47 protein-coding genes, 15 tRNA genes and 3 rRNA genes (2 of these 65 running past the window's edge) are annotated in these 57671 nt (G+C 45.1%); 33 read left to right on the top strand and 32 right to left on the bottom strand.

Annotated elements, in window-relative coordinates; all coding sequences use genetic code 11:
- Nucleotides 1-245, top strand: the 3' portion of a protein-coding gene (locus tag SHAL_RS16905; RefSeq protein ID WP_012278331.1) for a glutathione S-transferase family protein. The gene continues 379 nt to the left of window position 1, outside the view; the window shows 245 of its 624 coding nt (coding positions 380-624); its start codon lies off the left edge, out of view; it ends in the stop codon at nucleotides 243-245.
- 281 nt (nucleotides 246-526) lie between these two features.
- On the opposite strand, the gene SHAL_RS16900 is transcribed toward SHAL_RS16905, so the two are convergent.
- The 5 genes from SHAL_RS16900 to SHAL_RS16880 all read right to left on the bottom strand — a co-directional run bounded on the left by SHAL_RS16900 (nucleotide 527) and on the right by SHAL_RS16880 (nucleotide 5673).
- Nucleotides 527-1027, bottom strand: a complete 501-nt coding sequence (locus SHAL_RS16900; protein ID WP_012278330.1) for a DUF4447 family protein — start codon at nucleotides 1025-1027, stop codon at nucleotides 527-529.
- Nucleotides 1028-1080: 53 nt separating this feature from the next.
- Complete coding sequence (locus SHAL_RS16895; protein WP_012278329.1) at nucleotides 1081-1485, bottom strand: SMI1/KNR4 family protein; 405 nt, start codon at nucleotides 1483-1485, stop codon at nucleotides 1081-1083.
- A 351-nt stretch (nucleotides 1486-1836) separates the two neighbouring features.
- The gene (locus SHAL_RS16890) at nucleotides 1837-2622 is read right to left on the bottom strand and encodes a RelA/SpoT domain-containing protein (RefSeq protein WP_012278328.1); all 786 of its coding nucleotides are present in this window, start codon (nucleotides 2620-2622) and stop codon (nucleotides 1837-1839) included.
- A gap of 205 nt (nucleotides 2623-2827) precedes the next feature.
- Entirely contained in the window at nucleotides 2828-4912 is a 2085-nt protein-coding gene (locus SHAL_RS16885) for a M13 family metallopeptidase (protein WP_012278327.1), read from the bottom strand.
- Nucleotides 4913-5145: 233 nt separating this feature from the next.
- Nucleotides 5146-5673, bottom strand: coding sequence for a sugar O-acetyltransferase (locus tag SHAL_RS16880; RefSeq protein WP_041416513.1), 528 nt, complete (start codon nucleotides 5671-5673; stop codon nucleotides 5146-5148).
- Between the two features lie 223 nt (nucleotides 5674-5896).
- Between SHAL_RS16880 and rsuA the strand changes: the two genes are divergently transcribed.
- Nucleotides 5897-6589: a 16S rRNA pseudouridine(516) synthase RsuA gene (gene rsuA, locus SHAL_RS16875; RefSeq protein ID WP_012278325.1), complete on the top strand. Its 693-nt coding sequence runs from the start codon at nucleotides 5897-5899 to the stop codon at nucleotides 6587-6589.
- A gap of 274 nt (nucleotides 6590-6863) precedes the next feature.
- Here the strand turns inward: rsuA and SHAL_RS16870 are convergent, their stop codons facing one another.
- The 4 genes from SHAL_RS16870 to lhpI form a co-directional block, all read right to left on the bottom strand.
- Nucleotides 6864-7805 (bottom strand): DUF4097 family beta strand repeat-containing protein, encoded by a 942-nt coding sequence (locus SHAL_RS16870; RefSeq protein WP_012278324.1) that lies wholly within the window; start codon nucleotides 7803-7805, stop codon nucleotides 6864-6866.
- A 2-nt stretch (nucleotides 7806-7807) separates the two neighbouring features.
- On the bottom strand, nucleotides 7808-8338 hold the full coding sequence (locus SHAL_RS16865; RefSeq protein WP_012278323.1) for a hypothetical protein: 531 nt from the start codon (nucleotides 8336-8338) through the stop codon (nucleotides 7808-7810).
- Nucleotides 8331-8885, bottom strand: coding sequence for an RNA polymerase sigma factor (locus tag SHAL_RS16860; RefSeq protein WP_012278322.1), 555 nt, complete (start codon nucleotides 8883-8885; stop codon nucleotides 8331-8333). The genes SHAL_RS16865 and SHAL_RS16860 overlap by 8 nt, the downstream gene beginning before the upstream one ends.
- A 222-nt stretch (nucleotides 8886-9107) precedes the next feature.
- Nucleotides 9108-10055 (bottom strand): bifunctional Delta(1)-pyrroline-2-carboxylate/Delta(1)-piperideine-2-carboxylate reductase, encoded by a 948-nt coding sequence (lhpI, locus tag SHAL_RS16855; protein ID WP_012278321.1) that lies wholly within the window; start codon nucleotides 10053-10055, stop codon nucleotides 9108-9110.
- A gap of 240 nt (nucleotides 10056-10295) precedes the next feature.
- Here lhpI and SHAL_RS16850 point away from each other — a divergent pair, with 240 nt between their 5' ends.
- On the top strand, nucleotides 10296-12158 hold the full coding sequence (locus SHAL_RS16850) for a methyl-accepting chemotaxis protein (protein ID WP_012278320.1): 1863 nt from the start codon (nucleotides 10296-10298) through the stop codon (nucleotides 12156-12158).
- Nucleotides 12159-12394: 236 nt separating this feature from the next.
- Here SHAL_RS16850 and SHAL_RS16845 read toward each other — a convergent pair.
- Nucleotides 12395-12470: transfer RNA gene (locus tag SHAL_RS16845), tRNA-Phe, on the bottom strand.
- A 222-nt stretch (nucleotides 12471-12692) separates the two neighbouring features.
- Here SHAL_RS16845 and SHAL_RS16840 point away from each other — a divergent pair.
- Nucleotides 12693-14873: an efflux RND transporter permease subunit gene (locus tag SHAL_RS16840; RefSeq protein ID WP_041416076.1), complete on the top strand. Its 2181-nt coding sequence runs from the start codon at nucleotides 12693-12695 to the stop codon at nucleotides 14871-14873.
- 124 nt (nucleotides 14874-14997) lie between these two features.
- Here the strand turns inward: SHAL_RS16840 and SHAL_RS16835 are convergent, their stop codons facing one another.
- Nucleotides 14998-15759 (bottom strand): outer membrane protein assembly factor BamD, encoded by a 762-nt coding sequence (locus SHAL_RS16835; RefSeq protein WP_041416075.1) that lies wholly within the window; start codon nucleotides 15757-15759, stop codon nucleotides 14998-15000.
- A 122-nt stretch (nucleotides 15760-15881) separates the two neighbouring features.
- Here SHAL_RS16835 and rluD point away from each other — a divergent pair, with 122 nt between their 5' ends.
- The 4 genes from rluD to SHAL_RS16815 all read left to right on the top strand — a co-directional run bounded on the left by rluD (nucleotide 15882) and on the right by SHAL_RS16815 (nucleotide 21027).
- Nucleotides 15882-16856, top strand: coding sequence for a 23S rRNA pseudouridine(1911/1915/1917) synthase RluD (rluD, locus tag SHAL_RS16830; protein ID WP_012278317.1), 975 nt, complete (start codon nucleotides 15882-15884; stop codon nucleotides 16854-16856).
- The gene (gene pgeF, locus SHAL_RS16825; protein ID WP_012278316.1) at nucleotides 16853-17599 is read left to right on the top strand and encodes a peptidoglycan editing factor PgeF; all 747 of its coding nucleotides are present in this window, start codon (nucleotides 16853-16855) and stop codon (nucleotides 17597-17599) included. Before rluD ends, pgeF begins: the two co-directional genes overlap by 4 nt.
- A 215-nt stretch (nucleotides 17600-17814) precedes the next feature.
- The gene (clpB, locus tag SHAL_RS16820; RefSeq protein ID WP_012278315.1) at nucleotides 17815-20388 is read left to right on the top strand and encodes an ATP-dependent chaperone ClpB; all 2574 of its coding nucleotides are present in this window, start codon (nucleotides 17815-17817) and stop codon (nucleotides 20386-20388) included.
- Nucleotides 20389-20703: 315 nt separating this feature from the next.
- Complete coding sequence (locus SHAL_RS16815) at nucleotides 20704-21027, top strand: hypothetical protein (RefSeq protein WP_041416074.1); 324 nt, start codon at nucleotides 20704-20706, stop codon at nucleotides 21025-21027.
- Between the two features lie 78 nt (nucleotides 21028-21105).
- Here the strand turns inward: SHAL_RS16815 and SHAL_RS16810 are convergent, their stop codons facing one another.
- The gene (locus SHAL_RS16810) at nucleotides 21106-21606 is read right to left on the bottom strand and encodes a DUF4124 domain-containing protein (RefSeq protein ID WP_041416072.1); all 501 of its coding nucleotides are present in this window, start codon (nucleotides 21604-21606) and stop codon (nucleotides 21106-21108) included.
- An 826-nt stretch (nucleotides 21607-22432) separates the two neighbouring features.
- Between SHAL_RS16810 and SHAL_RS16805 the strand changes: the two genes are divergently transcribed.
- The 9 genes from SHAL_RS16805 (at nucleotide 22433) to rimI (ending at nucleotide 30368) form a co-directional block, all read left to right on the top strand.
- A 16S ribosomal RNA gene (locus SHAL_RS16805) occupies nucleotides 22433-23975 on the top strand.
- A 74-nt stretch (nucleotides 23976-24049) separates the two neighbouring features.
- Nucleotides 24050-24126: transfer RNA gene (locus SHAL_RS16800), tRNA-Ile, on the top strand.
- Between the two features lie 65 nt (nucleotides 24127-24191).
- A tRNA-Ala gene (locus tag SHAL_RS16795) sits at nucleotides 24192-24267 on the top strand.
- A gap of 375 nt (nucleotides 24268-24642) precedes the next feature.
- Nucleotides 24643-27537, top strand: a 23S ribosomal RNA gene (locus SHAL_RS16790).
- Between the two features lie 191 nt (nucleotides 27538-27728).
- Nucleotides 27729-27844, top strand: a 5S ribosomal RNA gene (rrf, locus tag SHAL_RS16785).
- The 16S, 23S and 5S rRNA genes sit together here with 2 tRNA genes alongside, the layout of an rRNA operon.
- A gap of 1164 nt (nucleotides 27845-29008) precedes the next feature.
- Nucleotides 29009-29085, top strand: a tRNA-Trp gene (locus SHAL_RS16780).
- Between the two features lie 213 nt (nucleotides 29086-29298).
- Nucleotides 29299-29375 (top strand) — tRNA-Trp (locus SHAL_RS16775).
- Nucleotides 29376-29583: 208 nt separating this feature from the next.
- Nucleotides 29584-29931 carry a hypothetical protein gene (locus SHAL_RS16770; protein ID WP_012278312.1) on the top strand — a complete coding sequence of 116 codons (348 nt, stop codon included), beginning with the start codon at nucleotides 29584-29586 and terminating at the stop codon, nucleotides 29929-29931.
- The gene (rimI, locus tag SHAL_RS16765) at nucleotides 29931-30368 is read left to right on the top strand and encodes a ribosomal protein S18-alanine N-acetyltransferase (protein WP_012278311.1); all 438 of its coding nucleotides are present in this window, start codon (nucleotides 29931-29933) and stop codon (nucleotides 30366-30368) included. The genes SHAL_RS16770 and rimI overlap by 1 nt, the downstream gene beginning before the upstream one ends.
- Before the next feature lie 99 nt (nucleotides 30369-30467).
- On the opposite strand, the gene lipA is transcribed toward rimI, so the two are convergent.
- The 14 genes from lipA to leuS all read right to left on the bottom strand — a co-directional run bounded on the left by lipA (nucleotide 30468) and on the right by leuS (nucleotide 44510).
- Complete coding sequence (lipA, locus tag SHAL_RS16760; RefSeq protein WP_012278310.1) at nucleotides 30468-31433, bottom strand: lipoyl synthase; 966 nt, start codon at nucleotides 31431-31433, stop codon at nucleotides 30468-30470.
- The gene (lipB, locus tag SHAL_RS16755) at nucleotides 31426-32085 is read right to left on the bottom strand and encodes a lipoyl(octanoyl) transferase LipB (RefSeq protein WP_012278309.1); all 660 of its coding nucleotides are present in this window, start codon (nucleotides 32083-32085) and stop codon (nucleotides 31426-31428) included. Before lipB ends, lipA begins: the two co-directional genes overlap by 8 nt.
- A gap of 94 nt (nucleotides 32086-32179) precedes the next feature.
- Nucleotides 32180-32446, bottom strand: a complete 267-nt coding sequence (gene ybeD / locus SHAL_RS16750) for a DUF493 family protein YbeD (RefSeq protein WP_012278308.1) — start codon at nucleotides 32444-32446, stop codon at nucleotides 32180-32182.
- Nucleotides 32447-32578: 132 nt separating this feature from the next.
- A complete protein-coding gene (locus SHAL_RS16745) occupies nucleotides 32579-33751 on the bottom strand; it encodes a serine hydrolase (protein ID WP_012278307.1) in 1173 nt (390 codons plus the stop codon).
- Between the two features lie 104 nt (nucleotides 33752-33855).
- On the bottom strand, nucleotides 33856-34638 hold the full coding sequence (locus tag SHAL_RS16740) for a septal ring lytic transglycosylase RlpA family protein (RefSeq protein ID WP_012278306.1): 783 nt from the start codon (nucleotides 34636-34638) through the stop codon (nucleotides 33856-33858).
- Nucleotides 34625-35623 (bottom strand): lytic murein transglycosylase B, encoded by a 999-nt coding sequence (gene mltB, locus SHAL_RS16735; RefSeq protein WP_012278305.1) that lies wholly within the window; start codon nucleotides 35621-35623, stop codon nucleotides 34625-34627. Before mltB ends, SHAL_RS16740 begins: the two co-directional genes overlap by 14 nt.
- A 137-nt stretch (nucleotides 35624-35760) precedes the next feature.
- Nucleotides 35761-36867, bottom strand: coding sequence for a rod shape-determining protein RodA (rodA, locus tag SHAL_RS16730; protein ID WP_012278304.1), 1107 nt, complete (start codon nucleotides 36865-36867; stop codon nucleotides 35761-35763).
- On the bottom strand, nucleotides 36867-38720 hold the full coding sequence (mrdA, locus tag SHAL_RS16725) for a penicillin-binding protein 2 (protein WP_012278303.1): 1854 nt from the start codon (nucleotides 38718-38720) through the stop codon (nucleotides 36867-36869). The genes rodA and mrdA overlap by 1 nt, the downstream gene beginning before the upstream one ends.
- A gap of 84 nt (nucleotides 38721-38804) precedes the next feature.
- Nucleotides 38805-39275, bottom strand: coding sequence for a 23S rRNA (pseudouridine(1915)-N(3))-methyltransferase RlmH (rlmH, locus tag SHAL_RS16720; RefSeq protein WP_012156366.1), 471 nt, complete (start codon nucleotides 39273-39275; stop codon nucleotides 38805-38807).
- Nucleotides 39275-39604, bottom strand: coding sequence for a ribosome silencing factor (gene rsfS, locus SHAL_RS16715; protein ID WP_012278302.1), 330 nt, complete (start codon nucleotides 39602-39604; stop codon nucleotides 39275-39277). The genes rlmH and rsfS overlap by 1 nt, the downstream gene beginning before the upstream one ends.
- 98 nt (nucleotides 39605-39702) lie before the next feature.
- The gene (nadD, locus tag SHAL_RS16710) at nucleotides 39703-40353 is read right to left on the bottom strand and encodes a nicotinate-nucleotide adenylyltransferase (protein ID WP_012278301.1); all 651 of its coding nucleotides are present in this window, start codon (nucleotides 40351-40353) and stop codon (nucleotides 39703-39705) included.
- A gap of 18 nt (nucleotides 40354-40371) precedes the next feature.
- Nucleotides 40372-41403, bottom strand: a complete 1032-nt coding sequence (holA, locus tag SHAL_RS16705; protein ID WP_012278300.1) for a DNA polymerase III subunit delta — start codon at nucleotides 41401-41403, stop codon at nucleotides 40372-40374.
- A complete protein-coding gene (locus SHAL_RS16700; RefSeq protein ID WP_012278299.1) occupies nucleotides 41403-41897 on the bottom strand; it encodes an LPS-assembly lipoprotein LptE in 495 nt (164 codons plus the stop codon). Before SHAL_RS16700 ends, holA begins: the two co-directional genes overlap by 1 nt.
- Before the next feature lie 33 nt (nucleotides 41898-41930).
- Nucleotides 41931-44510: a leucine--tRNA ligase gene (gene leuS / locus SHAL_RS16695; RefSeq protein ID WP_041416511.1), complete on the bottom strand. Its 2580-nt coding sequence runs from the start codon at nucleotides 44508-44510 to the stop codon at nucleotides 41931-41933.
- Between the two features lie 120 nt (nucleotides 44511-44630).
- Here leuS and SHAL_RS16690 point away from each other — a divergent pair, with 120 nt between their 5' ends.
- Nucleotides 44631-45131 carry a zinc ribbon-containing protein gene (locus SHAL_RS16690; RefSeq protein WP_012278297.1) on the top strand — a complete coding sequence of 167 codons (501 nt, stop codon included), beginning with the start codon at nucleotides 44631-44633 and terminating at the stop codon, nucleotides 45129-45131.
- A gap of 145 nt (nucleotides 45132-45276) precedes the next feature.
- On the opposite strand, the gene lnt is transcribed toward SHAL_RS16690, so the two are convergent.
- The 6 genes from lnt to SHAL_RS16660 form a co-directional block, all read right to left on the bottom strand.
- A complete protein-coding gene (gene lnt, locus SHAL_RS16685) occupies nucleotides 45277-46830 on the bottom strand; it encodes an apolipoprotein N-acyltransferase (protein WP_012278296.1) in 1554 nt (517 codons plus the stop codon).
- Between the two features lie 38 nt (nucleotides 46831-46868).
- Nucleotides 46869-47750 carry a CNNM family magnesium/cobalt transport protein CorC gene (gene corC, locus SHAL_RS16680; RefSeq protein ID WP_041416509.1) on the bottom strand — a complete coding sequence of 294 codons (882 nt, stop codon included), beginning with the start codon at nucleotides 47748-47750 and terminating at the stop codon, nucleotides 46869-46871.
- Nucleotides 47751-47777: 27 nt separating this feature from the next.
- Nucleotides 47778-48248: an rRNA maturation RNase YbeY gene (ybeY, locus tag SHAL_RS16675; protein WP_012278294.1), complete on the bottom strand. Its 471-nt coding sequence runs from the start codon at nucleotides 48246-48248 to the stop codon at nucleotides 47778-47780.
- On the bottom strand, nucleotides 48241-49281 hold the full coding sequence (locus SHAL_RS16670) for a PhoH family protein (protein WP_012278293.1): 1041 nt from the start codon (nucleotides 49279-49281) through the stop codon (nucleotides 48241-48243). Before SHAL_RS16670 ends, ybeY begins: the two co-directional genes overlap by 8 nt.
- Before the next feature lie 181 nt (nucleotides 49282-49462).
- Nucleotides 49463-50890 carry a tRNA (N6-isopentenyl adenosine(37)-C2)-methylthiotransferase MiaB gene (gene miaB, locus SHAL_RS16665; protein ID WP_012278292.1) on the bottom strand — a complete coding sequence of 476 codons (1428 nt, stop codon included), beginning with the start codon at nucleotides 50888-50890 and terminating at the stop codon, nucleotides 49463-49465.
- A 96-nt stretch (nucleotides 50891-50986) separates the two neighbouring features.
- A complete protein-coding gene (locus SHAL_RS16660) occupies nucleotides 50987-51301 on the bottom strand; it encodes a hypothetical protein (RefSeq protein ID WP_012278291.1) in 315 nt (104 codons plus the stop codon).
- 308 nt (nucleotides 51302-51609) lie between these two features.
- On the opposite strand from SHAL_RS16660, the gene SHAL_RS16655 reads away from it, so the two are divergent.
- The 15 genes from SHAL_RS16655 to SHAL_RS16585 form a co-directional block, all read left to right on the top strand.
- Nucleotides 51610-52839, top strand: a complete 1230-nt coding sequence (locus SHAL_RS16655) for an FAD-dependent monooxygenase (protein WP_150102105.1) — start codon at nucleotides 51610-51612, stop codon at nucleotides 52837-52839.
- Nucleotides 52840-53150: 311 nt separating this feature from the next.
- Nucleotides 53151-53735, top strand: coding sequence for an aminoacyl-tRNA hydrolase (pth, locus tag SHAL_RS16650; RefSeq protein ID WP_012278289.1), 585 nt, complete (start codon nucleotides 53151-53153; stop codon nucleotides 53733-53735).
- 53 nt (nucleotides 53736-53788) lie between these two features.
- On the top strand, nucleotides 53789-54880 hold the full coding sequence (ychF, locus tag SHAL_RS16645) for a redox-regulated ATPase YchF (RefSeq protein ID WP_012278288.1): 1092 nt from the start codon (nucleotides 53789-53791) through the stop codon (nucleotides 54878-54880).
- 400 nt (nucleotides 54881-55280) lie between these two features.
- A tRNA-Met gene (locus tag SHAL_RS16640) sits at nucleotides 55281-55357 on the top strand.
- A gap of 107 nt (nucleotides 55358-55464) precedes the next feature.
- Nucleotides 55465-55549 (top strand) — tRNA-Leu (locus tag SHAL_RS16635).
- A gap of 48 nt (nucleotides 55550-55597) precedes the next feature.
- Nucleotides 55598-55672: transfer RNA gene (locus SHAL_RS16630), tRNA-Gln, on the top strand.
- A gap of 5 nt (nucleotides 55673-55677) precedes the next feature.
- Nucleotides 55678-55754: transfer RNA gene (locus SHAL_RS16625), tRNA-Met, on the top strand.
- Between the two features lie 169 nt (nucleotides 55755-55923).
- A tRNA-Leu gene (locus SHAL_RS16620) sits at nucleotides 55924-56008 on the top strand.
- Between the two features lie 48 nt (nucleotides 56009-56056).
- Nucleotides 56057-56131: transfer RNA gene (locus SHAL_RS16615), tRNA-Gln, on the top strand.
- A 96-nt stretch (nucleotides 56132-56227) separates the two neighbouring features.
- Nucleotides 56228-56312 (top strand) — tRNA-Leu (locus SHAL_RS16610).
- Nucleotides 56313-56332: 20 nt separating this feature from the next.
- Nucleotides 56333-56407, top strand: a tRNA-Gln gene (locus SHAL_RS16605).
- Between the two features lie 46 nt (nucleotides 56408-56453).
- Nucleotides 56454-56538: transfer RNA gene (locus tag SHAL_RS16600), tRNA-Leu, on the top strand.
- Nucleotides 56539-56587: 49 nt separating this feature from the next.
- Nucleotides 56588-56662, top strand: a tRNA-Gln gene (locus tag SHAL_RS16595).
- 369 nt (nucleotides 56663-57031) lie between these two features.
- A complete protein-coding gene (locus SHAL_RS16590; RefSeq protein ID WP_041416071.1) occupies nucleotides 57032-57454 on the top strand; it encodes a hypothetical protein in 423 nt (140 codons plus the stop codon).
- 45 nt (nucleotides 57455-57499) lie between these two features.
- Nucleotides 57500-57671, top strand: partial view of a hypothetical protein gene (locus SHAL_RS16585; RefSeq protein WP_012278286.1) — the 5' portion only. 245 nt of this gene lie beyond the right edge of the window; the window shows 172 of its 417 coding nt (coding positions 1-172); its start codon is at nucleotides 57500-57502; the stop codon falls past the right edge of the window.

Below are 57671 nucleotides of genomic sequence, written 5' to 3'. Positions count from 1 at the left end.
TGTTACCTGTAGCCAAGTGGGAGTTTGATAAGGCCGCAGCGATAGCGGAGAAGTGGTTACCCGATAGCGAGTTTTTACTCGGTGATGAGCTGAGCATTGCCGATATTTTGCTGGCGCACACACTGCTGTGGGCAACGCGATTTGAGCAAGATATTCCGCCAAAACTGACAGCCTATCGCGATAGACTCACAACGCGACCTGCCATGGCTAAAGGCTTAGCGAAAGAAGAGGCGGGCGCCGCTTAATCAGCCAGAGTTTAACTGAACATAACAAAAGTCGAGCACAAAAAAAGCATCCACTATTTTTAAACAGAATGTTTTAAATACAATGGATGCTTTTTTAATGCAGAAGCTTGACGGGCTAAAGCCCGACCTACAAATGTGCTATTGCTGTGGCTTTTCCTGCTTTTCCGTAAGCGCAGCGTTCCGTCAGTGACGTAGTCACATTCCCTAGGCCGCAGGCCGTTCGGCTCTTACCGTCTTTGCTTTTCCTAGGACCTAGGACCTAAAACCTAGGACCTAAAACCTTATAACTGCGCCTTAGCCCATTTCGCGCGATTCTCACGGCTCTCTTTTAGGCCATCTTTCTCGCGGTAAGCTTTATAGGATTCAAAGTCCAGTGGCACTAATACCACATCGACTTCTAGCATTAACTTACACTCTTTCTTGATGCGCCAAGCTGAAGTGTTATAAAGCTCTGCTAATGGCAGCGTACCTAAGAACTCTGGGTTGTACTGGGCATATAAGGCCTGAGTTGGGTATACCACAAAGCTTAAGGTACGCTTTGGCTCAGACTTGAATAGTTCTTCAATACCATCACAGGTGTTGAGCACTTGCATCTCAATCGCTTCATCGATTTCGATTAGCTTCTTTTGTACTGGCATGTGAGCTGGTTTTTCGCCAGCTTCCCAAGCAATCACATCGGCTTCGCTGACTTTGCCAATTTCGGCAACTTGAGCTGTGGTTAACGCCAAAGAGTGACGAAGGTACTGCATTTCAATGGCGTTAAAACCAAGTTCTTTAGACATGATATTTCCTTAGTAAAATTGTTGTGATGGCGTATTAGCGATACTGATGGCTATTAGCTACGCATCCACACATCTTCGGCCCACTCCCAAAAAGATTCCCATGTTTCTTCTTCGTCGATTTCGCCGTCTTGCCACAGCTGAATTTGACCTTCTTGACTGATAAAAAAGAAGTTATCGCCTTGCTGACAAATCGGTACAAATTCACGCGGCAGGCCAATTGACCAAGCGTAAGCTGCGACTTCTGACAGGTAAGTATGCGAATGTGGGTCACTTGCAGTAACAGGCTCTAGGCTGCCACAAATCACATCACTGGCGTAGAGTAAGTATTCTTTCAGCTCCATAGGTAGTGGAATAAGAATTTCTTCTTCCACTTCAACAATTTGTTCAAATGTCGCTAGCTCTAACGGTACCGGTACCGTTTCACTCATCTCTTGCAGTTGCTCAATGATATCGTTCATAAGTTTTTGGGTATGCTTAGATATATAGATTATTGGGGCGGAGTATAACCCCAAATCGCTGCGAAGTGCAGGTTAGGCGAGCAATAAAATCATGCTTAAAGCGCACTAATATAAGCTTAGTTGCCAACTCAGTTCTAGCGGGTAACAAGCGGTTCGGCGATTGATGGGGGAAGTGAATGGGCTAAGTAAATGGACTAAGTAAATAGACTAAGCGGCTATAGAGGGGCAGGGCTATGGCGGTCGCTATTGTGATTACTGAACCTGAGGCTTTGGTTGTTTTACAAAAGCCTCATAATCGATTTGTACATGCCTAAAAAAGGCCTTAATGATAAGGCCTTAGAGTTTTTTGCGTTACGCCGCAGCGATAATGACATTGGCTTGGTCGCTACGTTTATATCTAAGCCATGCTTTGTGGTAAAGCTTATGTGATTCCTGTCTAAGTTGAGTGATCCGCGCGTTTTCAATCTCGCTTAAGTCACGTTGCTGCTGCATGGCAGAGGCTTGGATAGATTGTACTTGCTCGTAGACCTTATGCTCTGCGCCGCTTTTAATCTCGGCGATATCGGCTAGGTGTAACTGCACTTCGGCAATCATCTGTGACTGAGGCAGTTTCACTAGTAAGTTGAGGTCGCGATAACCCGACTCTTTAGGGTCGGCAAAACGGTTCTTAACTTGGATTAACTCACTGTCTGATTTTAGTAGCGCAAATGCCTGCATCAAGTTGTGAATATCATGGCTGACAATGCTGGCTCTGACGATATCCGTTAGCTGACTGGCATCGTTATCCAGTTTGTTTTGCACTTTGGCTTGGGCTCTATCGCGGCTCTTGATATCGGCCAATACCGATTGTGTTTGAGATTGTGCGGTGATCAGTTTAAGCAGCTTAGCTAACTCTTGTTGAGCATCGTTGGCTTGGCTATAGAGGGTGTCGAGATCTGCGCTGGTTTGTCTAGGCACTTGATATTGCATAGACGGAATGGCGGTGAGTCCATCGAGGTTGTTAGAAAAAGCCAGCTTAGCGGCGTAGCTACCGTTATCCTTGGTATTGTTTTGCTCATGGTCAACGGTATGGGCAAAGGCTGAACGGGTCGACAGTAATAGTAAGAATATGAAAAATGTCCGTAATATCCGGTTCATAGCAGTCCTTGTTTGTGGCTATATCCATAATCTAGCTGGGAAATGCTTAAGCTATGCTGAATGACAAATTAACATTTGTTCATAGTGTGATCTGTAGTTGCAATAAAAGAAAAGCCGTTGATGAAATGAGACATCAACGGCTTTTTAGTTTTAATATCTTGAGAACCTAGAACCTAGAACCTAGAACCTAGAACCTAAAGTTTGATTACCAGATTTTAACGCGCTTATCTGGTGCTATGTACATTGCATCACCCGGCTTCACATCATAAGTTTTGTAGAACTCAGGCATGTTAGATAGCGCACCCACTGCACGGAACTCTGCTGGAGAGTGTGGATCGGTTGCCACACGGTTTCGCATGGACTCTTCTTTGATCTTTGCACGCCAGATCTGAGTGAATCCGATGAAGAAGCGCTGATCGCCCGTTAGTCCGTCAATCACTGGTGCTTCTTTACCGTTAAGCGACTTTTTGTAAGCTCGGTAGGCGATAGTGACACCTGAAAGGTCACCGATATTTTCGCCAAGCGTCAGTTCACCATTAACATTGAGATCGTCAAAAACGGCGTAGTCATTGTACTGGTCAACTAGTGCCTTACCACGAGCTGAAAATTCCGTTAAGTCTTGCTCGGTCCACCAGTCGCGCATGTTACCTTCGCCGTCAAACTTAGCGCCTTGGTCGTCAAAGCCGTGGCCCATTTCATGACCGATAACCGCACCAATGCCACCGTAGTTGACAGCGTCATCGGCTTCCATATTAAAGAATGGTGGCTGAAGAATCGCCGCAGGGAATACGATTTCGTTCATGGTTGGGTTGTAGTAAGCATTGACGGTTTGCGGCGTCATATGCCACTCCCACTTACGGATTGGGCTACCGAGTTTCTCTAGCTCTTTTTCATGGCTTAGCTCGCTTGCGCGTAGGTTGTTGCCATATAGGTCGTCGGCTTTAATCGTCAACTTGCTGTAATCTTCCCAGCGGTCTGGATAACCAATCTTAGGATCAAACTTAGCGAGCTTATCTTTGGCTGCTACTTTAGTGTCTGCGCTCATCCACTCTAGCGACTCGATACTATCACCGTAAGCGCCACGAAGGTTTTCAACCAGAACTTGCATACGTTCTTTCGCTTCAGGTTTAAAGTGACGTTTAACGTATACCTTACCAACCACTTCACCTAGTAGACCGTTTACCGTTGAAACACCGCGCTTCCAACGTGGCTGCTGCTCTTGCTGACCGTTAAGTGTCTTAGCAAAAAACTCGAAGTTTTCGGTATCGATCGCTTCGCTTAGGCTGCTTGCTGCGTGAGTCAGCAGTTGCCACTGCATGTAAGTTTTCCAAGTCGCTAGATCGGTGTCTTTAATGATCTGGTTTAGACCTTGGATATAGCTAGGCTGATTGATAATGATATCGGCTTGCTTGTCGGCGCCTAGTGCTGCTAAGTAACCGTCCCAGTTAATATCTGGTGCTAATGTTGGCAAGTCTTTAACTTGGTACTTGTTATAAGTCTTAGTGCTGTCACGGGTTTCAACTACGTCCCAGTGCTTTTTAGCTATCTCTGTTTCAAGTGCTAAAATGGCTTCAGCGCTAGCTTTTGGATTGGGTAGACCGGCTAAGGTGTACATCTTTTCGATATGCTCAAGATACGCTTTACGGATATTCACGAAGCGCTCGTCTTGGTTTAGGTAGTAATCTTTTTCTGGCAGGCTTAAACCATATTGCCAGATATGTGTGGCATAACGGCTCGAGTCTTTAGCATCGACGTTGATATAAAATGCCATCGGTGTGCCGCTACCGTTAATTTGGCTGCGAGCAAAGTAAGTCACAAGATCATCTTTTGATTTAATCGCGTTAACTTTTTCAAGCTCGCTTTGGATCGGTGTTACACCTAGCTTATTTAGGATCTCGACATCCATAAATGAGTTATATAGGTCGGCAACTTTCTGCTCGTCGCTACCGGCTTTTAGATTCGGAGTGGCAGCCACTTCTTCGATAATGACTTTAACATCGTCACGTGACTTTTCACGAAGATCATAAAATGCACCAGTGCTAGTGCGATCGCTTGGGATAGTGGTGTCTTTAACCCAAGTGCCGTTCACATATGAGTAGAAGTCATCTTGTGGGCGAATAGATTTGTCGAAGTTGACAAAGTCGACGCCTGAAGAGAGGGCTTTTTCTACCGCTACGGCCGCTTCAGTTTTACTGGTATCAGGTGTTTTAACATTAGTCGGTTCGCTATTACACGCACTGAGGCCAACGATAAGGGAAGCACATAAGCCCCCAACGAGTACTTTTTTCATTTTTCTTCCTTAATCTGTATCGTCAATTTGTCATTATTGTCAATCGAGCTATTTGCTTTTTTATGATGTATCTATGCTTTTTCGAGGCTGGCATAAATTACATTGCGTTACGCATGTTAATGTTTTTTTGCCGATGTGAACAAGCTGGCAGGGTAAACTAATGCCGATATTGGGCTAAACATGTGTAAGAAAAGGTTTCCTAGACTGAATTTATTGGCTTTTCAGTTGTGGGATTACAAAACTTTTATCACTTTGGCTGGGTTACCTGCCACAACTTGCTTAGCCTTAACATCTTTAGTTACTACGGAGCCGGCGCCAATCACGGCTTCATCACCAATATTCACACCTGGTAATATAATTGCGCCACCACCGATCCAGACTTTATTACCTATGTTTACCGCTTTAGCCGTCTCGACACCACGGCAACGTTCATCGGCATCTAGCGGGTGACTTGCTGTGTAGACTTGTACGTTTGGCCCAAGCATGGTTTGTGAGCCGATAGTGATGACAGCATTATCATGTAAAGTGACATTAGCGTTAATAAAAACCCTGTCGGCCAATTTGATATTGATGCCGTAGCTGATATTGAAAGGCAGAGTAATAAAGGCGCTTTTGGCAACATGGGGCAGGAGTTGTGGATCGATGTTACCTGTGAGATTCATTTGTCGATTACGCACTTGCTGCCGTCGCCAGAAATGGTTGAGCTCCGCATCGAGGCAGTGGTAGGGCTGACCAGAAAGCATTTTTGAATATTCAGTAATTTGGTTGGCACTGACCTCTGAAGGGCTGTTAGTGCTGGCAGCCGTTTTGTTAATCTTCTTTAAGGATGGTTTTATGCTAGGAGTCTGATTCATCAATGTTCTCTTGCAAAACTATTGAGCACGATACGCTTTTAGCCGCTGTTGATTCAAGCAAAACTTTGCCCTTTGACGGCGCTGGCCTCATAATGTCGGCCATTATGGTTATATAAGCTGAGTTCTGCCTGTGCGTTTAGATAAATTTATTTGTGAGTCGACCTCACACTCTCGTGTTTCTGCTAAAAAAGCCCTACATCGTGGTGATGTGACTTGTAATGGTGAAGTGGTTAAAAACTCGGGCTTTAAAGTGACCGATGAACATGAAATCCGTCTTGACGGTGAAGTGCTAACCATCATTGGCCCGCGCTTTATCATGCTTAATAAACCTGTCGATACCATCTGCTCAACCATAGATGAAGAGTACCCATCGGTGATCAGCTTGCTAGACGTTATCCGCCCTGAAGACTTGCACATTGCTGGCCGTCTTGATGCCGATACTACCGGACTTGTGTTAATCACGACTGACGGTCAGTGGTCGCATAAGATCACTTCGCCAAAGAAAGAGTGTGGTAAGCGCTATTTGCTAGAGACTGCTGAATCGCTATCTGATGATTTAGTGCAGCAGTTTGTTGATGGTCTGCAGCTTAATAATGAAGATGGCCTGACTAAACCGGCTGAACTTGAGATTTTAGCTCCGAACCAAGCGCGTTTGACGATTACCGAAGGTAAATATCATCAGGTTAAGCGTATGCTGGCAGCGGTAGGTAACAAGGTGACTAAGCTACACCGTGAGAGCGTTGGCGCGATTGAACTCGACCCAAATCTGGAGTTGGGTCAATGGCGTTACCTTACTGCTGCTGAGATAAAGTCAGTTAAGTAAGCAGTCCAGCTTTAACTAAACAACTTTGAGCTCGGTGAATGGCTGGTGGTTAAATTTTACTGCTGCTGAAATAAAGTCAGTTAAGTAAGCAGTCCAGCTTTAACTAAACAACTTTGAGCTCGGTGAATGGGTGGTGGTAAAATCTTACTGCTGCTGAGATAAAGTCAGTTAAGTAAGCAAGAATACTCTTTACGTTGGTAACGTCTGAGTTGCTAACTGATAGATACAAAAAGGGCTCTTAATTTAAGAGCCCTTTTTGTTTAAATGAAAATACTTACTTAAGTAACTCTATTTTACCGCTAATGGTAGAAGCACTCAGTTCTGCACGGCCATCACCCGTTTGGAATTTTAGGTAGCTTTGGGGCGAGTATTTCTCTTTTGTCACTTTGTCGTCAGTTAACTTGTTATTGATTTTGCCGCCGGGGCCGCCGTTGATATTAAAGCTCACATCGGTGTCGCCAAGAAAACTCATCTCGATATCGCCACTGACGCTGCCCAATTTGGCTCGGCTTAACAAGGTGTTGAGTGACAGCTCCACATCACCACTCACGGTTTTGACTGACAAGGCATCAACATTGGCAAGTGCAATAGTTGCATCTCCTGATACTGACTCTATGGTAACTTTGCTCGCCTTAGTATCGGCTGTTAGTTCACCGCTTACCATTTGATAGCTTAGCGTGCCACTGCTCTGGGTATCTTTTATATCACCAGAAACGGTATGTAGTTTACTCTTGCCTGTAAGGCTGCGTGTTGAGATGTCTCCTGATACCGTCTGCAGCATGGTCTTGTCGCTAAGGGTACTGGCTTTGATATTGCCGCTGACTGAGCTGACCTCTAGCGCGCCGCTGAGGTTATCTAGGCTGTAGTTTGCCGATACGCCCTCTGCTTCAAGCTTAAGTGTGTGAGGGAGAGTGATCACTAACTCGGAGCCCTCGGTGTTATTACCACTGTATTGACGGGGCAGGGTGTCCTCAATGGTGACCTTGTTACCTTTGACTGAAAAGGTGAAACCTTCACTGAGATCGTCAAGTGTTCCCTTTACCGCGATCTCATTCTTATCCCAAGACTTAAAGCTAACGCTACCGCGCTGCACTTTTACTTTCACTACAGGATTAGCCTCAACCGTTTGTTGCTGCTCTATGGCTTCTCCAGCAATTGCGATATGACTTAATAAAAGTGCACTCGCCATCAGCGTGCTGTTCAGTAATGGTTTCATATTTAAGCTCCTTGGGGTAATGGGTTAACTGGCAGTGATTGGCCTTGCTGTAATAACTCAATTTCTCTTTGTTGAGTCCAAAGCCAGAGTTGCCAAAGTTCCTTGTCGTTGGGTGTTTGCTGCAGCGCTTGATAGATCTGCTCTGCGGCTTTTCTAAGTTGCTCGATACCTTTTTCAAGTGGTAAGCCTAACTCGGTGGTTTGCCAATCGGTGAGGTGTTGCTGGCTAAGCAGCTGCACTTGAAGCTGATGCTGCATTTGGATCTCGGCTAAAGTCTGCAGCAATGGTGAATCACTTGGTGAGGGAAGATTATTTTGCTGCCAAACATTCATCCCTAGCAGACCAGTGAGTAACACTATGCTGGCAATAGCGAGGCGTTTCCATTGCTGCATTTGCTTAACGTTAGCGTGAGTCTGCTGAAACTCGGGTTTATCGAGCTGCTTTTCAATATCGTCCCAAAGCTCCCTTTGAGGCGCGAATTCTTTAGGGGCCTGTTTTACTAATTGGGTGAGTCTGGTTTGAGTATCATTCATTGCGGCCGCCTTTATCTAACTTGTCTGGGTCTAGAAGCGATTCAAGTAACTTTTGCGCCCTGTGGTATTGTGCCTTGCTTGTGCCGGGAGCAATCCCCATTAGCTGACCAACCTCTTCATGCTTATAACCTTCTAAGGCATGCAATACGAAGACGATTCGAGCTCGCTCAGGTAATTTTAGTAGCAGCTTATCTAAGTCTTCATATTCATCACTGACGCTCTGCAAGTCTGTGTCACTACTGACAAATCGCGACCAAAATGAGCGATGTTTCTTAAGGTTAGACAGAGCTTGATTGACACTGAGTGTGTGCAGCCAAGTAGTAAACTGACTCTCGCCGCGAAATTGGGGCAGTTTCTGCCATAGCCTGACAAAACAATCTTGAGTGGCTTCCTCTGCTAACGACACTTGGCCAGTTATTCTTAAGCAAAGCGCATACACACGTTGATGGTGCAGTTGATAAAGCTGTTTGAAAGCAGATTTATCACCTAGCTTGGCCTTATCGATAAGTTCTGGCTCGTGAAGTGGTCTTTGCTTCACTAGCTGCATTTGTGCCGTCACTCAACATTCCTTGTGGGCTTACGATATTAATAAGACATAGCCAACAGATAAAAAGGTTTAAATGCAATAGAAATTATTTTCGCGGTTCTAGGAGAGCTATCTTTTGACTGTAGGCTTAATGGTTGATGGCCAAGGTTTGATATATAAAAAAGAGAAGCCGAATGAGCTTCTCTTTTTATGCTTCAAGTAGCTGCGAGCGACTTTATATGTCTAGCTTAGCTTTGAGAACACCTGTTGAGCGCCGACAAGATCGGCAAGCGCCGTACCGACGGTCTTGAAGATGGTGATCTCATCATTGTTAGTACGGCTTTTAATTTGCGCCGTACAAAGCTGACCTAGCTCCCCCTTAACTTCATCGAGAGAGAAGACTCCCTCTTCAATAGGCAGGAGCAATTCACCCGCTTCAGCAAACACGTTGATTTTTGAATCGACAAATACCGAAGACTTAAGGATCAGTTTAGTGTCGAACTCACGTCTGTCATGGTTATGGTTACCCACAAAATCGGTATGTGTGCCGGGTTGCACCCAATCGCCATCAAACAGCGGAGTCGGGCTTCCAGTTGCACAGCTAATGATATCGGCTTGGCGTACGCTCAGCTCAAGATCCGTACATAGCATGACTTCAATATCTGGACGTTTGTTACGAATAAGCTCAGTGGTTTTACGGGCTTTCTCTTCACTGCGCCCCCAAACGGTGATTTGAGTAATCGGCCGCACGCTGGCGTGAGCGAGTGCCATAAAAGAAGCTAAGTTACCCGTGCCACAAATAAGCAGCTTGCTTGAGTCTTCACGTGAAAGGTAGCGACTACCTAACGCAGAAATTGCAGCAGTGCGCCAGAAGGTAACACTGGTGCCGTCGACTAATGCCTGCGGTTCGCCAGTTTCACGGCTGAAGATCAAAATTTTAGAATATAGGCTAGCAAGCTTTGGATCTTTTTTAGGATTTTCAGGGAAATAGGTAAAGGCTTTTACGGCAATCGCTTTGTCATTCCAAGAGGGTAATACCGCAAATGCATCATGATGCTCTCCCGAGTCATCAAGGCCAAAGACTTGCCGTTGTGGCATGCCAGCTGGACGAGAGAATGTCTCATCTAGAGCATTGATTAGATCGGGGAAATTAAGTGACTGATGAACTGACTCTGCATTGATGACTAACATGAAAACCTCCATTTAAGTATATTTTATACTATTTGTAGGTCTGGACTGAGTCAATGAACTTTTAGTTGTTGAATTACATTTCAACTTGATAATTAGAATGTTAGGTATAATTTGCTGTTTTTGGACTTTTTTGTAGCTAAATCTACTATATAATCGGCCGATAAGTTAAATGATAGCCTTGGTTAAACGTAGATTAGCGTTAGCTAAGGGAGGCAAGTTAATAATAAATAGAGATGTAAAATGCTAATACGTTACAAGTTACTGTTAAGTGCAGGCGTGTCGATCACGGCGTTAGCCGCCATGTTTGGTCTTCAAGTTTATTTTAGTCAAGTGCAAACGGAATTAGCACAAGCATCGCAAGATATCTCGGGGCTTAAGAATGAGATATTAATGCTACGTAAAGATGAAAAGGACTTTCTGGCAAGAAAGGAGCTTAAGTATGTTGAGCAGCATATGTCCGACAATCGAGAGGCTCAGGAAACGGTAGTTAAGTTGACGGGAGTATTCGATAAATACTCTATTCCAACAGCGAGTTTAAGCCAGTTTAGTCAAGAGCTCGGCCGTTATGAGTCCACATTCAGTAATGTGGTTAGCCTAAACAAGCAGATAGGTCTCACGCCGAAAACTGGTTTATATGGCACCTTGCGAAGCGCAGTGCATCAAGTCGAAAGCTTGGTTGAGCAATATGATGAACCACAATTGATGGTGCAGATGCTGCAACTTAGGCGCGCAGAGAAAGATTTTATGCTCAGGCGCAGTGAACGCTATGTGGCAAAGTTTGATAATAACCTCGAAGCATTTATCAATACTGCGAATGTGTCGCAGCTGGACGGACAAGCCAAGCAGCAGGTGCTGAATTATATTCAACAATATAATGCTGACTTTAAAGCTCTAGTAGATAAAGAGAAACAACTCGGCCTCACGATTTCTGAAGGCGAGCGGGGCCAATTGCGTCAAGCCGTTGCTAATACCGATAGTGCGCTTAATCAGCTTGAGTCTTTAGCCCTAGATGCGATTAGCGATAAAGAGAGTTCGGCATTTATTTTTGGCCTTGCTATTGCGATCTTAATTGCTCTCGTTTTAGCGATTACAACCTTGATGATTATTCGTAGCATCATCGATCCCGTTAAACGTATTACCGATGTGATCACCCATATTGAGGAAAACAAAGATCTTTCGATGCGTTGTGATGCCAGCAGTGACGATGAGCTTGGTCAAATTGCTAGACACTTCAACAGCATGGTTGAAAGTTTCCAGCAGCTTATCCATCAGGTGACTCAGTCGGTTGAAACTATGAACCAATCTTGCCAAGCGCTTTCAGGTAATGTGGCGCGCGCCTCCCAAGGCGCTGAGAACCAGCTAAATGAAACCGATATGGTGGCAACGGCGATCACCGAGATGGGAGCAACCATCGATGAGATCGCCAAGAACACTGAGCTTGCGGCAAACAAAGCCAGTATGACCCACGACAATGCCCAAACTGGGCAGGTGGGTGTGCAGCAGACGATTGAGAAAATTGAGTTGCTGGCGCAGCAGATCAATGAGTCTGCTGCTGTGGTGGCAGATCTTGAACAAGACAGTGAAACCATTGGTCGTGTGCTCGAGGTTATTCGCGGCATTGCCGAGCAAACCAACTTACTGGCATTAAATGCCGCTATCGAAGCTGCTCGAGCCGGGGAACAGGGGCGAGGTTTCGCCGTTGTTGCCGATGAGGTGCGTAGTCTTGCGATGCGTACACAAGAGTCGACTGAGGAGATCGCCGCGATTATTCAGACCTTACAGTCTCGAACTCATTCGATCGTTGAGATGATGCAATCGAGTCGTGAGCAGGGCAATGAGAGTGCCGAGCAAGCGGCTTCAGCTGGCACCTTATTGCAGCAAATCAATAGCGACGTGACTAATATCATGGATATGAGCACGCAAATTGCGGCGGCGATTGAAGAGCAGAGTATGGTAGCCGCAGAGGTTAATCAAAATGTGGTGGTGATCCGCGATATCGCTCAGGAGACTGCAGAGGTAGCGACACAGAACTCCAGCGCGACTGAAGAGGTGCGTGAGCGTGCCGAGTATCTACAAGATGCGGTGAGTAAGTTTAAGGTCTAGCGATTTAGAGACGGTCTAGCGAAACCTTAGAGTGTCTAGTCCTAAAATAGGTTGACGGTTTTTATTAAGCCTCGAGTTATCTCGAGGCTTTTTTATGCAGATTAAATATACTTATGCTGCTGGTATTAAATTATAGGCATAAAAAAACCTCGCAGTGCGAGGTTTAGTGTAGCGATAAAGGTCTTAATTTGCCTTGACGCTGGTTTAGTTGTCGTTGCAACACCTAAACTAAAGATTGGTGCCCGAACCCGGAATCGAACCAGGGACACGAGGATTTTCAATCCTCTGCTCTACCGACTGAGCTATTCGGGCAACGGGCGCTATTAAAAGGCTTTTACGGTTTTGAGTCAACCCATTTCTGAAAATAACTGAGTTTTCTTGCTTGTTCGTTGAATAATTAGACGTATGGCTTTAGAAGTAAGCAAAAATCGTAAATCAGTAGCTTAATTGATGCGGAGGTTGAATTGGATGTGGCGAGAAGTGGCTTTACTCGTTTCTCTGATTTATTCACTGCTAATTAAAGGGAGAAAGTGATTGGGTTACCAGTATCGTGCTATCTGGAGTATTCAAAGACACCCGATAATCATGTTTATGTTGATCGCAGCCTTGTTGCTGCTCAGTGTGATGGGCTTTGCTCGGCTTAATCTCGAACTGGACTTTAATGACTATTTTGCACCATCAGATCCACGCTTTGTGGCGTTTAATAGCATGATGGATAAATTTGAGCGCCATGATCAACTTTGGCTTCTGTTGGAAACGCCAAAGGATTGGCGAGACAAGGAGTCAAAGGCACAGCTAATAGACTTTCTCGGTAAGATAAAAGCCAATCAAGATATCAACAGTATTCAGGGTTATAACCAGTTTGTGCAGGGCACGGCCAAGCAAGACAAGATATTAGCCTATAAAAGCCATCCTCGACTGCCGTCGGTACTCTCCGCAAACGGGCATGCGATGTTGCTAAAATTGCAGTTAAACCGCCATAGAGCTCAAGAGTTTAACACCCAAAGTTTATGGCTAGATGATGTGCTGCAAAAAGTAGATCGTGATAGTCGTGAGTATTGGCTACCTTTAGGGGTCAATACTTATTTTAATGGGACTCATGCTCTTAACTGGCAGTATGCCAAGGTATTAGGTCACGACTTGAGTTGGTTTGCCCCAGCTCTGTTAGGCATTATCTTCTTAATGGCTGCTCTGTTTATACGGCAAGCGTTGTGGATTTTTGCGATCTGCATCAATAGTGGCATTGCTTTAGTGTTAAGTATGGGGCTAGCGGCTTGGTTAAAGCTGACACTTGCGGCGATAACGGCTTTTGTTCCTGTGATTATTGTGACACTGGGATTGGCTTATGCATCACACCTGTATTTTGGTTGGCGCGCTGAAATTAATCGCGGTCAAACTCATCAGCAGGCCTTAAGGTATACGGTTAAGGTTAATCAAGCGCCACTTTTTTATTCTACTATCACCACCATATTTGGTTTTAGTCTGCTTATGTTTAGTCCCTCTCCCCCAATCCAAAGCTTTGGTTTGCTCGTGGCTTTTGCAGTGCTTTGCAACTATGTACTGAGTCTTACGAGTCTTATATTTTTTGCTAAGCACTCAAAGGCTTCGGTTAGCAAGGGATTAGATTTTTCAGGGGTCGTCGCGATTGCTCGTTACAATGCCAAGCGACCGCGGGCGGTGATGATGGGAATCGTATTGTTCAGTGCCTTTGCACTGGTCAGTGTGTCGAAATTAACATTAAATGATGATCCGTTAAGTTACTTTGAGTCGACCAACCCCTTTATTGTTTCTAGCCAGAAAATGGCGCAATACTTTTCGGGGATTAATCTGCAACATTATGTGGTGGCTAGTGCGGACAATAAGCAGATCGCCAAAGCAGAGATAAGCTTTGTCTATAGGTTCAGTCGTTTCTTAAAGCGTCAGCCTCAGGTCGTTAAGGTGCAGCATATTGGCGACTGGATTAAGAGTGTTGGTGTTGGTCAGAACCAGTTTAAACAGATCTTGGCGAAAAATACGGTGGTGGAGCTAGGACTAGCAAGCGAGTTGTCCGCCGATAAACAATCGAGTTTAGTGACGCTCTATTTACAGCCTATGACTGCGATGGAGCTGATAGCCTTTGAACAAAGGGTCGCTGATTGGCTCGCTGAGCATTTACTAGAGCATCCCGCTGAAATACGAGTGAGTCCTCCGATTGCCAGTAATTTATTATTTGCCCATCTCAGTGTCGATAACGCCAACAATATGCTGTTGTCGTTTGCGATCGCTCTGGTCGCCCTCGCGATTTTATTGAGCATACTAAAGGGATCGTTACTGTTTGGCTTAATGGGATTACTACTGAATTTTCTGCCTTTGCTATGGGTATTTGCCTTATGGCAAATAAATGGTGGATTTATTAGTTTAGGTACCGCTGTGGTGCTCGGCATGATGCTGGGGATCATTGTCGATGATACATTGCACTTAATGCTCAAGCTACCCGACCAAGTACAATTAAGTGAGACTTGTATGTGGGACTGCTTGCACAAGGTGTTGCCTGTTATTAGTTTTACGACCCTGACCATCGCTCTGGGGTTTTCTATCGGTCTGCTATCGGCATTTTCACCTATTGTGCAGCTTAGCCTTCTATCTTGCCTCGTGGTGATTTTTGCTTGGGGATTCGACGTCTTAATGTTGCCAGTGCTTTATCGGCGTTGGATATTGAGAAAAGCTGAGCGTTAGCTGCTTACTGTAATAAATAGTCTTTATGGGGCTTTGTTTATCGAGAAGAGTCAAATTTTGAACAAAAAAATAAGGCCTCAAAAAGAGGCCTTTATTCATCGTCAAATATGCATGTTTAACTGGGTTATTTAGTGACTAACGCATTATTAGGAAAGTTAGCTTTCATTACCATGAGTGCATGATCTTTAAGCTTTTCTTGACCAAGCTCACCATAGGCAGTAGACATGATTTCTAATGCTTTTTCAGCTGATGGTGTACCAGGATAAGTCTCCAATACTGACTGCGCACGTACAGCTGCAGCACTCCATGCATTCATTTTTATGTAGTATTCAGCTACCTTGATCGAGTAAAGTGCCAATCTATTTTTTAGATGCTGCATGCGTTTTTGTGCATCTGCTGCATACTTACTGTTTGGATATGACTTAATTAGTCTATCGAAATCTTTAAATGCATCTTGCGCAGCCTTTGGATCGCGGTCAGAACGATCGATATTTAGCATATCGTGAAATAGGTATCGATCAGACTGCATATTGACTAGGCCGCGCATGTAATAAACATAATCAATATCTTTATGAGTTGGGTTTAAGCGGATAAAACGATCGATATTCGCAATACCTGACGCTGGATCGTCAAGTTTGTAATAGGCATAAATTAGATCAAGCTGTACTTGAGTCTTGTGTGGACCGAACGGAAAACGCGAATCCAAGGCTTCTAGAGAGCGCACAGCTTTGCTGTAATTACCTAGTTCCATCGAGGTTCTTGCTTGAGAATAAAGCACTTCCGGTGAACTTTTTGTCATCTGAGGGTCTTCGCCCTTTTTACTACTACAGGCCGTGGCTGCAAGCGTGATAAGGACTACAGCGACACTTTTGGCAATTTTATGCATACTTGAATTCGATTCTTTTAAAGTTATTGTTAAGAATTTTTCCATTTCACGATAAAATAGAAACAATCCGATTGTAACAGATAGTAAACATTTTTGGACCCAGAAAAGTGGGTACGGTTCATATGACACAAGAGATTAATCTAAAAAGCGAGATAACAGCAACACAAACCGGGCAAAGATTAGACCAGACTCTGGCTGATTTGTTCCCGGACTACTCGCGCACACGTATTAAAGAATGGATTTTAGCGGGTTCAGTCTTTATTGATGGTGAAGTATCTGACAAGCCTAGATTCAAAGTGCTTGAAGGTCAGGTAGTCACAGTTGGTGCCACGCTTGAAGAAGAGACAAAAGCACAAGCTGAAGCGATTGATTTAGATATCATCTATGAAGATGATCATATTCTAATTATCAATAAGCAGGCTGGTTTAGTCGTTCACCCTGGCGCAGGTAATCAAGACGGTACCTTAATGAATGCACTGTTGCATCATTGCCCGGGTATCGAATTAGTGCCACGTGCAGGTATCGTGCACCGTTTAGATAAAGACACCACAGGTTTGATGGTTGTGGCTAAAACGGTTGAAGCGCAAACACACTTAGTTGCGGCACTGCAGGCTCGTGAGATCACTCGCGAATATGAAGCGATTGTTACGGGTACGATTATTTCTGGTGGCACAATCGATGAGCCTATCGATCGTCACCCGACGAAACGTACCCATATGGCAGTTGTCCATAACGGTAAGCCTGCGATGACGCATTACCGTGTGGCAGAAAAGTTCAGAGCACATACTCGCTTAAGATTGCGTTTGGAATCTGGCCGTACTCACCAAATTCGTGTGCATATGGCACATATTGGTCATGTTTTGGTTGGCGATCCGGTTTACGCGGGTCGTCCACGTCCACCAAAAGGCGCGGCACCTGACTTTTTCGAGACCTACATGGGCTTTAGACGCCAAGCACTGCACGCTGTAAGACTCGAACTAGCACATCCATTTACTTGTGAAATCATGAGCTGGCAAGCACCGATCCCTGACGATATGGTGAAGCTGACCAGAGCGCTACGTAAAGACACTGAAGATAATCCTTTAGTTTATTTATGATAAGCAAGCTAGAAAATCAAGCTTGGTTTATCCCTCCAGGGGTAAACCTGGCTTTTTCTACTAAAGAGGGTGGCTGCAGTTTGCCACCTTTTTCCAGTCTCAATTTAGGACTACATGTTGGCGATGACCCTAAAAAAGTCTTGGCTAACCGTCAGTTAATCGAGCAACAGCTTAACCTTCCAGCAAAGCCTGCCTGGCTTGAACAAATCCATAGCATTGATGTTGTCGAGGCTGATAACACCCAAGTTCATCACGCCGATGCGAGTTATAGCAATAACGCCGATCAGGTTTGTGTTGTGATGACTGCCGATTGCTTACCAGTATTATTGTGTGATGAGAATGGCACCGAAGTCGCCGCAGTTCATGCTGGATGGCGCGGTTTGTGTGACGGTATTATTGAAGTCGCTGTTAAAAAGTTTAATCATCCTCCGCATGAACTGGTGGCTTATTTAGGGCCTGCTATTGGACCAACAGCGTTTGAAGTGGGCGCAGAAGTAAAAGTGTTATTTGAAACGAAGCACCCGCAAACAAGCCAGTTTTTTACCTGTCATATCAACTCACAAGGCGAGCAAAAATATATGGCAGATATTCAAGGTTTAGCCAGCTTTAGGCTCTCACTGTTAGGTGTAGAGCGTATTTTCAAAGATCAACGCTGCACAGTGTCTGATGTAAAAAGTTTTTTCTCCTACCGCCGTGATGGCATAACAGGGCGCATGGCATCATTTATTTGGCTTAATCGTTAAGTCTGACTTGATTTTGTTTAAATAGTCCCCATCTTTAAGTAACAGATATTCTGCACATTTAGCAGAGTCACCTTTTCTAATGTGAATAGAAGTACGAATGGATTTATACCGTTTCTAGCAATGGTCATAATGGCATCCAATTCAATTTCTCGAAGCAGATGCGCAATGTTCATTGCCTTTTATTTACCGAATTCTAATGAGTTATCGGAGGACTTATGCGACTCGATCGTATGACTAATAAATTCCAGATGGCGATCTCAGATGCTCAATCATTGGCGCTTGGCCGAGATCATCAATTTATCGAACCATCACATTTGATGATGGCATTACTAAATCAAGATGGTGGTTCAATCCATCCACTACTCACGCAGGCAGGGATCCAAGTGAGTACCTTGCGTTCTTTATTGAGTAAGGATTTAGAGCAACGACCGCAAGTCGAAGGTACGGGCGGAGACGTACAGTTATCGCAGGCATTAATTCGCCTATTGAATCTATGCGATAAGCTGGCGCAAAAACGTAAAGACAAGTTTATCTCTAGTGAACTGTTTGTATTAGCTGCGCTCGAGGGGAACGATGCCTTGACGCAAGCACTGAAACAATCGGGTGCGACGAAAGAGTTAATGGAATCGACAATCGACCAAATCCGTAATGGTCAAAACGTCGATGATCCTAACGCTGAAGATCAGCGACAAGCACTTAAAAAGTTCACCGTTGATCTGACTGAGCGCGCCGAACAGGGGAAATTAGACCCTGTGATTGGTCGTGATGACGAAATTCGTCGTACCATTCAGGTACTGCAGCGTCGTAGTAAAAATAACCCAGTATTGATTGGTGAGCCGGGCGTAGGTAAAACGGCGATTGTTGAGGGGCTAGCTCAACGGATCATTAATAATGAGGTGCCTGAAGGCATCAAGAATAAGCGTGTATTATCACTCGATATGGGTGCATTAGTGGCTGGTGCTAAATACCGTGGTGAATTTGAAGAGCGCTTAAAAGCGGTGCTCAATGAGCTGTCTCAAGAAGAGGGGCAAGTGATCCTCTTTATTGACGAGCTACACACTATGGTTGGTGCGGGTAAGTCTGATGGCGCAATGGATGCGGGTAATATGCTTAAACCTGCATTAGCACGGGGCGATCTTCACTGTGTTGGTGCGACGACATTAGATGAGTACAGACAATATATTGAAAAAGATGCAGCGCTTGAGCGTCGCTTCCAAAAAGTATTGGTGGATGAGCCGAGTGTTGAAGATACCATCGCTATTTTGCGTGGTTTAAAAGAGCGCTATGAGCTGCATCATCATGTAGAGATCACCGATCCTGCCATTGTTGCGGCGGCAAGTATGTCGCACCGTTATATCTCAGACCGTAAGCTGCCCGACAAGGCAATCGATCTCATTGACGAAGCCGCATCAAGTATTCGTATTCAGATTGACTCTAAGCCGGAATCTTTAGATAGGTTAGAGAGGCGTGCTATTCAGTTAAAGCTTGAAGAGCAAGCACTGAGCAAAGAAGCAGATGAGGCGAGTTTACGTCGCCTAGATGTTTTGCGCGCAGAGCTTAAAGATGTTGAGGCAAAAGCTGCAGAGTTAAATGAAATTTGGCGTACCGAAAAAGCAGCTTTAGCAGGGACTCAGCATATTAAAGCAGATCTTGAGCAAGCGCGTATGGATCTAGAAGTCGCAAGACGCGCGGGTGACTTAACTCGTATGTCTGAGTTGCAGTACGGACGTATTCCAGAGCTTGAAAAGCAACTGGACTTAGCGTCGCAAGCTGAAATGCAGGATATGACCTTGCTACGTAATAAGGTTACAGACGTTGAGATCGCCGAAGTGCTGTCAAAGGCGACAGGTATTCCTGTGTCTAAGATGCTTGAAGGTGAGCGTGACAAGTTACTCAAGATGGAAGATGCGCTACATGAGCGTGTGATTGGCCAAAATGAAGCTGTGAACTCTGTATCGAATGCGATTCGTCGTAGCCGCGCAGGTCTTTCCGATCCCGACCGTCCTATCGGTTCATTCCTATTCTTAGGCCCAACCGGTGTGGGTAAGACAGAGCTATGTAAGGCACTTGCTAAGTTCCTGTTTGATACCGAGTCGGCATTAGTGCGAATCGATATGTCAGAATTTATGGAAAAGCATTCAGTTTCACGGTTGGTCGGTGCCCCTCCAGGATATGTGGGTTATGAAGAGGGTGGCTATTTAACAGAAGCGGTTAGGCGTAAGCCATATTCGGTGATCCTACTTGATGAAGTAGAAAAAGCGCATCCAGATGTATTTAATATCTTATTACAGGTATTAGATGATGGCCGCTTGACCGATGGTCAAGGGCGTACGGTTGATTTTAGAAATACCGTGGTGATAATGACCTCTAATTTAGGTTCTGATCTGATCCAGATGGGTTTTGGCAAACAAACCTATGATGAGATGAAGTTTGATGTAATGCAGGTTGTTACGCAGAATTTCAGACCTGAATTTTTGAACCGTATCGATGAGGCCGTCGTATTTCATCCTCTTCATGAGAAAAATATTGCTCATATTGCGGCTATCCAAATTGAGGGTTTGAAACAGCGTCTTGCAGAAAAAGATTATGGGCTTGAGATTTCTAAAGATGCTCTGTCATTTATTGCTCGAGTTGGATTCGATCCCATCTATGGTGCAAGACCGCTTAAACGGGCTTTGCAACAAGAAGTTGAAAATCCGTTAGCCCAACAGATCCTCAGTGGACAATTATTACCAGGTAAGGATATTAAGGTTTCAGTTGAAGACGATGTGCTGGTCTTTAGCCAGTAAAGTGAGTTAATAACAACTTACCGTATAACAGTTGGTCTAAGGGACTGGGCTAGTTTTGTAAAATAGTACTAAAGGCTTCAACATGAGTTGAAGCCTTTTTTGTTTAAAAAATAGCGACAAACCCTGTTAACTCATCATTGTTAATGTATATTTGACCTGCGCTGACTGTTAAATGAGCTAAATGCATTTGTTTTCAATATCTAACTTTTATCGATTGGGATTAGTGAATTGGTAATATTTGAGTAATGCACAATACTCAAGGTTAGCGTCGAATAGTGTATTTCGAATTTTGATATGGACATGGAGCAGAGCATCATGAAAAAACAATTAGCCGTTATCGCATTGGTTTCACTTAGCGTAGTTGGCTGTTCGAGTTCTAATTATGAGAAAGAGCAAACGTCTGCGCCATATATTGGTGAAGGTAACAAGGGGTATGAGAGCCTGTATCACTATGGCTATTATCGCGGCTGTAAGAATGCTTATGTAATCAAGCTGCAAAAAACAGAATTATATGATTCGGTAAAAAAAGATACTGCACTAGATGGGCTAGATCGTTTTGACTCTGGCTGGGAGGCCGGACAGAAAGCCTGTGAAGATGGTGTGCCTCGCTCTATGTATAACTTACAAGCGAATAAGTAGTGTGACTCGATAAGAAAACAGACTCAATTGAGTCTGTTTTCTTGGCTAAAGCCGAGAACCATTGAACTTAAATGGGCATTATTTTACGCAAAAGAGCTTTATCTTCTGCTTATGCTCTGTAATTGCTGCTTGCCTCTGCTCTTCTGTCATTGCGACAACCTTACCCGACTCGGCATCTTTCTTATTTAACTTTGTATGAGTCGTAAGCACATTAAGGCTATGTTTAGCGTTTTTACAGATCCTTTCGGCCTGCTTGTGATCGTTCTGGGTTATGGCTGCCGCTTTAATCTCTAAATCCGTCGGAGTCTTATTTGTTATTGGGGCTGATGGCGCAACCGTCCCAATCTGTCTTGGTTCGATATCTTCCGTATAAAGCTTATCAGGCTTAGTTTGCTCTATATTTCGTTCTGGCGGCTGCTGGCTATAGTGAGTGACACCTTTGTCATCGACCCAAGTGTAGATAACATTGGCTCGGACTGGTGACGATGAGAGTGCACATACCAGAAATACACAGGCCAATGCCGCGCCGTAGGTTAGAAGCTGAAGTTTAGTGCTGTCAATTTTAAATGTTCTAATCATTTTTCTATCCATAGTTAAAATGAACGGACTCTAAATGAAGCCAGGATCTCACTTGCTTCATGCTAGCGTGAATACGTTAGAATGCCAATATCCGAATAGACGATAGGAGAACTGTATAAGAGGAAGCAATATACTAGGAGCCAGTAATGGCAAGATAGAAGATCTTAAGTGAGCTAAAATTGGAGCTGAAAGCAATACTAATCAGTGGTCGCTAATAATAAGCTTCAATGTAGAGGCAGGCAATTATCTGCATATCTACCGAAAAACGAGTGTTTTTGCTTGATTAAACCGCATGCTGCCTCATTAATGTCCACTTAACTAAGTTATTTAGATTTTATTGAAAAAGCCTCTTGCGCTCTTTTCGAATCTCCCTATAATGCGACCCCACTGACACGGTGAAGCAGGCAACTAGCCAAGCAAGCAGTGTTAGAGAGATTAACCTCTACGGAGATTAGCCTCAGGTGACAATCGCTTTAAGAGCTTCGGGTTTTGACTTCTGCTTAAGAAATCATCGCTTGAAAAACTTCTTAAAATAAGCGCTTGACGCCGCCACTGGAGAGTGTAAAATACGCCTCCTCAAGCCAACGACCTAGCGTCTTAGGCTGCTAACTGAAAGACTTGTTCTTAATAGGATTAGCACCGCTCTTTAACAATATGACAAGCAAATCTGTGTGGACACTCACAGAGATTAAGTTATTCGAAATTGCCTCTCACGAGGCAATCAAAAAATTACTTAATGAATGAGTGTTCATAGCAATATGTAATACAGAATTCGTTGAGCCGCTGATTTAGCCTTACTTGTAAGGTGGAAGAAGCAAAAAAACTTTAATTGAAGAGTTTGATCATGGCTCAGATTGAACGCTGGCGGCAGGCCTAACACATGCAAGTCGAGCGGTAACACAAGGGAGCTTGCTCCTGAGGTGACGAGCGGCGGACGGGTGAGTAATGCCTAGGTATCTGCCCAGTCGAGGGGGATAACAGTTGGAAACGACTGCTAATACCGCATACGCCCTACGGGGGAAAGGAGGGGACCTTCGGGCCTTCCGCGATTGGATGAACCTAGGTGGGATTAGCTAGTTGGTGGGGTAATGGCTCACCAAGGCGACGATCCCTAGCTGGTCTGAGAGGATGATCAGCCACACTGGAACTGAGACACGGTCCAGACTCCTACGGGAGGCAGCAGTGGGGAATATTGCACAATGGGCGAAAGCCTGATGCAGCCATGCCGCGTGTGTGAAGAAGGCCTTCGGGTTGTAAAGCACTTTCAGCGAGGAGGAAAGCTCAAGCGTTAATAGCGTTTGGGTGTGACGTTACTCGCAGAAGAAGCACCGGCTAACTTCGTGCCAGCAGCCGCGGTAATACGAGGGGTGCAAGCGTTAATCGGAATTACTGGGCGTAAAGCGTACGCAGGCGGTTTGTTAAGCAAGATGTGAAAGCCCCGGGCTCAACCTGGGAACTGCATTTTGAACTGGCAAACTAGAGTCTTGTAGAGGGGGGTAGAATTTCAGGTGTAGCGGTGAAATGCGTAGAGATCTGAAGGAATACCGGTGGCGAAGGCGGCCCCCTGGACAAAGACTGACGCTCAGGTACGAAAGCGTGGGGAGCAAACAGGATTAGATACCCTGGTAGTCCACGCCGTAAACGATGTCTACTCGGAGTTTGGTGTCTTGAACACTGGGCTCTCAAGCTAACGCATTAAGTAGACCGCCTGGGGAGTACGGCCGCAAGGTTAAAACTCAAATGAATTGACGGGGGCCCGCACAAGCGGTGGAGCATGTGGTTTAATTCGATGCAACGCGAAGAACCTTACCTACTCTTGACATCCAGAGAATTCGCTAGAGATAGCTTAGTGCCTTCGGGAACTCTGAGACAGGTGCTGCATGGCTGTCGTCAGCTCGTGTTGTGAAATGTTGGGTTAAGTCCCGCAACGAGCGCAACCCTTATCCTTATTTGCCAGCACGTAATGGTGGGAACTTTAGGGAGACTGCCGGTGATAAACCGGAGGAAGGTGGGGACGACGTCAAGTCATCATGGCCCTTACGAGTAGGGCTACACACGTGCTACAATGGTCGGTACAGAGGGTTGCGAAGCCGCGAGGTGGAGCTAATCTCACAAAGCCGGTCGTAGTCCGGATCGGAGTCTGCAACTCGACTCCGTGAAGTCGGAATCGCTAGTAATCGTAGATCAGAATGCTACGGTGAATACGTTCCCGGGCCTTGTACACACCGCCCGTCACACCATGGGAGTGGGCTGCACCAGAAGTAGATAGCTTAACCTTCGGGAGGGCGTTTACCACGGTGTGGTTCATGACTGGGGTGAAGTCGTAACAAGGTAGCCCTAGGGGAACCTGGGGCTGGATCACCTCCTTACCTATACGACTAACTTAATCGTTGTTGAGTGTTCACACAGATATGCTTGTCGTAAAGAAAGAGCAAATTACGTTGGGTCTGTAGCTCAGCTGGTTAGAGCGCACCCCTGATAAGGGTGAGGTCGGTGGTTCAAGTCCACTCTGACCCACCAAAATCTTTATTTTCTCCTAAAGAAAGATTTTGTTTTAACGTAAATTTGTTTGACTGCATGTAAATGGGGCTATAGCTCAGCTGGGAGAGCGCCTGCCTTGCACGCAGGAGGTCTGCGGTTCGATCCCGCATAGCTCCACCATTTACATCTTTCTCTTCAATAAGAGTAAGACATATGCACAGGTAAGAGATGCCAAAGATAAATGCAGAATTTATCTTTGGCTTTTTTAAGCCCGCTCTTTAAAAATTTGGAAAGCTGATAGTGTTAATCTGAAAGGGATAACGACTACGATTTATCGTGTTGTTATTTATAGGATTAGCGCGAAATTAAAAAATTGAGTTCTAAAAACACTTAACATTAAGTGTCTTAGCTTGTTGGCTGATACGTAAGTATGAGGCAATAAGATAAAAATTCTAATTTTGGCGAAAGTAGAAACCATTAGTTACAGTACGGCTGTTGTGAGCTTACCCGCTCAGAACAACGAGTATTTCTCATAGAGACTTATTTGGGTTGTATGGTTAAGTGACTAAGCGTATATGGTGGATGCCTTGGCAGTCAGAGGCGATGAAGGACGTAGTAACTTGCGAAAAGCGTTGGCGAGCTAGTAACAAGCATTTGAGCTAACGATGTCCGAATGGGGAAACCCACTAGCATAAGCTAGTATCATTAACTGAATACATAGGTTAATGAGGCGAACCCGGGGAACTGAAACATCTAAGTACCCGGAGGAAAAGAAATCAACCGAGATTCCCCTAGTAGCGGCGAGCGAACGGGGATTAGCCCTTAAGCGTAGAGGGTGTTAGTGGAATGTGTTGGAAAGCACAGCGGCACAGGGTGATAGCCCCGTACATGAAAACTAACTTTACGTGAAAACGAGTAGGACGGGACACGTGACATCCTGTTTGAACATGGGGGGACCATCCTCCAAGGCTAAATACTCCTGACTGACCGATAGTGAACCAGTACCGTGAGGGAAAGGCGAAAAGAACCCCTGTGAGGGGAGTGAAATAGAACCTGAAACCGTATACGTACAAGCAGTGGGAGCGGTTCTTGAGACCGTGACTGCGTACCTTTTGTATAATGGGTCAGCGACTTACATTTTGTAGCAAGGTTAAGCGAATAGCGGAGCCGTAGGGAAACCGAGTGTTAACTGCGCGTTTAGTTGCAAGGTGTAGACCCGAAACCCGGTGATCTAGCCATGGGCAGGTTGAAGATTGAGTAACATCAATTGGAGGACCGAACACACGTATGTTGAAAAATGCGGTGATGACTTGTGGCTGGGGGTGAAAGGCCAATCAAACCGGGAGATATCTGGTTCTCCTCGAAAGCTATTTAGGTAGCGCCTCGTACGAATACCATTGGGGGTAGAGCACTGTTAAGGCTAGGGGGTCATCCCGACTTACCAACCCTTTGCAAACTCCGAATACCAATGAGTACTATACGGGAGACACACGGCGGGTGCTAACGTCCGTCGTGAAAAGGGAAACAACCCAGACCATCAGCTAAGGTCCCAAAGTTATTGCTAAGTGGGAAACGATGTGGGAAGGCTTAGACAGCTAGGATGTTGGCTTAGAAGCAGCCATCATTTAAAGAAAGCGTAATAGCTCACTAGTCGAGTCGGCCTGCGCGGAAGATTTAACGGGGCTAAGCAATACACCGAAGCTATGGGTACTAGTGTTTACACTAGTGCGGTAGAGGAGCGTTCTGTAAGCCGTTGAAGGTGAAGGGGTAACCCACGCTGGAGGTATCAGAAGTGCGAATGCTGACATGAGTAACGATAAAGGGGGTGAAAAACCCCCTCGCCGAAAGACCAAGGGTTCCTGTCCAACGTTAATCGGGGCAGGGTGAGTCGACCCCTAAGGCGAGGCCGAAAGGCGTAGTCGATGGGAAACGGGTTAATATTCCCGTACTTCTGCTAACTGCGATGGAGAGACGGAGAAGGCTAGGCTAGCGCGGCGTTGGTTGTCCGCGTTTAAGGTTGTAGGCTGTACACTTAGGCAAATCCGGGTGTACTTAAGGCTGAGAACTGATGACGAGTCACTAAGGTGATGAAGTAGTTGATGCCATGCTTCCAGGAAAATCTTCTAAGCTTCAGGTTAGCAGGAATCGTACCCCAAACCGACACAGGTGGTCGGGTAGAGAATACTAAGGCGCTTGAGAGAACTCGGCTGAAGGAACTAGGCAAAATGGTACCGTAACTTCGGGAGAAGGTACGCTCTTAGTGGTGATGGGACTTGCTCCCTAAGCTGCCGAGAGTCGCAGATACCAGGTGGCTGCAACTGTTTATCAAAAACACAGTACTGTGCAAACTCGCAAGAGGAAGTATACGGTATGACGCCTGCCCGGTGCCGGAAGGTTAATTGATTGGGTTATCTTCGGAGAAGCTCATGATCGAAGCCCCGGTAAACGGCGGCCGTAACTATAACGGTCCTAAGGTAGCGAAATTCCTTGTCGGGTAAGTTCCGACCTGCACGAATGGCGTAATGATGGCCACGCTGTCTCCAGCCGAGACTCAGTGAAGTTGAAATTGCGGTGAAGATGCCGTATACCCGCGGCTAGACGGAAAGACCCCGTGAACCTTTACTATAGCTTGGCACTGAACATTGAACCTACATGTGTAGGATAGGTGGGAGACTTTGAAGCTTCGTCGCTAGATGGAGTGGAGTCAATCTTGAAATACCACCCTTGTAGTTTTGATGTTCTAACCGCGGCCCCTGAATCGGGGTTCGGGACAGTGCCTGGTGGGTAGTTTGACTGGGGCGGTCTCCTCCCAAAGAGTAACGGAGGAGCACGAAGGTTGGCTAAGTACGGTCGGACATCGTACGGTTAGTGCAATGGCATAAGCCAGCTTAACTGCGAGACATACACGTCGAGCAGGTACGAAAGTAGGTCATAGTGATCCGGTGGTTCTGTATGGAAGGGCCATCGCTCAACGGATAAAAGGTACTCCGGGGATAACAGGCTGATACCGCCCAAGAGTTCATATCGACGGCGGTGTTTGGCACCTCGATGTCGGCTCATCACATCCTGGGGCTGAAGTCGGTCCCAAGGGTATGGCTGTTCGCCATTTAAAGTGGTACGCGAGCTGGGTTCAGAACGTCGTGAGACAGTTCGGTCCCTATCTGCCGTGGGCGTTGGATGATTGAAGGAAGCTGCTCCTAGTACGAGAGGACCGGAGTGGACGAACCGCTGGTGTTCGGGTTGTCATGCCAATGGCATTGCCCGGTAGCTACGTTCGGAATCGATAACCGCTGAAAGCATCTAAGCGGGAAGCGAGTCCTAAGATGAGTCATCCCTAGGAATTTAATTCCTCTAAAGAGCCGTTCGAGACTAGGACGTTGATAGGCAAGGTGTGTAAGCGTTGTGAGGCGTTGAGCTAACTTGTACTAATGACTCGTGAGGCTTAACCATACAACCCTGATGGGTTTTGTATGAGACTGATGTTTCAACAGACACCAGAGTTAGAATTTAAGCACTTAATGTAGTGTGAACTCAATTACTTAATTTAAAAGCCATTTAAAAGATATCTCTTTTGAAGGCACAGCTTTTCAAACTTTTTTACCTTTAGCTTTTTTAAAAGCTGAAAGTAAAAGCCGAATTTGTCTGGAAACCATAGAGCTGTGGCACCACCTGAATCCATTCCGAACTCAGAAGTGAAACACAGTATCGCCGATGGTAGTGTGGGGTCTCCCCATGTGAGAGTAGGTCATTTCCAGGCGCCTATTTGTTCTCGAAAGAGAAGCGAGAAAGCCCGCTACGATGTAGCGGGCTTTTTTCGTTTTTGGCTGGTACGAGAATTGACTACTCGAATATGGGGAAGTAGAAAGCTCGAGCGTAGCGAGGTTCAATAACCATGTGGAGTAGGGTGAATAGTCTGCGCTTATCAAGCACTGCTTGATGCAGGCTATGAACGCGGAGAGCTTGTGACTTACAGGATGTAGGGAATGCCATTTATGCAGGATGCATATAAATGGTCTCGAAGCTGCCATTTCCAGACGCCACTTTTATTTCACTTTTGTAAAAGTGAAGACAAAACAGGATTCTCGAAAGAGAAGCAAAAAAGCCCGCTGCTAACGCAGCGGGCTTTTTTCGTATATGCGCTCACCTAAATTGTTCCAGACAATTTAAGGGACTTCTATATCCATATAGATCGCGTGAAAAGAACGACCCTCGATGTCGAGTAGATTATTGTTACCTCAGTAACAGTTCTTGCATTGATCTATCTCCTACATCCATGTAGTTGTGCATAATCGACACTTCCCACGTCTGGTGTTTAGGACTAACAAATGCCTTGGTGGCATGGGCGCTGCTTCCTACATCATAATTACATTTCCATTTCCCTATAGGTCAGATGTCATAGAAAGACATTGGTGACCTCCTGTTGTTGAGCTGGGTTTGTCCCGTCCAGAGGTGAGTTGACCTATGACAAACTCAAGAGACGGCAAAGAACTTCCCTGTTTTAACTTCTAGCTTATGTAGCACTCTCCTGTGAGCGTAGAAGCTATTACCCTAAGCTTATGATGCAAATAGCAGTGCGATTAATATAAGCAATCTGTGATTGCTGTAGGGAGGCAACTCGTAACAATTTGGAGCACTACCAAAGATACTTTTCAAATAGATTCTTGAACCAAAGTTAATGAGTGCACTCGTATGGAGTGTACTTACAAGCGTGTCTCTGCAAGATATTGATTGGGTTATCATGTTGCTGAGTTGCAGCCTTATTTCCTTTATCCTTGGGGACTCTAGTGCTGACAATCTCGCTTGCTTTAGCTATTAATGGTTAAAGCATCAACTATCTGCTGGGAAAACCTGCACTCGGTAGCTTTTGCATCAAAAAGTACTTTACCTTTTGGGCGATATTAAGCAGAATCCATCTCTCAAAAGGGGTGTAGCTCCAATTGGTAGAGCGCCGGTCTCCAAAACCGGATGTTGTGAGTTCGAATCTCCCCACCCCTGCCAAATTTGAAAAAGCCGAGCATTAGCTCGGCTTTTTTGCATCTGTCGTTTACTGGTTTAGTGAGTGGATTTAGTCAGTGTGCTCTGGGTGTTTTATCCAACGGGCTATGGGTTGTTACATTTCGCTTTATTGTCTGAAAAAACCACAGTTGACGCGCTTTAGATAAAAAAAGCTTTACCTTTGGGGGCTGATTTAGCATAATCCGTTTCGTCGACAGGGGTGTAGCTCCAATTGGTAGAGCGCCGGTCTCCAAAACCGGATGTTGTGAGTTCGAATCTCCCCACCCCTGCCAAATTTGAAAAAGCCGAGCAATTGCTCGGCTTTTTTGCATCTACAATTTACCATTATATCTGAAGTTATATAATGAAAGTTTGAGTCACGCTTGATAGGCGTTGGATCTCAGTGACTTTATCTTGGCAGCTTCATTTGAGTTGCTTCACTTAGACATAGACTAGCTGCTATGCTCTCTATCGTTTTAAATCCTTTGTGGTCGAGTCTTAATGAAAACAAGTGCATATTTAGACGCTATGAGCATTGTGCGGTGGAAGAAAGCCGTTCCTCCATTTGAAGTGTTGACTGTGTTGGTTAATCCGCTGCGGATCAAAGATGTTGATAGCCCAATCATTAGCACGGTACTTGGTTTACTCGGAGTCGATTTAGCTCATTGCCGTTTTGCTGTTAGAGTCGAGCCAGGAACTAAGGTGATTTGGGATATGCGTGGTAAGCAAGCCGTCGTTAATGACAATACTTTAGTTTCTGCGCCTATCAATGAGCTTGAGAATAATGCAGAGGCTAAAAAGACCCTGTGGCTTAATATGCAGCCTTTTATGGCTCAAAAGGACGCTTAGTGGAAATCATACTGCTAAACGATGAAATGTCCTCACAGATGGCTGCTATAGCAGCTAAAGCGCATAGTCATCCTATGAGTGAGTCTACGATTAAAAGCTGTTTCGGCAATTTGTATACTAGCTTAGGTATATTGGATAGCGATGAGCTTTGTGGTTTTGCTATTTTGCATCAGATTTTTGAGGATGCAACCTTGATGGATATCTGTGTCGACCCTGTTCATCAAGGTAAGGGCTTTGGTAAGGCGCTGTTAAAGGCCGTGATCGCCGAAGCTAAGGACAAAGGGGCTGAGATATTACTGCTAGAGGTTCGTCAATCTGGTACGGCTGCAAGAGAGCTGTATGAGAATTCAGGCTTTGAACAAACTGGCGTTCGTAAAGGCTACTACAAGACTGAAATCGGTTGTGAAGACGCGATTCTCATGCAACTGCAGTTTTAACTCATATCACTTTATAAAACCTAAGCAGAAACTTAAACAGAAATAGAAACAGAAACAAAAATAGCGCCAATGGGCGCTATTTTTCTATGGGCAGAGGGTTTATCTAACTTCTTTACCTTGAGCTTGAAGGTCTGCATGGTAGCTTGAACGTACCAATGGACCACAGGCCGCGTGGGTAAAGCCAATGCTTTCGGCAAGCTCTTTAAGCTCATCAAACTCCGCTGGTGAGACGTAACGCTCAACAGCAAGGTGGAATTTCGACGGCTGCAGATATTGACCCAGTGTCAGCATCTCTACGTTGTGTGCACGTAGATCGTATAATACCTGTGCGATCTCTTCGTTGCTCTCACCCAGCCCCATCATCAGACCTGATTTAGTCGGGATATCGGGGTGACGTTCCTTAAATTTCTTCAGTAAGTCTAAAGACCATTGGTAATTAGCTCCTGGGCGCGCTTTGCGGTAATGCATCGGCGCTGTTTCCAAATTGTGGTTGAATACATCGGGTGGCTCTGTGGCTAAGATATCGAGCGCTGCATCGATACGGCCACGGAAATCAGGCACCAAGGTTTCAATCTTAATTTCTGGATTTAATAAGCGAATTTCACGGATGCAATCGGCAAAGTGCTGGGCACCACCATCACGTAAGTCGTCACGATCTACTGAGGTGATCACCACATACTTAAGCTTCATATCTTTGATGGTTTGCGCTAGCTTCTTTGGCTCCTCTGCATCAGGCTTAAGAGGGCGTCCATGAGCCACATCACAGAAGGGGCAGCGACGAGTACAGATAGCCCCTAAGATCATAAAGGTAGCCGTGCCGTGGTTAAAGCATTCAGATAGATTAGGGCAAGACGCCTCTTCACATACTGAGTGTAATCCGTTCTTACGTAGCGCTTGTTTAATGTCGGTGATGCGCTGGTTGGAAGCGGGAAGCTTAACTCGCAGCCAGTCGGGTTTTCTTAGCATGGTTTCACGTTCAGATGGCACCACTTTTACAGGGATGCGAGAAACCTTTTCTGCGTCTCTTAGTTTTACGCCAGGTTGTAATCTTTCAGGCCTATTCATATGACTCTGGTAATCCTTGGTGATGAACTAGCTTATCTAAACCGAGTTCTTGGCTGAGGGTTTCAATCAGTTGCCGACCTGCTTCTTCGACAGTTTGTGGTCCGCCGAGCTGCTTACATTGGATCATTTCCATTCCGGCATAACCGCAGGGGTTTATACGTTGAAATGGAGACATATCCATGTCGACATTGAGTGCTAACCCGTGGAAAGAGCACCCTTTACGGATCCGAAGACCGAGGGATGCTATTTTACGCTCTTCAACATAGACGCCTGGCGCATCAGCTTTAGCATAGGCTTCAATTTGATAACGCTTGAGCATGTTAATGATGCTCTGTTCAATATGAGTGACGAGCTGACGTACACCTATTTTGAGGCGTTTAATATCGAGAAGAGGGTAGACGACAAGTTGTCCCGGGCCGTGATAGGTCACTTGCCCACCGCGATCAACCTGAATAACAGGGATATCACCTGGATTTAGGATGTGTTCACTCTTGCCTGCCTGGCCTTGGGTGAATACTGGCGTATGTTCAACAATCCAGATCTCATCTTGACTGTTCTCATCGCGATTATCGGTATAGTGTTGCATTGCGTGCCACACTGATTCGTAATCTTGTTTACCTAGATGACGAATATGCAAAGCGTTATCGTACAAGGGCAACCTCTCCCCTCAAATATTTGTGCGGGCTATTATACGCTTCAAAATGATAAATGTAATACGGATCACATTTATCATTAATGATTAATATTTATAGTACGCGTTTCACGCCTTCAATCGCAGCAAGTTGAGTATAAAGTTGTTCGATTTGCTCTTTACTCGTAACCGTAATACGTATGGTTACTGAGTTGTAAGTACCTTTGCTTGAAACTTTTGTTATTGGGGTGTAGTCATCAGGAGCAAGGCTCTGTGCAACCGCCACGACGCGGTCTGCTAGTGTATCGCTTGCATCACCAACAATTTTAAATGGAAAAGAAGATGGGAATTCCATTAGTTCATCAAATTTAGTATCTAACATATTTCACTCTCAAAGATTTCAATAATCATAATATGGTGGCAATTATATCTAATTCAAGTCGGTTTTGCTTGTATAGGGGATTAAAACGCATGAAGCCACCTTAAGGTGGCTTCATGGTATATACAGTATGGTTTAGCTAAACCAGCCTGCAAACATCTGCTTGAAGTAATCCATCAGTTGGCTGAACCAGCTGCCTTCATTGACTTCTTGTAGCGTGACGAGTGGGAACTGTGCGATATCTTTGCCGTTTAACTGGAAGTAGACACGACCAACCGTTTCGCCTTTAGCAATTGGGGCCTTAAGCTCTTTAGTCAGTTCAAAGTTAGCTTGTAGGTTTTTAGCTTGGCCGCGGCTAATGGTAATCGGCGTATCTGTTACCACACCTAGGTCAATCGTTTCACGATCGCCATACCAGATTTTTTGAGTAACGAATGTATCGCCAGCTTTATACGGTGTGACTGTTTCAAAGAAACGGAAACCATAGTTAAGTAGCTTCTTACTTTCCGCTTTACGCGCAGCTTCACTCTTAGTGCCCATTACAACAGAGATAAGGCGCATGCCGTCTTTAGTCGCAGAAGTCACTAAGTTATAACCCGCACCTGAAGTGTGGCCAGTTTTAATGCCGTCAACGCTTAAGCTCTTATCCCATAACAAACCGTTACGGTTATACTGCTTGATGCCGTTGTAGGTAAAAGATTTCTCTTTATACACTGCGTATTCATCTGGTACATCACGAATAATCGCAGCGCCAAGAATTGCCATGTCGTAGGCGGTACTTTTGTGATTATCTGAATCTAGACCGTGGCTGTTTTCAAAGTAGCTATCCTGCATACCTAGCTGCTTAGCCCATGAGTTCATTAAGTCAACAAAGCCATCTTCGGTGCCAGCAATATGTTCAGCCATTGCGACACAGGCATCGTTACCCGATTGAATGATGATACCTTTGTTTAGTTCTTCTACCGTGACTTTTTTACCCACTTCGATAAACATTTTAGAAGAGTCTGGGAAGTTTTTAGACCAGGCTTTTTTACTGATGGTCACTTCATCTGTTGGCGATACGTTACCGACCTTGATCTCATGACCGATAACATAACTTGTCATCATTTTAGTCAAGCTCGCTGGGTTTAAGCTTTCGTAAGCGTTTTCCTCAGCAATGATCTGTCCGGTGTTGTAGTCCATTAGCACATAAGCTTTGGCTGCAACTGTTGGTGCATTCGGGGTAACGACTGGCGCCGCTTGTACTGATAATGCGGCGACAGAGGTCGCGAACAAAAGCGTTTTTAAAGGTTTGTTCAGTAAATTCATATTAATAATGCACGTCTTAATAGTTTAGGTATGAAGAAAGTGTAATTCCAACGAGTATAACATTAGTGGACAATGGAATTCAGCCTTGGTTCATTAATCTTGGTTCATTCAGTAAGCAGGTAACTTTGAGGGTAACCCTCTTGCTTGAGTTTTTCTGTCAGCTTGTTTGCAAGTTGCTGTTGGCCAATAGGCCCTAATTGCAAGCGGTACAAGCTGTTTACGCTTTGAACTCGACTCTTAACTTGGTACTTTTTCTCTAAGCTATTAGCTAAGTTTTCTAAGCGTTCTTTGCTAGATGATGCTACCACCTGAATATAGTGAAGCTCTGTGCCTTTGAGTTCAGCCAGTGCTGTTGACTCCGGATCGGCAATATAGATCACTTCTAGGCTAACATTTGCAGTACCAGTTTTGAGCATGTCTAGGCGGTGAGCTGCAGCATAGGACAGATCGATAATACGGTCCTCATGAAACGGTCCTCTATCGTTAACCCGCACTATGACCGTCTTATCGTTCTTAAGGTTAGTCACCTTCACATAGCTAGGCAGCGGCAGCGTCTTATGGGCCGCCGACATAGAGTACATGTCGTAGGTTTCACCATTGGACGTAAGGTGTCCATGAAACTTGGCGCCATACCATGAGGCGATGCCTTTTTCTGCGTAGCCTTCACCCGTATCCATGACCTGGTAACTCTTACCAAGTACGGTGTAGTTTTTTTTGTTACCACCACGACTGTATGGCTCATATTTGGGATGAGCATCTTCAACTTTGGTCACATCAGGTGCGGATGTCGGCGCCTTATCGTCATCAAGTTCGTAGCGACCACCGCTAGAGCATGCGGCTAGGGTGGCTGTTAAGACTAAAATGGCAAGGGTATTATTGCGCGGCATAAGTTTTCTTTAATTCCTGACTAAATTGATAAACCGCCATTGCATACAAAGGACTGCGGTTATAACGGGTGATAACATAAAAGTTTTTAAGACCTAGCCAATATTCGTCATGATCGGCTTGCTCAAGTTTCACCACTAGAGCGGGTTGTGATACATCGAGATCCATTGATTCAGCGAGTGCGACACTCGGTGAGAGAATATCGGCAACCTTGTAATGCAGTTTCTCGCCAGACCAAGTGTTAACAGTATCAGGTAAGTCTTTATTCAAGGTTAATTCAAGTGCTACTGGTTGATTTTTCTGCCAACCATGTTGATGGAAGTAGTTCGCAACGCTGCCAATCGCATCTGTTGTACTATTTAATAGGTCGCGGCTGCCATCATTATCAAAGTCCACTGCGTAATGGCGGTAGCTCGATGGAATAAACTGACCAAAGCCCATTGCACCAGCATAAGAGCCTTTTAGGCTATTGATATCTAAGTGCTCCTCTTTGACGAGCGATTGCAGGTTTGCAAATTCGCTTCTAAAGAACTTAGCTCGTGGTGGGTAATGAAACCCTAAGGTATACAGTGCGTCTTTTACTGGGTAGTTACCCATATAGCCGCCATAAAAGGTTTCGATACCGATAATCGCCACGATGATCTGTGGATCGACATTAAACTCTTTCGATGCCTTTGCAATGGTGTCGGCGTGTTCTTTCCAAAATGCTAGACCCGCATCTAAACGTTTATCGGTGAGAAAAATAGGGTAGTACTGGTGCCAAGGTTTGGCCTCCCAAGGCTTGGTCATGGCATCAATTACGGCTTGGTTGTACTCGGCGTTTTTGATGAAATCGGCGGTTTTGGCGCTATCAAAACCTTTCGCGTTTTGAGCCTTAATAAATTCGGCTTTGAGTGTTTCGACATCCGTTTCAACGGTCGCCGCTACGGCAGAGTATGAAAAGAGTGTAAGTGCCAAAGGTGCAAGAATACGTTTTAACAGCGTCATCTTTAGGCCATCCTTAATAGTCGAAAAATAATTGTTGAAGTTGGTTATCGAAAATAGTCGAAAAGCATTATGCATGGAATATTCGAAGACGACATAATGCTTTCGAGGGTTAATTATCTATTGGTTTACATTCGAAGCTATCTATCGATAAAGCGTCTATGGGTATGAATACTCATTAAGATGCCAAATCCAGTCATCAATGTCAGCATCGAGGTACCACCATAACTGATTAGAGGCAGAGGAACACCTACAACAGGTAAAAGGCCGGAAACCATGCCGATATTGACAAAAATATAAACGAAGAAGGTTAGGGTGATACTGCCAGCTAACAGGCGGGCAAAACTGGTTTGTGCCCGAGAAGCAATAACTAAGCCTCGACCGATGACATAAATGTAGAGAGAAAGCAGTAATAAGGCACCAATAAGGCCGAACTCTTCACCAATGACGGCAAAGATAAAGTCGGTGTGGCGCTCGGGTAAAAACTCAAGCTGTGACTGTGTGCCTTGTAGCCAACCTTTACCCCATAAGCCACCTGAGCCGATGGCAATCTTAGATTGGATTATGTGGTAGCCGGCACCTAATGGGTCTTTTTCAGGATCGAGCAAGGTCAATACTCGGGTGCGTTGGTAGTCATGCATCAAGAAAAACCACAGTACCGGTAGCATCGCCAGCACGCTACCGATGAAACCACCCACTATTCGCCAGCTCATTCCAGATAAAAACAGTACGAAAATCCCCGATGCCGCCACCAGAATTGAGGTGCCAAGGTCTGGTTGTTTAGCGATAAGTATGGTCGGCACAAGTAAGATAACGCCTGCTCCTAGCAAGTATCGTTTCTTTGGTGGTAAGGGAAATTTACTGATATACCAAGCCATAGTAATCGGGAAGGCGAGCTTAATTAGCTCAGATGGCTGAAACTCCATAAAACCGAGGTTTAACCAGCGTTGAGCCCCCTTATTGATATCACCAAAAAAGTGCACGCCGATTAGCAAGATGATACCTGTTATATAGATAGGGAACGCCCATCGCCTCAGAACTTCAGGGTTAATCTGCGCCACAGCAAACATCACCATTAGCGATAAGCCCATGCGAAACAGTTGTCTGTCCATCAGGGCGAGATCTTCACCACCGGCAGAGTATATAACAACCAGTCCGAAGGCCATGAGTGCCAGTAGGCCGAGCAATAATGGCAAGTCTATGTGTAGGCGTTGCCAGATATTTGGACGATGGTTGTGTGCACTCATTATGTCTTATCCCATGAATCTCTTAACAAATACTCATCTAATAAGGCGCGAGCAACAGGGCCTGCATTGACACCACCCCAGCCTGCGTTTTCTATTACTACGGCGAGGACAATCTTAGGGTTTTCGTATGGAGCATAAGCAATGATCAGTGCGTTATCACGTAAACGCTCATCAATGGTGTCAGCATCATACTTCGCGTCTTCTGCAACACTAAATACCTGAGCCGTACCCGTTTTCATTGCCGCGGTGTAACGAGCATCTGTGAAGCGTGACTTATGGGCGGTATCTCGCATCGCTTCATTGATGATGTCCCAGTTCTTTGGATCTTTTAAGACAATGGGCGGTAGCTCATCTGCAGGGGTATCGATTTTTGCTGTTTCATCTTGAATCGATTTGAGCATATGCGGTACAAAGCGGCGGCCCTTATTCGCTAAAATAGCTGTGGCATTAGCAAGTTGTAGAGGAGTTGTCGTCCAGTAGCCTTGACCAATACCTACCGAGATAGTATCGCCAATATACCAAGGCTGGTTATAACGCAGACGCTTCCAATCTTTCGAAGGCATGATCCCTGCTGATTCCTCGAAGATATCCACACCGGTACGCTCACCAAAGCCAAATGGCTGCATAAAGTTGGCGATTGCGTCAACACCAGTCTTATAGGCAAGATCGTAGAAGTAGGTATCACAGGAGCTAACGATAGCGCTGTTGACATCGACCCAGCCGTGCCCCCAACGTTTCCAGTCGCGATATTTACGCTCAACCCCTGGGATCTGCCAAAAGCCAGGATCCCAAATACGGGTTTTTGTGGTCACGGTTTTATTTTCTAACCCCAGTAGAGCTAAGTGGGGTTTAACTGTAGAGGCAGGCGCATACTGTCCTTGAGTTGCACGGTTAATCAGTGGACGAGATTTCGAGTTCAACAGCTCATTATAGGCTTTACTACTAATACCATGTACGAATAGATTTGGGTCGTATGTTGGGCTAGAGACTAGGGCTAAAATACCGCCATCACGAGGATCGATAGCCACAACAGAGCCTCGTCGGCCATTGAGCAACTCCATCGCTTTTTGCTGAAGCTTTAAGTCTAAGGTCAGGTAAATATCTTGCCCAGGAATTGGCGGCTCAGACTTAAGAGTACGAATAGTACGGCCACGGTTATTAACCTCTTCCTCGAGATGACCGGGCTTACCCAGTAACATGCTCTCGTAAAACTTTTCGATACCTTGCTTACCGATATCTTTAGTCGCCGCATAGTTTGCCCACAAATTATTGCGTACCAGTGAGTCTTGATCTCGGCTATTGATTTTTCCGACATAGCCTAGTGCATGGGTCATTAGGCCATTGTATGGGTAGTGACGTTTTAGGCCCGCTTCAACTGAAATACCCGGAAAACGGTGTTGGTTCACGCTGAACTTGGCAACTTGCTCTTCGGTGAGTTTATTCTTTATCGTCAGAGGCTTAAATCGGCGGTGATATTTAAGCGCATCGATTACGTTCTCTTTTTCATCAGCCGACAAGTCGATGACAAGGCTGAGTTCATCTAAGGTGTCACTGACGTTTTTAACTTTTTCGGGCACCATCTCTAATGAGAAAAAAGGCTGATTTTCGGCAAGCAGCTGCCCATGACGATCGTAGATCAAGCCACGGTTTGGCGCGACGGGCACGACACGAATACGGTTATCATTAGAGCGAGTTTCGTAATCTTTAAAGGAGGTGATTTGCAGGTTGTAAAGGTTAACGAGTAACAAGCTTAGCAGGACAATAACGCTTAAGAACGTAAACAGGGCACGGCGTTTAAACAGCGACGCCTCGGCTGCATGGTCATTCATGGTTATGCGCTTTCTTGGGGACACTTACATTCTCTCCTGCTTAAAAACGGGTGCCAAGCACATGTGCTAGTCCTGTTAAGGTCTGACTAACCAAATAATGATTCGATATTATTCTCTATGGTAGGGATGATTATTGTTAATGCTCCAGCCTCGATAAAGGCTTTCGGCAACAATCACACGTACCAATGGATGAGGTAGGGTTAAGGCAGATAGGCACCAGCTTTGTGCTGCGGCCTTTTTGCATTCAGGTGATAAACCTTCAGGGCCACCGATCAGCAAGCTAACATCGCGGCCATCGAGTAGCCATTTGTTCATCTGCTCTGCTAGCTGTGGAGTGGTAAGGTTTTTACCCGGCAAGTCTAAGCTAACGATATGATTCCCTTTCGGGATCGCAGCCAACATTAACTCGCCCTCTTTTTGGAGAATGCGAGCTATATCGGCATTTTTACCGCGTTTGCCAGCGGGGATTTCAACTAATTCAAGCGCCATATCTCGAGGAAAGCGGCGCTGATATTCTTTGAAACCTGTTTCGACCCAATCTGGCATGCGGGTTCCAACTGCGACTAACTGAATCTTCATTACTCAGGCTTTTCTGACCAAAGTTTTTCAAGCTGGTAGAAGTCACGAGTTTGATCTTGCATAACGTGCATGATGACATCGCCTAGGTCGACTAAAACCCACTCGCTGCTCTCACGTCCTTCGACTCCAAGAATACTTAGGCCGGCACGCTTGGCTTCAACCACTAGGTTCTCTGCGATTGCTTTAACGTGTGTTTTTGAGTTACCCGTACATACAACCATAAAGTCGGCGATGTTAGATTTCTCAGATATGTCCATTACAACGATATCTTTTGCTTTAAGGTCTTCAACCTTATCGATTACAAATTGCTTTAACTCTGCGCTTTCCACGCTGGTACCCCATTAATTTTAAGACAGCGCGATAGTATAGCAGTATTTCAGATCCAGATTAATAGTTCTGCATAGAAATATCTGTGTTTGAATGCGGTTTAATCTGAATTAGTTGCAGAGTTGCCTCGATAAAGACGATTGTGTTGGATGTAGTCTTGAATAGAAGCGGGTAATGCAGCGCTCGGTATATGGCCCTGCATGAGTTGCTGGCGCACCTGTGTAGAGGAGATATCTTGCTCGGCCACATTTAAGATAAAGATATTGCCCGCAGTGCCATCGGTGGCTTGCGTTGCAAGTTTACGTCTAGGTTTTAACGTTGTTTGTATCGGGTCGTTGCTGTCGAGTTGCCAGCCCGGGCGCTTGCAGACCACTATGTGGCACAGGCTGAATAGCTTTTGCCATTCATACCACTTAGAGATATTTAGAAAAGAATCCATACCCATGATGAAATAGAACTCGTGCTGAGGGTGTATTTCGCGCAGTTGGGCTAAGGTCATCGCAGAATAGGAGGGGCTATCGCGTTTGGCTTCAATATCACAGACTTTAAACTGGGGCAGCTCATCACTGACCAATTGTGCCATGGCGAGTCTATCTTCGCAGGAAACGTGAGTGCTTTGCTTATGTGGTGGAATATGGTTTGGCATCAACCAAACCTCATCCAAGTTAAGCTGCTGTTTGACCTCTTGTGCTGGACGTATATGGCCAAAATGTATCGGGTCGAATGTGCCGCCTAAAATACCAACCTTCATAAATACCTCTTCATATCGTCAATCTAAGACAATATGTGCCAGCTTATTATGTGATTTTGGGTCGAACAATAAGCTGATATGACTTAGTCCGGTCCAATCCTCAATGCCTTGCTGTTTGAGTTTCAGCTCAATGCTTGATGCGCCAGCAAGTAGTGTTTCAACATGAGTCAATTCAAGCCTGTTTAGTGCATTTTGATAAATGGGCTTTCGTTTATCCCAAATACGTAATTTACTCCAAACTCCCTGCAGCGGCTCAGGGTTGTTTTGTGCCGCTTTAAGTTGCAATAATACTGTAAGCTCTTTAAATAACGACCACAGGATAATTGGCATTGCTACTCCCTCACTTTTAAGCTGTGAGAGAATATGCTGGGCTTTATCTTGTTGATTGCTCAGCATGGCATCGGTTAGCTGAAACACACTGAAGCGTGATTGATCTTCAAAGTATTGGCTTAACTGTTCGCAATCAATAGGCGCCGTTGGGCTCAGTAGCTGTAATAGCTGCAGTGCTTGGTCTGCGGCTAACAAGTTACCTTCGTAAAGTGCAAATAGCATTTCACGCGGATCCCTTGCCATTGATAAGCCGTAGTGGTTGATGCGTCCATCTAGCCAACGCTGGAACTGTGCACCTTCAGGAGTCGTGCAAGGTACGTAAATGCCTTTTGCATCTAGTACTTTAAACCACTTACTCTTGGTTTGCTCCGCCGCAAGCTTAGGGCCAGTTAAAATCAACAATACATCTGGATTATCCATCTGCATTAACGATTGCAGCATAGTACTGCCTTCAGTCCCCGGTTTTGCTTGTGGTAGCGTAAGTTCGATAATACGGCGGCTTGAAAATAAGCTCATCGCTTGCCATTGCTCGAAAAGCTCATTCCAGCTAAACCCAGTTTCTTGGGTGAGCTGGATCTTCTCTTCAAAACCTTGGCGCTTAGCTTCAGCAAAGATGACAGCACGGCTTTGCTCACATAACCAGGGATCGTCGCCAAAAATAAGGCAACACTGTGGTAATTGAGAAAGCTGACGCGCTAACTGATCTGGGTAAACCCGCATCAATTAACCTCTGTCGCGGCCAATGTTTGGATAATTCGGTTGGCAGCTTGAATACGCATCTCTTTTAGCAATAGCTCCATTTCACGGCTCTTTGCTAATGCAGTGCGAGGATCATCGAGATAATCGCGATGAATAGAGACATCGAAGCGTTGTGACTCAGCATGTGGCAGTTGTACAGCAAAGCTCACTTGATAGATAAGCTCGTACTCTGCAACGTTACCTGTTGGGTAGATTGACAATGTAGAGCGGTCTAGTGAGTCACTAATGAGCCGCAGAACTGGAATATCAGAGGCGGGTGGAACAACGGCTATATTGTTCAAACGCAAACGTTCACGTACTAGGCGTGTGAGCTCGCTATATTCGTCTTGACTGCTGAGGCTTAAGGTTTGTAGCTGCTTAGGGATAGAGTAGCTACCTTGTAGTCTAAAGCCGCAACCGGCACTGAGCAAAATGCTCAGTGCCAAGGTTGCTAAAAGTATGCGTTTTATTAGCATAAGCTTTGTATTGTCTTCCTTGTTTGAGAAGGATTAGTTAGCCACGATATTGAGCAACTTGCCCGGTACGTAGATAACTTTACGAACAGTTTTACCTTCGGTGTGTTTAACCACGCCTTCTTCGGCCATACCTGCTGTTTCAACTTCTTCTTTGCTCGCATCTGCTGCAACGGTGATCTTAGCGCGCAGTTTACCGTTAACTTGAACGATGATTAGCTTGCTGTCTTCAACCAATGCAGACTCGTCAACTTCAGGCCAAAGTACATCTTCAATTGCACCTTGGTTACCAAGATCGTTCCATAGTACGAAACACGTATGTGGAATGATTGGGTAAAGTAAACGGACAACAGCATTCAAGGCTTCTTGCATTAGGGCCTTGTCTTGTTCGGTTTCTGATGGCGCCTTTTGTAGACGGTTCATTAGCTCCATCACTGATGCGATAGCGGTGTTGAACATCTGACGACGTTCAATATCATCACCCACTTTTGCAATCGTCTTATGAAGTTCACGACGTAGCTCTTTTTGAGCGGCGTTGAGTGACTTAACGTCTAGCTCTGCTGTTGGGCCTGTCGCAATGTGGTCGTGTGCAGTTTTCCACAAACGCTTAATAAAGCGATGCGCGCCTTCAACACTCGACTCTTGCCATTCCAGAGTTAGCTCTGGTGGCGCTGCAAACATCATGAATAGACGAACCGTGTCTGCGCCGTACTTATCAACCATCTCTTGTGGGTCGATACCGTTGTTTTTAGACTTAGACATCTTGCTCATACCGGTGTAAACCAGCTCGTTGCCTTCACTGTCTACGGCTTTAACTGTACGGCCTTTATCGTCAGTTTCTAGAACGGTAACATCTGATGGTGCAACCCAAACGCGCGCGCCTTTCTCATTGTTGTAGTAGTAAGCATCAGCCAGTACCATACCTTGAGTCAGTAGACGTTTAGCTGGCTCGTCAGAGTTTACTAAGCCTGAATCACGTAATAACTTATGGAAGAAGCGGAAATACAATAGGTGCATACACGCATGCTCAATGCCACCAATGTATTGGTCTACTGGTAACCAGTAGTTGGCTTTTGCTGGATCAAGCATTTGATCGGCATGCGGGCTACAGTAACGTGCGTAATACCAAGATGACTCCATAAAGGTGTCAAAGGTATCTGTTTCACGGAATGCTTCTTGACCGTTAACGGTTGTCTTAGCCCACTCTTTATCTGATTTGATAGGGCTCTGGATACCATCCATAACCACATCTTCAGGCAAAATCACTGGTAGTTGATCTTCAGGAGTCGGAATAACCGTGCCATCAGCCAAAGTGACCATTGGGATTGGAGCACCCCAGTAACGTTGGCGTGAAACACCCCAGTCGCGTAGACGGAAGTTCACTTGACGCTTACCTTTGCCTTCAGCTGTAAGCTTGGCGTCGATGGCATCGAACGCAGCTTGAAAGTCTAGACCATCAAACTCAGCTGAGTTAAACAGTACACCTTTTTCAGTGTAAGCTTCTTCGCTGATATCAACTTCGCCGTCAGCAGGCTTAACAACCGCTTCGATGTTTAGACTGTACTTCTTAGCAAACTCGTAATCGCGTTGATCATGAGCAGGTACAGACATCACTGCGCCAGTACCGTAGTTCATCAGTACAAAGTTACCCACCCAGATAGGCACTTCTTTGCCAGTAATTGGGTGGATAGCGTTTAGTCCTGTAGCAACACCTTTCTTTTCCATCGCAGCCATAGCCGCTTCGGTGGTATCGGCGTTTTTACATTCTTCAATAAACTCAGCCAACGCTGGGTTATTGATAGCAGCTTGCTCCGCTAATGGGTGCCCGGCAGCAATCGCTACATAGGTCACGCCCATAACCGTGTCAGGACGCGTAGTATAGATATCAAAGCTCTGGTCACTGTCAGCAACTTGGAAGGTCATTTCGATACCTTCACTGCGACCAATCCAGTTACGCTGCATGGTCTTAACTTGCTCTGGCCACTCGTCTAGCTGGTCAAGATCGTTAAGTAGCTCTTCGGCGTACTCAGTGATTTTAATGAACCACTGTGGGATCTCTTTTTGCTCTACAGTAGTATCACAGCGCCAGCAACAGCCGTCGATAACCTGCTCGTTCGCAAGCACGGTTTCATCGTTTGGACACCAGTTAACAGATGAGGTCTTTTTATACACTAAGCCTTTTTCATAAAGCTTAGTGAAGAACCACTGTTCCCAGCGATAGTATTCTGGCGTACAAGTTGCAATTTCACGTGACCAGTCATAGCCAAAACCTAGCATTTTTAGCTGGTTTTTCATGTAGTCGATGTTTTCGTAAGTCCAAGGCGCAGGCGCTGTGCTATTTTTGATAGCGGCGTTTTCAGCTGGAAGACCGAAAGAGTCCCAACCGATAGGTTGAAGCACGTTTTTACCTTGCAGACGTTGGTAACGAGACACAACATCGCCTATGGTGTAGTTACGTACGTGGCCCATGTGCAGTCGACCTGACGGATATGGGAACATAGAAAGGCAGTAGAACTTTTCTTTGTTCGCATCTTCGGTAACTTCAAATGTTTTTGTGTCTTGCCAGTGCTGCTGCACTTTAGCTTCAATTTCTGAAGGAGTATATTGCTCTTGCATCAATCTATTTCCGGCTATGCCGCCCATTGTTTGATCTAGCGCTATTTCAGCGCGAGTGATATCGACATAGAATAAACTAGAAGTGCGTCATTAAAAAGGTTCGTTGAAGGAGTATTTACCATGAGTGAACAAAGTACTGAGCTACTTTCGCTATATCAGGCACTTATTAACCAATTGCAATCTCAATACAATGATGATAACTCATTGACTGTAAAGAGTTTGTACGCACAAATGCAAACCTGTAAAGAATACTTGGCTATAAAACAGCAGGCGAAGCAAGATGAGCTCGCTTTAGTCGAACAATTTTTAAAACGTGACATAGCCAGTTTCTTACAGGAAAAAAATGATCACGATTTAAGTCATAGCCCAACTGTTATCACGGCTGAGAGCACTTTATGGCATTGGTTGGGTGAGATAACCGATCGCAGCCAAGTGGAGTGGCATGAGGTGGCGCAAGATTTTAAACATCATGGTTATTATGAAAGTGGCGAGATTGTCGGCCAAGGTACCATGGTGTGCACGGCCTGCGGCCATGAGTCAAAAATCGAATTCCCTGGCATATTGCCTGACTGTACAGAATGTGACAATAACGAGTTTACCCGAGAGGCCCTAGCACCCTAGTTTGGCGTCATAGTTTGGCGCCATGGTATTGATAGGCGTACTTGAGGCAAAAAAATAGCGGCTAGACCAAGCCGCTATGAACAAGCTAGCAGCCACCTTTTACTCTGCCTAAATGAGCGTTGTGGTGGCTGTCGTTTGTTGATATCTAAAGTTGCAAAGAGCGAGGCTGTATTTTTTTTCTAATCATCGCGGCTAAAGCAATTAAAAAGCTTAATATCAGCACTGGCCACTGGCCGAAAGTTGTAAATAAAGTGTGCCCTTTCATCAGTTGAATATCTGCAACCAGTACGCCCGCTTCAAATTGTGGAAGCTGGTGGGTGATATTACCCTTCTCATCGACAACCGCTGTGACGCCGTTGTTGGTGGCGCGCACTAGCGGTCGACCCAGTTCTACCGAGCGCATCTGCGCAATCTCCATATGCTGCAAAGGACCATTTGAGCTACCAAACCAGGCATCATTAGAGACTGTCATCAACAGGTCGGTATGATCATTCATATTGGCGCGTAGCTGTTCAGGAAAGGCTATTTCATAGCAGATAGCGGGTGAAATTTGGTGGCCTACCGCGTTGAGGTTAGGCTGGATAAAATCACCTCTCGCAAAAGAGGACATTGGTAAATTAAAAAAAGGTGCGAGTGGGCGCAGGAGTGATTCAAAAGGCACAAACTCACCGATAGGTAATAAGTGGTGTTTTTTAAATTCATTATCACCATCACCTAAATAGTCGGCTTCTGATTGCTGTTTATGGTTGTAGTTACCCAGCACTATCAGCGAATTATAGAAAGCGTCGCCATGGTTACTGATGATACCTGTGATGATGGCGGTATTGTTTAGATTGGCGACCTTGTTAGCGTTATAAAGGAAATCTTTCACCATATATTCTGGAGCGGGGATTGCCGCTTCTGGCCAGATAATCAGGTCCGCAGAAAGTTCAGGGCGCGAAAGATCCATATATTTGAGCATGGTTGGCCACAGCGCATCAGGATCCCATTTCATGCTCTGAGCGATGTTACCTTGTACTAGCGCGACCTTGATGGTTTCACCGTTTGGCGTAACTTGTGAGGTCATAGGTGCGACAACTGTCAGCGCGGCAAGCACAGGAATCGCTATTGCAAGGCTTTGCCAACGTTTAACGGCCAATAGCGCGATAGCGCCTGCTAGCATGGCAACAATAAAGCTTAGGCCTAAGGTGCCAAACATAGAGGCGATAGGCTTGAGTGGTCCTTCTGTTTGACTGTATCCTGCCCATAACCATGGGAAGCCTGTAAGCACCCAGCCACGCGCCCATTCGGTAATGGTCCACAGCGCAGGGAATACAAGCAAGTTACGAATGACAGATGTTTTTGGCGCAAGCTTTTGAGTTAAATAGCCCGTCAGCGCAGGGTAAAGCGCTAAGTATAGGGCTAGCAGGGCCATCAGAGCGATAGAGGCGATAAGCGGCATACCGCCATAGACATCCATGCTGACATGGACCCAGCTAATACCAACAGAGAAGCAGCCAAAGCCAAAACTTAGCCAATAGCCAAAAGCTTGCTTCGGGGCCAAAGCTGTGCTTTGATGAATGACAAAAGCCAGCGCAATAAGATAGAGCGGCCAGATAGAGTAGGGGGCAAAAGAAAGCGCGGTAGTGGCGCCAGCCGCGTAGGCTAGCACCATTTTCGAGCGCGGATGATGGGCTAATGCCCGAAGTTTATTCAGCATACAGCCTCATCATTGGGTCGTGATAACGAAGTTAGTTGCTAGGCAACTGTCTCATCATTGCTATGACTGTTATCAGGGAATTTCACTCTAAGTTGGATTAAGCGACGGGTATCAGCGTTAATCACTTTAAATTCGATATTCTGGATCATGACTTTTTCGTCACGCTCAGGTAAGTGGCCAAAGGCATGAGACACCATACCACCCACCGTATCGAACTCTTCGTCGCTGAACTCGGTACCAAATGCTTCATTGAAATCATCAATTGGAGTGAGCGCTTTTACCATGAAGACTTGCTTCGCGATCTGTTTGATCTCTGTCTCTTCTGCAGAGTCATGGTCAAACTCATCTTCGATATCACCAACGATCTCTTCGAGAATATCCTCAATCGTCACAAGTCCTGACACTCCACCGTACTCATCGACGACAATCGCCATATGGTAACGTTGAGAGCGGAACTCTTTTAGTAACACATCAACACGCTTACTCTCTGGAACAACAACTGCTGGTCGAATAACTTGACGTAATTCAAATGGCTGCTCATTGTTTTTAAAGCCATACTGAATCAAATCTTTCGCAAGCAAAATGCCTTCGATGTGATCTTTGTCTTCATTGACTACTGGAAAACGGGAGTGTGCTGAACTGATCACGGTAGAAAGTACTTCTTCTACAGAATCATCGATTTGGATAGCTACAATCTGTGCACGTGGGATCATGATATCCCGTACACGTAGATCGGAAACTTCTAAAACACCTTTAATCATTTCGCGGGTATCTTCGCTGATCACTTCACGCATCTCTGCATCGTGAATGACGCCAACTAGGTCTTCGCGATTTCGTGGTTCGCCCTGGAACAACTGACTTACTTTCTCTAACCAGCCCTTCTTGTGGGCGTTAGTACTCGGTGGGATATCGTCACTCATAGTGTTTTCTTGACTCATTTGAGCCAATTACTGCTCCTTATAAGGATTAATATAACCAAGGCTTTCAATCAGATGTGTCTCTAATGACTCCATCTCTTCGGCCTCAGAATCGTCAATATGATCATACCCTAGCAGATGAAGACAACCATGTACAACCATGTGTGCCCAATGTGCGATTAGCGGTTTATTTTGATCCATTGCTTCTTGCTTAACAACCGCCGCACAAATCACTAAATCACCTAATAGTGGTAGCTCAATGCCCGGTGGTGCTTCAAACGGGAAAGACAACACATTAGTTGGTTTGTCTTTTCCACGGTAAGTACTATTTAACTCTTGGCTTTCTTCAACATCGACGATGCGAATCGTTAATTCTGCCTCACTCATAGTATCTCTGAGTGCTGTTTTCACCCAAAGTTCCAGTTCGGCTTGCGATGGCAGCTCAAAGCCTTCTACGGCGATTTGAAGATCAAGATCGATAACCGTTTGATTATCATTCATGGTTAGCAGTTTCCTGTAATTGGTATTGGCTATCTTTACTGCCTTTACTCGATTGTGCTTTTAACTCGAACGCTTCATAGGCTTCAACAATGCGCGCGACAACGGGGTGACGTACAACATCTTTTGCTTGGAAAAAGTTAAAGCTAATTTCATCGACTTCACCAAGCACTTCAATTGAGTGGCGTAGGCCAGACTTTTGATGCTTAGGTAAGTCTATTTGTGTGATATCACCAGTGATCACCGCGCGAGAGTTAAAGCCTATACGGGTGAGGAACATTTTCATCTGTTCAACCGTGGTATTTTGACTCTCATCGAGAATGATAAAGGCATCATTTAATGTTCGGCCGCGCATATAGGCAAGCGGAGCAACTTCAATCACGTTGCGCTCGATTAAACGCTCTACCTTCTCAAAGCCCATCATCTCAAACAGCGCATCGTAAAGTGGACGCAGATAAGGGTCCACTTTTTGACTCAAGTCGCCGGGTAAAAAACCTAATTTTTCACCGGCTTCTACCGCTGGGCGAGTGAGCAAAATTCGGCGAACTTCTTGACGCTCTAATGCATCGACTGCCGCCGCTACTGCGAGGTAAGTTTTACCGGTTCCAGCAGGACCAACACCAAAGGTAATATCGTGGGTAACGATATTTCTTACATAGTCACTTTGATTAGGATTGCGTGGCTTAATCACACCACGTTTAGTCTTGATATAAAGCTCACTCTCATCACGAGGGGCTTCCATATCAAGGGCTATCGCTTCCTGAATCGCGATATGGACTGTATCAGGCTCTAAATCCGGTGTGCTGCCTTTAAGTGGCTGCGTTTCGATATAGAGATCTTTTAGCAGATTATTGGCCGTTAAGCAGTTACGCGGCGAACCAACAATTTGAAAGTGGTTGTTACGGTAGCTGATCTCAACGCCAATACGGCGTTCTAGCTGCTTGATATTGTCATCAAATGGGCCACAAAGCGACACGAGTCTACGGGTTTCTGCAGGCTCTAAATACAGGTTGAGCGTTGTTAACTTGTTTGACAAAAATACACTCCATTAATCGACGTAGAGTTATACGCTAATAATGCTAGTTTACGAGCCATATTCAATAATTGCGAATGGTATTTATACCAAATGCAATTAAATATTGTAGTCAATTAAGAAGAAAAAAGCGGCATCTCAGGATGCCGCCTTTAGTGTGTTTTTTCTTCGAGGGACTCAGGGCTTAAGCTGGCTTAAACTGACTGACCCCTAAGTCGTCAGTTTGCTTATATTTAGCAGTGATGTCTGATGGGCGCAGGTCGCGACGCAAGTCCATTTCATCTTCACCGCGGATAAACACACCGCGTAGAGAGTTGGTATACACGTCTACAATCTCCACGTCGACAAACTTACCGATATGTTTATGCATACCTTCAAAGTTCACTACACGGCTATTTTCAGTACGGCCGCGAAGCTCCATTGGGTTTTTAACCGATGGACCTTCAACTAAAATACGTTGCACTGTGCCGACCATTTGACGGCTATAACGCATCGCTTGTTGAGTGATACGGTCTTGTAAGATAGCAAGACGCTCTTTTTTCTCATCTAGGCTAACGTCATCAGGAAGATCTGCTGCTGGCGTACCTGGGCGAGCGCTATAGATGAAGCTAAAGCTATGGTCAAACTGAATATCTTCTATCAACTTCATGGTATCGGCGAAGTCTTGCTTAGACTCACCAGGGAAACCAATAATAAAGTCAGAGCTGATTAGAATATCAGGACGTGCTTTACGTAAACGGCGAATAATCGACTTGTATTCGATTGCCATGTGTCCACGCTTCATTTGCGTTAGGATCAAGTCAGAACCTGATTGCACAGGTAAGTGCAAGAAGCTCACGAGTTCTGGTGTGTCTTCATACACATCAATAATGTCTTGCGTAAACTCAATCGGGTGGCTGGTGGTAAAGCGCAGGCGGTCAATACCATCAATCGCTGCCACGTAGCGTAATAATTCTGCAAAGGTGCAGATCTCGTCGTCATGGGTTGCACCACGATAAGCGTTTACGTTTTGGCCTAGAAGATTTACTTCACGTACACCTTGCTCAGCAAGTTGTGCTATCTCAAGGATGATATCGTCAAGCGGACGACTCACTTCTTCACCACGTGTATAAGGTACAACACAGAAAGAGCAGTATTTGCTGCAACCTTCCATAATTGATACGAATGCACTTGGGCCATCTGCGCGAGGCTCTGGAAGACGGTCAAACTTCTCGATCTCAGGGAAGCTCACATCGATAACGGCTTTCTTGCCAGCTCTGATCTGATCGATCATCTCTGGTAAGCGATGTAAGGTTTGCGGACCAAAAATTAGGTCAACGCACTGAGCACGTTCTTTGATAGCTTTACCTTCTTGTGAGGCAACACAACCACCAACGCCAATAATAAGCTCTGGTTTCTTATCTTTTAATGTTTTCCAGCGCCCTAGCTGATGAAAAACCTTTTCCTGTGCTTTCTCACGAATAGAGCAGGTGTTCAGCAGCAGAACATCCGCTTCTTCAGCGTTGTCTGTTAATGTGTAACCCTCGTATTCGTCAAGAAGATCAGCCATCTTAGAAGAGTCATACTCATTCATTTGACAGCCCCAAGTTTTAATATGGAGTTTTTTACTCATCAGTCTGTATCACTCTAGAAGCACCGAAAAAAATAGCGCGACATTTTAACGCCTAAGTGAGCCTGTGGCTAGCATTTAGCCGCTAATTAAGTGAATTTATTCAGCTGATTTTAATGTCCTTGAACTTAATAAGGTTTTGTTCGGCTTGTTCATCTTAGATAGCTCGTTAGTCACTATGCCTTGTTCCTTAGCCATTTGCATACTACTTAACTTTGCTTGTAGTTGAATTTCAACCCGCACTTGTTGGTTGAACTCCTGCAGCATATTAGTGGTGTATTGATACAGCGCATACTCAAATGGGGTTCGGTATGTGACCGTGATATATTCCATCTGATCATCGCTGGAGTTGGCATAGCTTATCGATGGCACTATTAATGCCGTTGATAGTAAGGTGTAGATAATGGCTTTCATAATGTCCTCACTCATTCTTGGTGGTTGTGCCTATTTGACAGTTTGAGTGTATGGCATGGTTTGGATCTTGGTTTTGCGGTTTGTAAGCAGGTGTTAGAAAATCTAAGCTCAGACACATTTATATACGTTAGACCCAGATATGACATCAAACGACATATTTAGCTGCGCTTGGTTTACAAATTCTTAGTTTACGAACTTCTTAGTTTATGAATTTAGCGCTGGATGATCAGCTGGGCTTCAAATAGTGCAATCTTTCTTATATAAAGCTCAATATTGATACCCTTTAGGTGTAAACTCGGTAGCGAAAAATGAGTTCAGTTGTCAGGAGAGATAAAGCTGTGGAACAGACGAGTACTAAGATCAATCTATATGATGCGGTTGTTGTGGGTGGTGGCATGGTTGGCGCCGCAACAGCAATTGGTCTTGGCCAACTAGGATTGAAGGTTGCGATAGTCGAAGCGTTTGCTCCCAAAGCATATGACAGTGAACAGCCATTGGATCTACGCGTCTCTGCTATCAGCGCTGCATCCGAAGCGCTGCTTGAGCGCTTAGGTGCATTAGCGGGGTTAGATGGCATGCGCAAGGTTGCCTATAAAGGCCTCGAAACCTGGGAGATGGATGGCTGTATCACCCGTTTTCATAGCGATCAAATCGGCTCTTCTCATTTAGGCCATATTCTTGAGAACCGTTTAATCCAACTTTCTCTTTGGCAACGCATGGAGCAGCTAGATAATATCACGCTGTTTTGTCCAACTAAGATAGCTAAACTGTCTCGCAGCTCTACTCAAGAACAGATCACAGTCGAACTCGATAGTGGTGAGTTATTTATGACGCGCTTGCTCGTCGGTGCAGACGGGGCCAATTCCATGGTACGGCAGTGGGCCAATATCGGTATCACTGGTTGGGATTACGGGCAGTCGGCCATGTTGATCAACATCGAAACCGCCAGTGAAGAGCAAGATGTCACCTGGCAGCAATTTACGCCAAGTGGCCCGCGTTCGTTATTACCGTTGCCCGGTAATCATGCTTCATTAGTCTGGTATGACGACGCAAATAAGATAGCTCAGCTTTCTCAACTCAATAATCTAGCCTTGAAAGCGCAAATTGATCAGTACTTCCCTGAGCGGTTAGAACGCGATTTTCAGGTTATTAATAAGGCGAGTTTTAAACTGACCCGTCGCCATGCCCAAGTTTACTACCGTGATAACCTAGTGATCCTAGGTGATGCTGCACACACCATTAATCCGTTAGCAGGGCAGGGCGTGAACTTAGGCTTTAAAGATGTCGATGCCTTAGTGAATACCATTGCGAGTCATATTGATGATGAAAAAGGCTGGTGGCACAGTCAGGTGCTAGAAAAATACCAAAAATGCCGTTATCGAGATAATCAGTTGATGATGTCGACCATGGATCTGTTCTATGCAAGCTTTAGTAACGACATCTTACCGCTAAAGATACTGCGTAATGGCGTGCTAAAGCTTGCCAATATCGACGGACCAATTAAGAAGCAGGTACTTAAGTACGCCATGGGTTTTTAATAAAGCTAAGTTGATGTCATGACTAAGTTGATGTCAAAACTTGGCTGATACCATCAGCATAAGATGAAAAACCGAATATTATGTATTCGGTTTTTTTTGTCGATTCTTATCGCTGCCCTTCTGTAGTCCCCCTGAAAATGGCATCACATTTGAGGGCAAATCGAGCATTAGAACGACGTCATGATAAAACGATATTGGCGTATAATTTGTTGGCAGGCTATTTGAGTGCTAAAATGCCGCGTTTTTAATTTTGTTGTTAGTGTGTTTTATCGACGACAAAACATAAATTAGGCAAATACAGACTGGGTACTATGAGCAATATTAAACTGATAGTTGGGCTTGCAAACCCCGGCGCGCAGTACGAACGGACTCGTCATAATGCTGGCGCGTGGTACGTTGAAGAACTCGCTAGAGTCTGTGGCGCCACATTAACATTAGACAGTAAATACTTTGGCATGACGGCGAGAGTCACCCTGCATGGCAAAGATGTACGTCTGTTAATTCCGACTACCTTTATGAATTTAAGTGGTAAGTCAGTGGGGGCGTTAGCGAACTTTTTTCGTATCGCGCCTGAAGAGATATTAGTTGCACACGATGAGCTGGATATGCCACCGGGTGTAGCGAAGTTTAAGTTGGGTGGTGGTCACGGTGGACATAATGGCCTTAAAGATATCATTGCGAAATTAGCTAATGATAAAGGCTTCTACCGCTTACGTATTGGCATTGGTCATCCTGGTGATAAGAGTCAGGTGAGTAATTATGTGCTGAGTAAGGCCTCTCCAACGGATCAAGAGCTAATGGACGCTGCAGTTGATGAAGCTGTCCGTTCAACAGAGGTCTTGTTCAATCAAGATATGGCAAAGGCGATGCATAGACTGCATTCTTTTAAGGCATAAACAAGTACTTGGAGCATGGCTTCAAGTCATTCATTGATATTAAAGGTAACAATATGGGTTTCAAATGTGGCATCGTAGGCCTGCCAAACGTTGGTAAATCAACACTTTTCAACGCATTAACAAAAGCTGGCATCGAAGCGTCAAACTTCCCGTTCTGTACAATTGAGCCTAATACAGGTGTTGTTCCTGTACCTGATTCACGTCTAGACGCATTGGCTGCAATTGTTAAGCCTGAGCGTGTATTGGCTACAACAATGGAATTTGTTGATATCGCAGGTCTAGTTGCTGGTGCATCTAAAGGTGAAGGGTTGGGTAACAAGTTCCTAGCTAACATCCGTGAGACTGATGCTATTGGCCATGTTGTTCGTTGTTTTGAAGATGACAACATCGTTCACGTAGCGAATAAAGTCAATCCAGCAAGTGATATCGAAGTGATTAACACTGAGCTTGCACTAGCGGATCTTGATTCGTGTGAGCGCGCGATTACGCGTCAAGCTAAGCGTGCAAAAGGCGGCGATTCTGAAGCTAAATTTGAAGTGGCAGTGCTTGAAAAAATGCGCCCACTATTGGACGAAGGCAAAATGCTACGTTCAATGGAGCTTACTAAAGAAGAGCTCGCTGCAATTGGTTACCTTAACTTCCTAACGCTTAAGCCAACCATGTATATTGCAAACGTGGCTGAAGATGGTTTTGAAAACAATCCTCACCTAGATACAGTAAAAGCGATTGCTGCTGAAGAAAATGCCGTGGTTGTTGCAGTTTGTGCTGCTATTGAATCTGAGCTAGCAGAGATGGACGCTGAAGACCGTGACGAGTTCATGGCCGATCTTGGCTTAGAAGAGCCCGGTCTTGACCGCGTTATTCGTGCTGGGTATGAGCTACTAAACCTACAAACTTATTTCACCGCAGGTGTAAAAGAAGTACGTGCTTGGACCGTTCGTATCGGTGCAACGGCGCCTCAAGCGGCTGGCGTTATCCATACTGACTTTGAGCGTGGATTTATTCGTGCACAGGTTATGGCTTATGATGACTTTATTACCTATAAAGGTGAAGCTGGCGCGAAAGAAGCGGGCAAGCTACGTGTTGAAGGTAAAACCTATACCGTTAAAGACGGCGATGTGATGCATTTCCTATTTAACGTATAAGCGAATCGCTTTTGCTAAAAATGTAAAACGGCGGCTAATTTATTTAGTCGCCGTTTTTGTTTCCAGGCTCTACAGTTTGTAGGCACTTAATACTTTTCTATACATTTTGTTCATCTTGATTGTCGATTTACAAGGAGCATATGTTGCAACAATATGCTTTTAAATTGAGGGGAGGCGATAAAATGGCACGTTTTTTCTGTCAGCTAGTGCGTTGTAAACATAAAAAGTTCAAGTTTCTTCCCGTAAAAGGCCCATTTTTGCATATCTGTTGCACAGTTTGGTGAAGTTATCGCCGAACAACGCTTTTTAGTTAAATTAGCTAAAAAAAGCAGTTGACCTGATCACCCTGAATAAGCATAATACGCCCCGTTCCCCAGACAGGGGAGCGAAAAGAAACGATGGCAATGTAGCTCAGTTGGTTAGAGCACAGCACTCATAATGCTGGGGTCGCAGGTTCAAATCCCGCCATTGCTACCATCTTAATCAGGATGTAAAACTAGATGTTGTGTGAGAGTGGTGGAAGTTGAGGTTAGACGCGCCAGATTCGAGCATCATCTTAATCAAGATGTAAAAACTGATGTTGTGCGGGTGTGGTGGAATTGGTAGACACGCCAGATTTAGGTTCTGGTGCCGCAAGGTGTGAGAGTTCAAGTCTCTCTTCCCGTACCATTTATTAAGAGTGGCGAGCTTAGGCTTGTTACTGAAAGAAAGATTTTTTGGGGTATCGCCAAGCGGTAAGGCACCGGGTTTTGATCTCGGCATTCCCAGGTTCAAATCCTGGTACCCCAGCCATCTTTGGCAATGTAGCTCAGTTGGTTAGAGCACAGCACTCATAATGCTGGGGTCGCAGGTTCAAATCCCGCCATTGCTACCATCTTTTTCTAGATGTAAACTAGAAACAACTATTGTTAGTTTCACTAATGTAGTTGCCATCTTAATCTAGATGTAAAACTTGATATTGTGTGAGTGCGGTGGATGTTGATATTAGACACGCCATTCTTAAACAAACACCATCTTAATCAAGATGTAAAAACAGATGCAGTGCGGGAGTGGTGGAATTGGTAGACACGCCAGATTTAGGTTCTGGTGCCGCAAGGTGTGAGAGTTCAAGTCTCTCTTCCCGTACCATTATTTAACATAGCGAGCTCAGGCTGGTTGTGAGTAAGAAAGATTGATTGGGGTATCGCCAAGCGGTAAGGCACCGGGTTTTGATCTCGGCATTCCCAGGTTCAAATCCTGGTACCCCAGCCATTTTATAAGGTCGAGTTATTGACCTGTCTTGATAGTTTGCAGGCAAATGTCTTAAACTGTGAAGGTAAAGCAAGGAAACTTGCAGTAAAGTTCGATGCGGGAGTGGTGGAATTGGTAGACACGCCAGATTTAGGTTCTGGTGCCGCAAGGTGTGAGAGTTCAAGTCTCTCTTCCCGTACCATCGAATTTAACAAGATTTATTGGGGTATCGCCAAGCGGTAAGGCACCGGGTTTTGATCTCGGCATTCCCAGGTTCAAATCCTGGTACCCCAGCCATATAATAAAAGAACCATCTTAATCAAGATGTAAAACTAGATGCAGTGCGGGAGTGGTGGAATTGGTAGACACGCCAGATTTAGGTTCTGGTGCCGCAAGGTGTGAGAGTTCAAGTCTCTCTTCCCGTACCATTTATTTAACATAGCTAGCTAAGGCTGGTTATGAGTTTAAAAGTTTGATTGGGGTATCGCCAAGCGGTAAGGCACCGGGTTTTGATCTCGGCATTCCCAGGTTCAAATCCTGGTACCCCAGCCATATATTGAAAAGCCCATCTTCGGATGGGCTTTTTGTTTTTCTGCGTTTCAATTATTCCCTTCGATGCCGCGACTCTCCAATTTGACTTAGTATTTTTAAGCCTGCGAACTCTGCTGCTTAAAATTTGTGCTAGGATTCTGCTTTACCATTTCAGGGGGGGGGATACCAATTGCATTAAGTATCTGTTCATTCAGTGGGAAGTGCTCAAGCATTCCACTTCTGCTTTGCATCGACTCACAAGGGAATAACCATTCTGTCGTCCATGCGCCTTGAATTGAAAAGCTTGAGCGCTTCTGAATTGATTAAATATTTAATGCAATTGGTCTGAATACTATGAGGCCTATCACAGTCTTATCTATTGGGTGTTTATTGTCAGCGAGCAGCGCGGTTCAAGCCGTACCAACGACACTTGAAATCAATGACAAGATCAAACCTAAGTCTTCTGATCGTTATATTCGAGTCGTTCATAAAGAAGTTGAAACCGGAACTAATGATCTTAATAAGGTCCGCTATGCCATTCTAGAGGGCATGCTGACCACCAAAGGATTCGCTTGGGTATATCAAGGTGAAGGCGAGGGCTACATTTTGGCGCGTTTTGATTATCGAGGCGACACCAATGTGATGCGAATAGAGTATGACCAGTCTTTAGTTCAGCTTAAATATCATGACGCGCTTGGTGACTATGTGTGTAAGAAGCTGGTAGACGATATCTGCTATAAAAATAGTCGCGGTTATTACAACTACATTAAAAACCTTAGAAATAGTATCAGCAAGCAGCTGGCACGGCTTTAATCATTTTAAACAACTGACGCTAAATAAGTGTTTAATGGACAAAATATGAAGAAAGTGATTACAGTTTTGCTTGTGGCAACCAGCTGTTTAATGCCCGTAGCGGCTAGTGAACTACAGCTTTATCAAGACCCAATCCCATACGGCAGTTATATTACAGATTTAGATAGCATGCTGACCGATGCGGTTAAGCGTAACCATTGGGTTTTTAGTAAAGGTG

It is taken from the genome of Shewanella halifaxensis HAW-EB4, assembly GCF_000019185.1.
GTDB classification, from domain to species: domain Bacteria; phylum Pseudomonadota; class Gammaproteobacteria; order Enterobacterales; family Shewanellaceae; genus Shewanella; species Shewanella halifaxensis.
Note: the sequence above shows the minus strand (reverse complement) of the source record. Positions and strands in the feature narration are given on the sequence as shown.

Bases quoted from the DNA above. Each gene is read 5' to 3' on its own strand.
- clpB (WP_012278315.1), top strand. From the start codon at position 17,815: ATGCGACTCGATCGTATGACTAATAAATTCCAGATGGCGATCTCAGAT.
- SHAL_RS16890 (WP_012278328.1), bottom strand. From the start codon at position 2,622: ATGAACCGGATATTACGGACATTTTTCATATTCTTACTATTACTGTCG.
- SHAL_RS16850 (WP_012278320.1), top strand. From the start codon at position 10,296: ATGCTAATACGTTACAAGTTACTGTTAAGTGCAGGCGTGTCGATCACG.
- nadD (WP_012278301.1), bottom strand. From the start codon at position 40,353: ATGAAGGTTGGTATTTTAGGCGGCACATTCGACCCGATACATTTTGGC.
- SHAL_RS16655 (WP_150102105.1), top strand. From the start codon at position 51,610: ATGAGTTCAGTTGTCAGGAGAGATAAAGCTGTGGAACAGACGAGTACT.
- SHAL_RS16810 (WP_041416072.1), bottom strand. From the start codon at position 21,606: ATGATTAGAACATTTAAAATTGACAGCACTAAACTTCAGCTTCTAACC.
- ybeD (WP_012278308.1), bottom strand. From the start codon at position 32,446: ATGTTAGATACTAAATTTGATGAACTAATGGAATTCCCATCTTCTTTT.
- ybeY (WP_012278294.1), bottom strand. From the start codon at position 48,248: ATGAATGATAATCAAACGGTTATCGATCTTGATCTTCAAATCGCCGTA.
- SHAL_RS16770 (WP_012278312.1), top strand. From the start codon at position 29,584: ATGAAAACAAGTGCATATTTAGACGCTATGAGCATTGTGCGGTGGAAG.
- SHAL_RS16835 (WP_041416075.1), bottom strand. From the start codon at position 15,759: ATGCATAAAATTGCCAAAAGTGTCGCTGTAGTCCTTATCACGCTTGCA.
- SHAL_RS16660 (WP_012278291.1), bottom strand. From the start codon at position 51,301: ATGAAAGCCATTATCTACACCTTACTATCAACGGCATTAATAGTGCCA.
- rluD (WP_012278317.1), top strand. From the start codon at position 15,882: ATGACACAAGAGATTAATCTAAAAAGCGAGATAACAGCAACACAAACC.
- pth (WP_012278289.1), top strand. From the start codon at position 53,151: ATGAGCAATATTAAACTGATAGTTGGGCTTGCAAACCCCGGCGCGCAG.
- mltB (WP_012278305.1), bottom strand. From the start codon at position 35,623: ATGACGCTGTTAAAACGTATTCTTGCACCTTTGGCACTTACACTCTTT.
- SHAL_RS16900 (WP_012278330.1), bottom strand. From the start codon at position 1,027: ATGTCTAAAGAACTTGGTTTTAACGCCATTGAAATGCAGTACCTTCGT.
- SHAL_RS16870 (WP_012278324.1), bottom strand. From the start codon at position 7,805: ATGAAACCATTACTGAACAGCACGCTGATGGCGAGTGCACTTTTATTA.
- rodA (WP_012278304.1), bottom strand. From the start codon at position 36,867: ATGAGTGCACACAACCATCGTCCAAATATCTGGCAACGCCTACACATA.
- SHAL_RS16740 (WP_012278306.1), bottom strand. From the start codon at position 34,638: ATGCCGCGCAATAATACCCTTGCCATTTTAGTCTTAACAGCCACCCTA.
- leuS (WP_041416511.1), bottom strand. From the start codon at position 44,510: ATGCAAGAGCAATATACTCCTTCAGAAATTGAAGCTAAAGTGCAGCAG.
- SHAL_RS16865 (WP_012278323.1), bottom strand. From the start codon at position 8,338: ATGAATGATACTCAAACCAGACTCACCCAATTAGTAAAACAGGCCCCT.
- SHAL_RS16700 (WP_012278299.1), bottom strand. From the start codon at position 41,897: ATGCTAATAAAACGCATACTTTTAGCAACCTTGGCACTGAGCATTTTG.
- SHAL_RS16895 (WP_012278329.1), bottom strand. From the start codon at position 1,485: ATGAACGATATCATTGAGCAACTGCAAGAGATGAGTGAAACGGTACCG.
- lhpI (WP_012278321.1), bottom strand. From the start codon at position 10,055: ATGTTAGTCATCAATGCAGAGTCAGTTCATCAGTCACTTAATTTCCCC.
- SHAL_RS16860 (WP_012278322.1), bottom strand. From the start codon at position 8,885: ATGCAGCTAGTGAAGCAAAGACCACTTCACGAGCCAGAACTTATCGAT.
- corC (WP_041416509.1), bottom strand. From the start codon at position 47,750: ATGAGTGACGATATCCCACCGAGTACTAACGCCCACAAGAAGGGCTGG.
- SHAL_RS16690 (WP_012278297.1), top strand. From the start codon at position 44,631: ATGAGTGAACAAAGTACTGAGCTACTTTCGCTATATCAGGCACTTATT.
- SHAL_RS16745 (WP_012278307.1), bottom strand. From the start codon at position 33,751: ATGAATTTACTGAACAAACCTTTAAAAACGCTTTTGTTCGCGACCTCT.
- pgeF (WP_012278316.1), top strand. From the start codon at position 16,853: ATGATAAGCAAGCTAGAAAATCAAGCTTGGTTTATCCCTCCAGGGGTA.
- ychF (WP_012278288.1), top strand. From the start codon at position 53,789: ATGGGTTTCAAATGTGGCATCGTAGGCCTGCCAAACGTTGGTAAATCA.
- SHAL_RS16815 (WP_041416074.1), top strand. From the start codon at position 20,704: ATGAAAAAACAATTAGCCGTTATCGCATTGGTTTCACTTAGCGTAGTT.
- miaB (WP_012278292.1), bottom strand. From the start codon at position 50,890: ATGAGTAAAAAACTCCATATTAAAACTTGGGGCTGTCAAATGAATGAG.
- SHAL_RS16885 (WP_012278327.1), bottom strand. From the start codon at position 4,912: ATGAAAAAAGTACTCGTTGGGGGCTTATGTGCTTCCCTTATCGTTGGC.
- holA (WP_012278300.1), bottom strand. From the start codon at position 41,403: ATGCGGGTTTACCCAGATCAGTTAGCGCGTCAGCTTTCTCAATTACCA.
- rlmH (WP_012156366.1), bottom strand. From the start codon at position 39,275: ATGAAGATTCAGTTAGTCGCAGTTGGAACCCGCATGCCAGATTGGGTC.
- lipA (WP_012278310.1), bottom strand. From the start codon at position 31,433: ATGAATAGGCCTGAAAGATTACAACCTGGCGTAAAACTAAGAGACGCA.
- lnt (WP_012278296.1), bottom strand. From the start codon at position 46,830: ATGCTGAATAAACTTCGGGCATTAGCCCATCATCCGCGCTCGAAAATG.